General features: G+C 39.0%; 34 protein-coding genes and 1 pseudogene (2 of these 35 running past the window's edge). 13 read left to right on the top strand and 22 right to left on the bottom strand.

Going from position 1 to position 57,671, the window contains the following annotated elements:
* The 16 genes from KSX81_RS22990 to KSX81_RS22915 all read right to left on the bottom strand — a co-directional run.
* Positions 1 to 1,665, bottom strand: partial view of a thrombospondin type 3 repeat-containing protein gene (locus KSX81_RS22990; RefSeq protein ID WP_004300480.1) — the 5' portion only. Its footprint begins 75 nt before the window's first position; only the first 1,665 of its 1,740 coding nucleotides appear in the window; the start codon lies at positions 1,663 to 1,665; the stop codon falls past the left edge of the window.
* Positions 1,666 to 1,870: 205 nt separating this feature from the next.
* Positions 1,871 to 4,084, bottom strand: coding sequence for a RagB/SusD family nutrient uptake outer membrane protein (locus KSX81_RS22985; protein WP_004300479.1), 2,214 nt, complete (start codon positions 4,082 to 4,084; stop codon positions 1,871 to 1,873).
* Between the two features lie 12 nt (positions 4,085 to 4,096).
* Entirely contained in the window at positions 4,097 to 7,483 is a 3,387-nt protein-coding gene (locus KSX81_RS22980; protein WP_004300478.1) for a SusC/RagA family TonB-linked outer membrane protein, read from the bottom strand.
* 30 nt (positions 7,484 to 7,513) lie between these two features.
* Entirely contained in the window at positions 7,514 to 9,037 is a 1,524-nt protein-coding gene (locus KSX81_RS22975) for a DUF4992 family lipoprotein (protein ID WP_004300477.1), read from the bottom strand.
* 171 nt (positions 9,038 to 9,208) lie between these two features.
* Positions 9,209 to 10,102 (bottom strand): sugar phosphate isomerase/epimerase family protein, encoded by an 894-nt coding sequence (locus KSX81_RS22970; protein ID WP_004300476.1) that lies wholly within the window; start codon positions 10,100 to 10,102, stop codon positions 9,209 to 9,211.
* A gap of 299 nt (positions 10,103 to 10,401) precedes the next feature.
* The gene (locus KSX81_RS22965) at positions 10,402 to 12,063 is read right to left on the bottom strand and encodes an IS1182-like element ISBf3 family transposase (protein ID WP_004300475.1); all 1,662 of its coding nucleotides are present in this window, start codon (positions 12,061 to 12,063) and stop codon (positions 10,402 to 10,404) included.
* A gap of 154 nt (positions 12,064 to 12,217) precedes the next feature.
* The gene (locus KSX81_RS22960; protein ID WP_004300474.1) at positions 12,218 to 14,491 is read right to left on the bottom strand and encodes a GH92 family glycosyl hydrolase; all 2,274 of its coding nucleotides are present in this window, start codon (positions 14,489 to 14,491) and stop codon (positions 12,218 to 12,220) included.
* Between the two features lie 7 nt (positions 14,492 to 14,498).
* Positions 14,499 to 15,467, bottom strand: a complete 969-nt coding sequence (locus KSX81_RS22955; RefSeq protein ID WP_004318517.1) for a 1,4-beta-mannosyl-N-acetylglucosamine phosphorylase — start codon at positions 15,465 to 15,467, stop codon at positions 14,499 to 14,501.
* A gap of 16 nt (positions 15,468 to 15,483) precedes the next feature.
* Positions 15,484 to 16,812, bottom strand: coding sequence for an MFS transporter (locus KSX81_RS22950; protein WP_195645814.1), 1,329 nt, complete (start codon positions 16,810 to 16,812; stop codon positions 15,484 to 15,486).
* Positions 16,813 to 16,910: 98 nt separating this feature from the next.
* Positions 16,911 to 19,112, bottom strand: coding sequence for a DUF4838 domain-containing protein (locus KSX81_RS22945; RefSeq protein WP_217725861.1), 2,202 nt, complete (start codon positions 19,110 to 19,112; stop codon positions 16,911 to 16,913).
* 164 nt (positions 19,113 to 19,276) lie between these two features.
* Entirely contained in the window at positions 19,277 to 20,242 is a 966-nt protein-coding gene (locus tag KSX81_RS22940) for a BT_3987 domain-containing protein (protein WP_217725860.1), read from the bottom strand.
* Between the two features lie 23 nt (positions 20,243 to 20,265).
* Positions 20,266 to 21,477 carry a DUF1735 and LamG domain-containing protein gene (locus tag KSX81_RS22935; protein ID WP_008640544.1) on the bottom strand — a complete coding sequence of 404 codons (1,212 nt, stop codon included), beginning with the start codon at positions 21,475 to 21,477 and terminating at the stop codon, positions 20,266 to 20,268.
* Positions 21,478 to 21,499: 22 nt separating this feature from the next.
* Positions 21,500 to 22,564: a glycoside hydrolase family 18 gene (locus KSX81_RS22930; protein WP_004300468.1), complete on the bottom strand. Its 1,065-nt coding sequence runs from the start codon at positions 22,562 to 22,564 to the stop codon at positions 21,500 to 21,502.
* A 32-nt stretch (positions 22,565 to 22,596) separates the two neighbouring features.
* The gene (locus KSX81_RS22925; protein ID WP_128131707.1) at positions 22,597 to 24,174 is read right to left on the bottom strand and encodes a SusD/RagB family nutrient-binding outer membrane lipoprotein; all 1,578 of its coding nucleotides are present in this window, start codon (positions 24,172 to 24,174) and stop codon (positions 22,597 to 22,599) included.
* An 18-nt stretch (positions 24,175 to 24,192) separates the two neighbouring features.
* On the bottom strand, positions 24,193 to 27,021 hold the full coding sequence (locus KSX81_RS22920; RefSeq protein ID WP_004300466.1) for a SusC/RagA family TonB-linked outer membrane protein: 2,829 nt from the start codon (positions 27,019 to 27,021) through the stop codon (positions 24,193 to 24,195).
* A 626-nt stretch (positions 27,022 to 27,647) separates the two neighbouring features.
* Entirely contained in the window at positions 27,648 to 28,883 is a 1,236-nt protein-coding gene (locus tag KSX81_RS22915) for a site-specific integrase (protein ID WP_004297598.1), read from the bottom strand.
* 377 nt (positions 28,884 to 29,260) lie between these two features.
* Between KSX81_RS22915 and KSX81_RS22910 the strand changes: the two genes are divergently transcribed.
* From KSX81_RS22910 to KSX81_RS22890, 5 genes and pseudogenes are all read left to right on the top strand, one after another.
* A complete protein-coding gene (locus tag KSX81_RS22910; RefSeq protein ID WP_217732390.1) occupies positions 29,261 to 32,563 on the top strand; it encodes a TonB-dependent receptor in 3,303 nt (1,100 codons plus the stop codon).
* A 17-nt stretch (positions 32,564 to 32,580) separates the two neighbouring features.
* Positions 32,581 to 34,131, top strand: a complete 1,551-nt coding sequence (locus KSX81_RS22905) for a SusD/RagB family nutrient-binding outer membrane lipoprotein (RefSeq protein ID WP_217725671.1) — start codon at positions 32,581 to 32,583, stop codon at positions 34,129 to 34,131.
* A gap of 27 nt (positions 34,132 to 34,158) precedes the next feature.
* Positions 34,159 to 35,298, top strand: coding sequence for a glycoside hydrolase family 18 (locus tag KSX81_RS22900; RefSeq protein ID WP_217725672.1), 1,140 nt, complete (start codon positions 34,159 to 34,161; stop codon positions 35,296 to 35,298).
* 8 nt (positions 35,299 to 35,306) lie between these two features.
* Positions 35,307 to 36,506 carry a DUF1735 and LamG domain-containing protein gene (locus KSX81_RS22895; RefSeq protein WP_004300461.1) on the top strand — a complete coding sequence of 400 codons (1,200 nt, stop codon included), beginning with the start codon at positions 35,307 to 35,309 and terminating at the stop codon, positions 36,504 to 36,506.
* Between the two features lie 23 nt (positions 36,507 to 36,529).
* Positions 36,530 to 37,479, top strand: a pseudogene (locus KSX81_RS22890) (DUF4999 domain-containing protein).
* A 333-nt stretch (positions 37,480 to 37,812) separates the two neighbouring features.
* Here the strand turns inward: KSX81_RS22890 and KSX81_RS22885 are convergent.
* Complete coding sequence (locus KSX81_RS22885; RefSeq protein ID WP_004300458.1) at positions 37,813 to 38,805, bottom strand: FecR family protein; 993 nt, start codon at positions 38,803 to 38,805, stop codon at positions 37,813 to 37,815.
* Positions 38,806 to 38,966: 161 nt separating this feature from the next.
* On the opposite strand from KSX81_RS22885, the gene KSX81_RS22880 reads away from it, so the two are divergent.
* From KSX81_RS22880 to KSX81_RS22855, 6 genes are read left to right on the top strand one after another with little or no spacing between them, the layout of a single operon-like run.
* On the top strand, positions 38,967 to 39,575 hold the full coding sequence (locus tag KSX81_RS22880) for an RNA polymerase sigma-70 factor (protein WP_004300457.1): 609 nt from the start codon (positions 38,967 to 38,969) through the stop codon (positions 39,573 to 39,575).
* Positions 39,572 to 40,198 carry a YhcH/YjgK/YiaL family protein gene (locus tag KSX81_RS22875; RefSeq protein ID WP_217725673.1) on the top strand — a complete coding sequence of 209 codons (627 nt, stop codon included), beginning with the start codon at positions 39,572 to 39,574 and terminating at the stop codon, positions 40,196 to 40,198. The genes KSX81_RS22880 and KSX81_RS22875 overlap by 4 nt, the downstream gene beginning before the upstream one ends.
* 8 nt (positions 40,199 to 40,206) lie before the next feature.
* Positions 40,207 to 43,377 (top strand): UvrD-helicase domain-containing protein, encoded by a 3,171-nt coding sequence (locus KSX81_RS22870; protein ID WP_022199374.1) that lies wholly within the window; start codon positions 40,207 to 40,209, stop codon positions 43,375 to 43,377.
* Positions 43,374 to 43,991, top strand: a complete 618-nt coding sequence (locus KSX81_RS22865) for a radical SAM protein (RefSeq protein ID WP_004300454.1) — start codon at positions 43,374 to 43,376, stop codon at positions 43,989 to 43,991. The genes KSX81_RS22870 and KSX81_RS22865 overlap by 4 nt, the downstream gene beginning before the upstream one ends.
* Positions 43,992 to 43,995: 4 nt before the next feature.
* On the top strand, positions 43,996 to 45,003 hold the full coding sequence (locus KSX81_RS22860; protein ID WP_022199373.1) for an energy transducer TonB: 1,008 nt from the start codon (positions 43,996 to 43,998) through the stop codon (positions 45,001 to 45,003).
* A gap of 31 nt (positions 45,004 to 45,034) precedes the next feature.
* The gene (locus tag KSX81_RS22855) at positions 45,035 to 47,914 is read left to right on the top strand and encodes a PD-(D/E)XK nuclease family protein (RefSeq protein WP_217725674.1); all 2,880 of its coding nucleotides are present in this window, start codon (positions 45,035 to 45,037) and stop codon (positions 47,912 to 47,914) included.
* 96 nt (positions 47,915 to 48,010) lie between these two features.
* On the opposite strand, the gene KSX81_RS22850 is transcribed toward KSX81_RS22855, so the two are convergent.
* Together KSX81_RS22850 and KSX81_RS22845 are read right to left on the bottom strand one after the other, a co-directional pair.
* Positions 48,011 to 49,144 carry a hybrid sensor histidine kinase/response regulator gene (locus KSX81_RS22850; RefSeq protein ID WP_004300451.1) on the bottom strand — a complete coding sequence of 378 codons (1,134 nt, stop codon included), beginning with the start codon at positions 49,142 to 49,144 and terminating at the stop codon, positions 48,011 to 48,013.
* A gap of 19 nt (positions 49,145 to 49,163) precedes the next feature.
* Positions 49,164 to 50,093, bottom strand: a complete 930-nt coding sequence (locus KSX81_RS22845; protein WP_217725675.1) for a UDP-glucuronic acid decarboxylase family protein — start codon at positions 50,091 to 50,093, stop codon at positions 49,164 to 49,166.
* A 200-nt stretch (positions 50,094 to 50,293) separates the two neighbouring features.
* Between KSX81_RS22845 and KSX81_RS22840 the strand changes: the two genes are divergently transcribed.
* Together KSX81_RS22840 and KSX81_RS22835 are read left to right on the top strand one after the other, a co-directional pair.
* Positions 50,294 to 51,253: a hypothetical protein gene (locus KSX81_RS22840; protein ID WP_022199371.1), complete on the top strand. Its 960-nt coding sequence runs from the start codon at positions 50,294 to 50,296 to the stop codon at positions 51,251 to 51,253.
* A 236-nt stretch (positions 51,254 to 51,489) separates the two neighbouring features.
* Positions 51,490 to 52,449: a hypothetical protein gene (locus KSX81_RS22835; protein ID WP_004300446.1), complete on the top strand. Its 960-nt coding sequence runs from the start codon at positions 51,490 to 51,492 to the stop codon at positions 52,447 to 52,449.
* A gap of 114 nt (positions 52,450 to 52,563) precedes the next feature.
* Here the strand turns inward: KSX81_RS22835 and KSX81_RS22830 are convergent, their stop codons facing one another.
* The 3 genes in view from KSX81_RS22830 to KSX81_RS22820 are tightly spaced (at most 44 nt apart) and all read right to left on the bottom strand, a layout consistent with a single transcriptional unit that may run on beyond the window.
* The gene (locus KSX81_RS22830; RefSeq protein WP_044918141.1) at positions 52,564 to 55,782 is read right to left on the bottom strand and encodes a fimbrial protein; all 3,219 of its coding nucleotides are present in this window, start codon (positions 55,780 to 55,782) and stop codon (positions 52,564 to 52,566) included.
* A gap of 44 nt (positions 55,783 to 55,826) precedes the next feature.
* The gene (locus KSX81_RS22825; RefSeq protein ID WP_004300444.1) at positions 55,827 to 57,434 is read right to left on the bottom strand and encodes a fimbrillin family protein; all 1,608 of its coding nucleotides are present in this window, start codon (positions 57,432 to 57,434) and stop codon (positions 55,827 to 55,829) included.
* A gap of 41 nt (positions 57,435 to 57,475) precedes the next feature.
* On the bottom strand, positions 57,476 to 57,671 hold the end of the coding sequence (locus tag KSX81_RS22820) for a fimbrial protein (RefSeq protein ID WP_004300443.1). Its footprint extends 917 nt past the window's final position; only the last 196 of its 1,113 coding nucleotides appear in the window; the start codon falls outside the window, past its right edge — the gene reads right to left on this strand; the stop codon is at positions 57,476 to 57,478.

Here is a 57,671-nt window from a genome sequence, read left to right as displayed (position 1 = left end):
GCTGATACCGTTGATATATTTTTCAATATTCGTATATCCGTCACCAGTACAGTCTTTATTGGCATCACTCGGATCGTTCGGATTTAATCCGTTAGCAATTTCCCATTCGTCCGGCATACCATCTTTGTCTGTATCAACATAAGGAGTACCTTTGTATTCAGGATAACCACCCATCTGGCGAACATCAGTAATAATACCCTGCTTATAAGAATCTTTCGGCAAACGACGATACTTGAACTGTCCGTCTTCCCCCATTGACTTAGGAGACAAACCTGTCAAGTCACCATAAGCGTCTTTAGGAAGTTTCTTTTCATAATAAGGAATACCTGTTCTTACTTCTTCAATCACACGTTCGTCAACAATATCACGACAAGGAATATTCGCACCTACATGTTTCAATACATAGTCATAAGCATCTTTAGCCCCCATGATATTGATATACGGCATCTCGAACGGCTTATAGCTACGCATGTATTCAGTATATCCGTCAGTGTTCGGTTGAGTTTCAATCTGAATACCGCCATTCCAGTTGTCTTTAGTTATTTCAGGATAGCCTTCCATTATATTTCCGTCGGCATATACTCGCCCATATTCTTTATGATCCAGCTTACTACGTCCTGCTTCCGGTTTCAAGATACGATGTCCTACATTGGAATCCTTAGGAGTAGCAGGTCCCGGTTTGTAGTAGTTGTTAATCATATTGAACATAGCGGTATAATCACCACCATCAGAAGAACGGTGCACCCAATTGAATACTACATTATTAACGAAATTGAATATGCCATTCCAACCGATAGAAGGATTACGTCCGGAGTTACTAGCCCAAAGGTTACGGGCAAATGCACAATTCTCACCACCTAACGTGCTACCAAACGCATGATTGTATGTATCCAACGCTTTTGCCGAGATAGTATTTTGAATAGTTACGTTTACAGTAGGAAGTTTCAAGTCTTTGCTTTCATATTGTCCTTCACTCGGGTCGTACATGTGGCGATAGAAAGAAATGTTTTCATCCAATCCCCATGTACAGGAACAGTGGTCGATCATTATATTACCAACAGGATTACCTCCGAAAGAGTCATCGCGATGCCATACTTTCGTTTCTCCACGACGGAAACGCATATGACGTACAACAACATCATGTGTGTCTACCCAAAATGACTCGCCGGCAATACAAACACCGTCTCCCGGAGCTGTTTGCCCTGCAATGGTTACATAGGGAGCACGGACGATAATCGGAGATTCCAGACGGATGATACCGGCAACATTGAACACAATAATACGTGCACCGCCAGTTTCACATGCCTCACGGAAAGAGCCCGGTCCACGATCATTCAGATTTGTAACAGTTATCACTTTGCCGCCACGGCCACCGAAACTATACATACCACCACCTTCGGCACCTGGGAATGAAGGGATATCAGCCTGCGGCAAATCGTACGGACGACCAGCCCAAGGAATATATGGACGTCCTTCCTTCGCTTCTTTCTGCACTATTGGAAGTGCCTTCGCCCATGCTTCATCAGAGCGCTTCCGCTCTTCAGTCATCATCTTTGTATAATTTTCTTTGGCTTCGCCGGTTATTTGTGGGTATTGCGCCCATGCAACGGTCGGAGTCAACATTGTTGCAGCAAAAACTGCTAAAAGTACCTGTTTCTTCTTCATTTTTATTTGGTTTTGTGAAGTTGTTAATTCAAAAATACAATAATAAGACGAAAGAAGAAAAGATTTGTAATCAGTAGAACAGAATTTATTATCCTAAATATGTTTTTCCCTCATAACCCATATTCCTATCAAAAAAATAACGTCTCCAATCCTCTCATTCAAGAGATATTAGAGACGTTATCAAGATAAATCAGATATTATAAATTTATTCTGCTAATGGATCGAAAGTACCGTTAGCACCACCATTATTATAATCTGCCCAACCAATAGTCTGTGGCAATGTCTGATTAGCCTTTTGAGCTCCTTCCGCAAAACCTAGGAAGTAATATCTAGGAAGAAAATTCATATATTTAGGTGTATGATCAGTAGTATATGCATCACCTTTCTTCATTTTACGCGTCAAATAAGTATTATAAAACTCAACTAACTTATTCTGTTGACTGGAAATATCCGCTTGTCTCAAATCTAATGCATCCGGACGTGTTACATCTTTTAAAGGGTCTGGATTTACTCCATTTATTTCCCACGATGTACCACCAAGCCCTTTACTCTCATGAGTACTACTAACACGGAATTCAAGATTATCACGGCGTTGCCCATTGAGTTGTTTAAAACCTAAATAAGTGCAAGTGTTTCCATTCCAACCAGACGGAACCCATGTGTCAGGAGCACCTTCTGCTCTTTCTGCACCACCATCAAACAACATCCAACGGCGTAAGTCATCAAAACGTTTTCCTTCATAAGCCAATTCAATCTGACGTTCGTACAAGATGGCAGCAAAACATGCAGCTTGGTCACCTGACAAGTTGGTCTGTAAACCGAAATTATTTGCAGATGTATATCCTACACGAGCACGTATCTTCTTCAATTGTTCAACAGCTACTCCCATTTCACCAGCACCACATGCAGCTTCTGCATAATTCAACAACACTTCAGCATAACGAATCTCCAAATATGGGCTGCCACTAAATTTAAAACCATTTGCTTGACTAAATTTATATCTGGCATTCGAATTCACATCTAAATCATCCGAACGTTTACGTATATAGAAACCTTTAGCATTTGTCAACAAGTTATCCGCACCATAAGTATTAGAGCTACTAGCCTCTTCATTATCTCTATCACTCTCATTAGCATACCAAACATAGTTCCACAAATTATACTTATCCCCTGTATAAGGATTATTATTGCTTGCGTTCTTAGGATCACCACTGAAAGCCCAACGTACTCCAGGGAAAGCAAACGTCCGATAAAAACGAGGATCACGATTGGCAAATGGAACATTTTTATCATAAGCAACAGAAGATTGCTCTAGTGTAGTATAAGTATTGCACGTAGAAGGTCTTTTTCCATCAGCCATAGGAAACATATCAACCATCATAGCAGAAGGAGTTTTGCCACCACCTCCCATGGCATTTGATGGCCGAATACCATGTTCCCATGAGTTGTTTTTACTAAAATCAGGTACTCCGCCAGTGGCTATATCATTATATAGCGTTACGAATACAGCTTCTGTATTGCCATCAACCATTGAAAAAACATTCGCCCAACCTGAAGCATTAGCTCCGGCATTACTTTCATTAGCTAAACCATATCCACAAGCATTTATTCTGGGTAAATCAGCAGTGATTTCATTATAAGCCTTCCTCCAACGTTCTACATCATTTTTACGGTTAAACAACGGACTTGCATATAACAAAAGAGTCCGTCCTTTCAATGCCAGTGCTGTACCGGAAGTAACACGTCCAAAATCACTTGAAGGCCATCCTCCATTTTCAGTAAACGGAGCAAGTAACTGCGCTGAACGCTCTAAATCCTCACAAATAAAATCAACACACGCTTTTGTTGTAGAACGAGGAGTGATAGCCCCTGCCACTGGTTCCTGTACTTCCGTAATTATAGGCACTCCACCATACCATTTCACTAAGTTGTAGTAACACCATGCACGAAAGAAATAAACCTGTCCGAGTAACTCATTCTTTTCTTCTTCTGAAAGAGTACTATTCTCTATACCGTAAATAACATCATTGCAATTACGAATACGTCCCCAAACACTTGCCTGAATATTATTACCACTATTATGAAAATAATCAGGAACCGTATTGTTTCCACTCTGACTGGTCATCGGAGCGTCAGGATCTACGAATGATCCGAATCCACTATACTCTTCTGTAGACTTAGACTGTAAATCGGCTGCTCCGGTACTATTGTATTTCCAACTTGGTTCGGAACTCGTATTAGGCAAGCACCAAGCATATATATCATCTACACGTGCTTTTGCGCCACTGAATGTATTATATGTACTTGCGTCAACATAGTCGTAATTTTTTTTATCTTGCAGAAACTCGTCACTACATGAAGTGAAAGCACCTATCGCCATTAAAGCAACACTGAAAGCTATTATATTTTTTCTTTTCATCGTTATTTCTTTTTAGAATGTCACATTTACACCAATAGTAAACTTACGCAAAGTAGGATAACTACCATAAGAAGTCATAGGATCTATAAAATTATCAGGATAAGGATTATAGAAACTAAATAAGTTTTGTCCTGTTACATTAAAACGACAACTTTCGATACCTATCAATCTTGTAAACTTCGATGGTATGGCATATGCTAATGTTAAGCGATTCATGCTAACGCGAGTTCCACTCACTCTCCAAAATGTTGAATTCACACTATTAACACTACCCCATCTTAAGTTAGGATATTTTGCATTGCGATTAGCTTTTACAACCACATTACCTGACGCATCAACTACATCATTATAAACAAACATATTATCTGTATTCCAGAAGGATGGCATATTGGTATATTCCAAGTCTGTATACGAACCCGATCCTGAACCAACCATATTACCGATCTTAAGTGCCGATGTTGGGACAAAACTATATCCTCCCCAACTTGCGCTTATCTGTGCAGACAAAGAAATACCTTTCCATTCTGCACTCAAATTTGTAGTGAAACCATAAGGATTACTTCGGTTTGACAAACGAACTTGATCATTTTCATAACTTACAACTCCATCTGGTCCAGCATAAGTTCCGTCGGTCTGTTCTGCACCACGAATATCTTTATATATTAACATACCAGGTTTTACATTATCCTTAGTCATACCCATATATGATGTAATATTATATTTGGTGAAATATTCATCTATATCTTGATAACTACGGAACATACCAAGACACTGCATTCCCCATGTTCCCATATCGGTACGACTGCCTTCATGAATCTTCATATAACGTTGATTGGTTTCCCAGTCCATCATAAGTACCTTATTATCCGTATACCCGGTATTCACAGACACTTTATATTTAAAATCTTTTCCTATTTTATCTCTCCAAGTCACAGATAACTCCATACCATATGTGTCCAACTCTCCATAATTAAAATTCGCAGACTGTGTTCCTACTGTACCTGGAATAGAAGCTGAATATGGGAGTAACATTTCGCGATTCCACTCATAATAACCATCAATATTGAATGATAAACGGTTATTCAACACATTGAAATCCAAACCAAAGTTTGCTTTATATGACTTATCCCAGTGTGCATCACGGTTTACAGCGGATATTTCTTTATTAATAGTTATATGATTACCAGCGTTTGTTGATGTATTAACACCAAATATAGGTCCTTTATCTTTATCAACCGCATAGTTCTGCATCCATTGCCATGCTTTCGTATTATCCCGACCTGTTAAACCAAATGAAGCTCGTACTTTCAAATAATCAACCCATTTCACACTCTTTTTAAACCATTCTTCTTGTGATATAATCCAACCAGCAGAAACTGAAGGAAAAACTCCCCAATAATTTTCAGGAGCAAACTTGGTTGATGCATCCGAGCGAAGCAGGAACTCAAACAAGTATTTATCAGCATATGCATAGTTCACACGACCAATATATGATAATGTACCAGACTCTGCACGTTTAAATTCTGTAGTAGACGCACTATTATATTGAACTAGATTCGATTGTCCATTGGTAAATTCATAAGGATTAGTAACCTGTCCCACTAAATATTCACTTTCAGCCTCTGATTTTTCAATAGAAAACAAAGCACCTATATGATGACTACCAAAATCACGGTTATAAGTTGCAGTGAAGTTCATCTGATAATTATCAGCACGGCTCATTGTACGAGACAAATAAGGATCCCCACTGGCATTGTTTATAGCAGAACCATTATTAGCTAGTAAGAAATTGTTTTCTGCCAGCAACTCTTCATAAAGAGATTCCTGCCCTTGGATAGGTGTATACAAATGATTTCCACTTCCAGCACGTTTGGACATATAATAAAGTTCATATGACGAACCATATTGATTGTTTTTTGTAGAATTGATACTCTTTGAATAAGAGAATTTTAGTTTTAACCCTTTCAACCATTTATTCCATCCAAAATCATATTCCAGTCCCGCATTAATGTTCATATTCGATGTTTCTGTTCTATTATAATCCCCTGCGTTTTGAAGCAGAGAAAATGAATAGTTTTGCGAAGAACTTACCTGTGAATTGCTAATACCATAAGGCACGATTGGAATACCATTCACTTCTTCAGGAATATAATATGGACGAACTAACAGAAGATTATAGTCTTTCTCGTCATTACTACCTCCAACCTTCACATTCGGTTTGTTTTTCTTTCCATAGTCACCTGAAACCTGAAGACTTGCTTTTAACCATTTACTAATCTTCACATCAACACCAGCACGATAGTTCCAACGGTTATAATCCAGATTACCAAGATTACCATCTTGATCAAAATAAGATATTCCTCCAAAATAATTAGCTCTTTCTGAACCACCGGTCATATTGATACTATGTTTTTGTGTCAATGCCGCTTTCCAGTATTTGTCCAACAAGTCATAATTCAAACCTTTCATTGCATTCAACTCGTCTGCCTGAAACAAATCATTTTGCAAATTAATAGATACGTCAGTCGGATCAGCCGCACGTACAGCATTCCAAAGTTGACCATATTGGTAAGCATTCAACATCTTAGCACGCGAAACCTCATCCACAACGCCAAAAGTTCCACTATATGAGATCTTAGGTGCACCTTGTTTACCTCTCTTAGTAGTAACCAATATAACACCATTGGCAGCACGAGCACCGTATACAGCAGCCGCAGCATCTTTCAAAACCGAAATACTTTCAATTACAGACGGATCCAAATTATTAAATGCAGTTGCTCCTAAGTTTTCTGTAACATCACCAATTTTCACTTCTACAGGATAAATATACCCATCAATAACATATAATGGTTCTGAAGCAGTACCACCAATATCTGATAAAACATCATTTTGACGAATATTAATCCGAGCATTCTCACCAGGTCGCGCATCTCCACCACTAACGCTAAGTCCATTTACCATACCACTCAACGTACTTGCCAAGTTACCGGAAGCAAGATCCTGAATATCATCCATAGGTACAGTAGCAATAGCTCCTGTTAGATGCGCTTTTTTCTGCGTACCATAACCTACCACTACAACCTCATCTAACTGCTGCGTATCTTCTTTCAGTTCAATCTTAGTCTGCTTAAAATCTGATAATACCTGTGTTATATACCCTATATAAGATATTTCAACCTGTTTTCCAGATGGAACAACAACCATAAATTTACCATCCAAATCAGTTATAGTCCCAGTAGTTGTACCTACCACCTTCACAGAAGCACCAATAATAGGTTCCCCCGTCGTATCTACCACTACACCTTTGAATGTCTGTGTTTTCTGGGCAATAGCAGGCAAAGCCATTGTGAAAGCCAGAAATATGCCAAGGCACAATTTAATTATATTATTATGTTTCATTATTATAGCATTATAATTTATACTTTATATTTATTTATACCAACGAGGGTCACCACCTTTATTTTTTACAGCTTCTGCACCTTTAGGTTCAAAATCAACACCACCGTTAGTTTTTAATAAGTCAAGTTCCTGCAAGAAAGGACCTACGAACGCAGGGTCTTCAAGTGTAGCAAACGGATTACCATTATCATCTTTTCGTCCTCCTGTATCATTGCCATTAGGAGTTCCACCATCAACTCCCCAAATAGTATTGCCAACAGTTGATTTCTTATTATTACTTTGAAGATACTGATATAAACGATATACATCATAGAATATATTGTATTCAACTTTTTGTGTCATTGAGGTCTTATCATTAGGTATATTATTGCCAAAGTCTTTATTTGAAAAAGTCTTACAGAATGTATTATTGGATATAATGTGAGTTGAAGTATTATCACTCTTGCCAAAATATTTCCAAGGTTGTGAGTTATTTTGATAACGAATAAAATAAGCAGAACTATTTTTCACTAAATTATAAAATGTACTATTCTTAATAGTCATATCTTTAATTGTACCCGTAGCACCATATAAATTAATAACCCCATTAGAGCCAGCATTATTCATCTGTACGATGCAATCTGTAATACGGAAATCACGTAAAGTCCATGGTTTTTTATTACCATAAAGCAAGCTATTCTGCAGATTTTTGATATTACATTCCTGAATAATTACAGGCTTATTGATGATATAACCATCTTGATTAGCTTCATCTTTATCATAGCCTAAACTCTTTATTGATATTGTTTCACTAGGTTCTCCACTTAGAGTTAAAAAACCAGCACCAGTCATTTCTGAACAATCAAAATTAATGAATTTAATTTTCAATCCAGCTTGCGTCATAAATCCTCCGCTAGCTCCAACTTTTACCGTTGGACGATTATCTTTATCAGTACTACGAAGTGTAATCACATTCAATCTAAAATCAACAATACCATTCAGAACATAAGACTTACCTGCTTCCAAAGCAAAAGCTTGTTCTTTATCACTATCTTTCAATTGATTATTAATATATTCAGCTATATCTTCACCTACAGGAATTGTTGTAGCAGGCACCAATGCAACATATTTAAAATCAGTACTCTCTTGTGCTTCCTTATTGTTCAGTTTTTCATTGCCAAGTGTCTTTATTTTTATTTTATAGGTAGCATCTTCTGTTTTCGTAAATACAACAGATGAACCATCTACAACACTATCTTGCATCACAACAACAGGATTCTCTGTAGTAACTGTAGGGTCTGCCGGATCTTCTATAAGATCTACATTAAGCAAATATCCTCCAGCTCCCATAACTACCGGCCACGTTATCTTTACACTTTCTGTACCATCAGAGTTTGTTAAGGTTGAAAAGCTATTATCGTCGATAACCGGCGATTCCAACTGTGCATTTGTCACACCTCCAGAAAAGGTTTCATTATCATCAAAACCTTTAGCACAAGAAACGAATAAAAGAATTGCTGACAAGCCCCATAACTTTCCGGCAATCTTCATTTTAATCTTCATTTTACTCTTCATAGATTAAATTTTAATTTAAACAAAAATAATATATTATATCTTCAAAATCTAAAAGATCTTTTAAGGAAAGACGTACAATCAAAAAATATGTAATCACTTAAAAGAATAAAAAAAATAGATTTTGCATTTTTTTCTCTCTCTTTGTAATATTAACTATATCATAATATCCTCCTATCTCTGTTGAAACACCTCTTTCAAATACTTAATATTCGTACTATAATTCTTTTTCACGTTCCGCACGTCATCCTTATCGCGCGAACGTTCTACTACCAGCCATCCAATCCATCCCATCTTATCCAGCGTCTTTTTCACCTTATTCATGTCCAATCGTTCATTATAAGGTAAAGTCACTCCATCTGTGTCCGTACAGTGAATCTGGCAAATCCTCTTTTTCCCCAGAATTTTCAGCTCCTTGCACAAATCCCTTCCATTCTCCAATGCATTTTGAAATTTAAAATAGATCTTGATTCCGGGAGAATTAATTTCTTTCAGTAGTTTCACATCTCCTTTTGCATCCAGTTGAGTTTCAATACCAATCACCACTCCTTCAGAAGCTGCCATATCTCCTACCTCCTTCAAGCGTTTTACAACTTCTGTCCGTAGTGCCGGAATCTTTTCCCATCCGGCTTTGATTCCTCCCAAAGGAAGAAAGGCTACTTTGGCATTCATCACTTTCATGGCATGAAGGCAATCCTGAACTAAATCTTTATAGTTAGCCCGCTCCAGAAAAGACTGTCCATAGAAACCGGACATAGCAATAGAAGAAACTTCTAATTGATATTTTTGAGCAGTTTCACGAAATAACTGCTGGAAATGGGGCTCACGCAATTTATTATCAAACATTTCCCTCTTGCCAAGACCACCCATATCCAATTCTACACCGTCACCATTCAATTCATGTACCAATTGGAATGAACCGATTTTCTGACGTTTCAGAATCATCCAGTCACATACGGCTATTTTATAACGTTGTTCCTTTTGCTGCGATCCGGCAATTGCCAATAGAGGAAAACACTCTGCAAGTATCAATATCCAAAGGATATGTTTAAATAAATTTCTTCTCATTTTTTATTTTATTGCATACGATTTACATAGTAGACGTATGGAATAGATTTTTGTAATCACCTATAAAACAGAGAATAACTAAAAATACTACGGAGTATAATTTAATAAAAGTAAGATAGTGACGGTATCCAAGACAAATAGTGACGCTATCTTGGTCCGATACCGTCACTATCCCGGGCATATACCGTCACTATTTTCGAAGAAGTAATAACAGAAGTAAATGTAAAAAAATGGAGGTTGTGTCAAAACGTTGGCACAACCTCTTTTATATTTTACAGTTCTGCTATATTTTCTTTTGGCTATGCTGCTTTTTCCTCATGCATTTGGCAACAAGTTGCTATATTCCAATTATATCGGGTTATAAATAGTCCCATAAACATATATTTGGCAACTGTAATGAGCCCCTTTCCTTCTTTTATCAGTTTAGCACACATTTTTTTGATATTAAAAGCTATAGCAAAGAAAGCAAAGTCCATTGTAACCTTGTCTTCTCCCACATGCCGGAATCTTCTGTATGCCATGTTGTATTTCATTTGTCCAAACACAGCCTCTGGTTCTATACACCTCCTGCCTCTATGCTTGATACCTTCTTCTGAGAGCAACCTTTCCCGTGCCTGCCGTTTGTATTGATTTAATCGGTGGTTGACTTCTATAATACGGTTCCCCCGAGCTTTAAAACAACTGCCACGCAAAGGGCAACCTTCGCATCTTTTTGCTTTATACCGGGCACTTTCGATGATGTATCCGCTCGCTGTCTTGTCACGTTTGGTTCCTATACGGTTCATGTGCTGTCCCATAGGACAAACGTAATAATCCTCTTGGGCATTGTTATGGAGACTTTCGGCATGGAATGGGTTGGGAGTATAACGAGGACGCTGTTCTTTATGGAAGTAATTGTACTTGATGAAGGCTTCTATCCCATTCTCCTGCATGAACCGGTAATTTTCTTCCGAACCGTAACCGGAGTCTGCCACACAGATATTCGGTAAACGGTTATAGCGGTACTGGAAAGAGTGGAAAAAAGGTATGAGGGTCAGTGTATCGGTAGGGTTGGGAAACAGACGGAAGTCTGTGATGAATTGGTTTTCAGTACCTATTTGCAGATTATATCCGGGTTTGGTCTGCCCGTTCTTCATGGCATCTTCTTTCATGCGCATGAATGTGGCACCAGGATCGGTCTTGGAATAGGAGTTACGTTCTCCAAGGGTATCAAGGTGATTGTCGTATTCTATCAGCTTGTCACGATACCCTTCAAGTTCCATGACCTGCTTCTTCTTTTTGCGCAGGGCTTTCTTTTCTTCCTTATCCTTTGTTGCAGGCTGGCGTTCCAGGGCTTCTTTAAGTTCATCCACTATGTCAGAGAGCCTGCAGGGAGTAAACTCCACGGATGTGTCTTTTATAGAGTTCTCCTGTGCAATGGCTTCATCCACCTGTTCCAAGAGAATACGGATTTTATCCATTAGTCTCGTACGGTTCCGTTCGACTGTCTTGCGCCAGACAAAAGTATATTTGTTGGCTTTGGATTCAATCTTGGTGCCGTCGATATACTCCACATCAAGGCTGATGAAACCTTTATCGGCAAGGACAAGAACCAACTGGGTAAATACATTATTTATTTCCTCCTTTACACGGTTACGAAAACGGTTGATCGTGATAAAATCCGGATGCTCATTACCGGCAAGCCAAATATAATGAATGTCACGAAGGAGGTGCTTCTCTATTTTACGGCAAGAATAGATATTATTCATGTAGGCGTAGATTATCACCTTAAGCATCATTTTAGGATGATAAGGACAACGGCCCGTTTCCTTATAAAGCTTCTTGAAACTCTCAAGATTGAGATTGTCAATAACAGCATTCACGATGCGGACCGGGTCGGTCGCAACTATGTTTTCATCAATTCTTTGTGGAAAAAGAACGGTTTGGTTGGGAATGTAAGGACGAAAATGTAACTTTGCCATAACGAAAAACTTTATACCTAAAGATACGAAAACTTTGGGTAATAACAAAGCCCGGGCTTGAGAAAGTCTGGGCTTTGCGCATAAAAAAAGGCTGTGTCAGCGTTTTGACACAACCTCTGTCAACCCAAAAACGATACCTATGAAACACTGTGTGTTATTTCAAATCAAACTTTAAATATTTGCCGTGAACAAGTTCATCATGTGTGATATGATATTTATTGAACTTCTTGCCATCCAATAGTACCTTATCAATATATAAAGTTCCTGGTTGAGTACGATTGGTTTCAATCACCAATTCGTTCTCTTTATACCATTTCGGATCTAACCGGATCGTTACCTTATTAAAGACCGGAGTCGTCAATGTATATTCGGGCAGTCCGGGACAATCCGGATAAAAACCGATCATATTGAAAATAGCCCAGGAAGACATCGTTCCCGTATCATCATTTCCTGGAATACCATCAGGTTTTGTTGTAAAGTACTTATCTAATAAACGCTGCGTCTCTTTCTGTGTACGCCATTCTTCACCTTTAAAGTATGAGAATAAATGAGCATAAGCAATATCCGGTTCATTTGCCGGGTCGTAAAGTCCTTCATCAAAAACCATTTGTAGTTTATCGATAAAAGGTTTCTTTCCACCCATTAATTTCGCCAAGCCATATACATCATGTGGTACATAGAACGTATAATTCCAGGAATTACCTTCATGAAAACCGGGATTCGGTTCAAAGTTCTCTCCTTGTCTCGGATTAAACGGGCTATAAAACGTCCCATCGGGGAGAATCGGACGGAAAGTACCAAATCCTTTACTATAATAATGTTTGTATCCTAAAGAACGTTTATAGAACATCTCCGCATCTTTCTTTTTACCTAAAGCATCTGCAAAACGAGACAGTGCAAAATCAGCAATATAATATTCCAATGCATGAGAGACGGAATTGTCATACTGTTCACGAAGGGGTACATATCCTTTAGACATATAATCATCATTATCAGGACGCATCAAGTTTTCTGCCCCCGGTAATGTAGCAGATTTGTACATTGCCTCATAAGCCAAATCAACATCAAAGTCACGCAAACCTTTCATCCAGGTATCTACAATTACCGGAATACTCGGATCACCTTCCATTGTCAATGTTTCTCTGCCATATAATTCCCACTTAGGCAACCATCCATGTTCACGATACATATCAAGCATTGTACGTACCATTTCCATCTGACGTTCCGGATAAACCAAGGTTAGCAATTGATGAACATTACGGTAAGTATCCCAAAGAGAAAATACGGTATAGCGATCACCTTTGGTTGTCAGGATCTTATCACTTTCCATGGCCGGATATTCTCCGTTCACATCCTGCAAAATATTAGGATGAATCAGCAAATGATAAAGCGCTGTATAAAACACAGTCTTTTGGGCATCTGTACCACCTTCCACTGTTATGCGTGACAAGTCATCATTCCATTTGGAACGTGCTTCCGCATGGATCTTCTCAAAATCCTTTCCAGCCTGTTCACGATCCAGATTCAAACGGGCATTTTCTACGCTTACAAAAGAAACTCCCATTTGCACTTCTACCTGTTCACCTTCTTCTGTATCGAAGGAGAAATAAGTACCAATGTCATCTCCTGCTATTTCTTTTCCGTAACGAGTATAAAGTTTATACTTTCCCTGATCCTTATCCCATTCAGCCTCAACACCCATCATCGGACGTTGTTTCTTCCAATACCCTGTTGCAGAAGGATTCTTCTTAACCCGCAATACAAAGTAAATGGGGAATACAGCTTGAGGATTATAACAAAATGTACCAAGTAGTTTGACTCCTTCCACTTCACAATCGCTTACACGACGAAGCATAGCGCCACTCTCATTCGTTAATCCCTCCCCCAGATTCAGCAGGATATGGCTTTTCCCTTTCGGGAAAGTAAATCGGGCAATACCGCTACGCGGAGTAGCCGAAACTTCTGTTTTTACATTATATTTAGTCAGATAATTAGAATAATAGCCCGGTGAGGCCTGTTCATCCTTATACTTACTACCATATTCTTTATAATCCACATTCAGTTCTCCGGTAGTAGGCATCAATAATAAAGAACCTAATTCCGGACAACCGACTCCACTCAAATTCACATGAGCATATCCGGTAAAGAAACAATTTGTATATTCATAAGGCGTAGACCACCATCGGGCATCTTTATCGTATGTGTTTTCGGAAGATCCCATCACATTGAAAGGAACCACAGACATCATACCATTGGGGCAAATCGCTCCGGGATTAGTCGTTCCGAAATTTGTAGTTCCGATAAAAGGATCCACATAATCTATCAAAAGACTTTTATCCGTATTTTTAAGGGGAGGGCTCCCCCCTTCCCCCGCATAGGCGGAAAGAAGGGAAAAAGCAAGTGTGTAAGTTAATATAATACGTTTCATATCTTTATTAAATGATACTCGTTCGTTTCGTAAAATCGATAATCTCTTTTATATATCCGAAGGCCATACCTACCACAGTATCTGCCGCACCATAATAAACAGCAACACGTTCACCATCTTGCAAAGCAGCACAGGGGAATACTACATTAGGAACGTCACCCTGAAGTTCGTAAGGAGCAGCCGGCCCAATCAGATATTCACGTGTACGGTAAAGAACTTTTTCCGGATGATCTTTATCCAATATGGCAGCTCCCATAGCGTAACGGAAACCATTACAAGTAGTGATTACACCGTGATAGAACAGCAACCAGCCTTCATCTGTAAGGAAAGGAACTGAACCTGCACCAATCTTTGTACACTGCCAAGCGCTTTCCGGGAAAGGAGTCACTTTCATTACACAGCGGTGTTCACCCCAATATTTCATATCCGGGCTATAGCTGATATATATATCGCCAAACGGAGTATGTCCATTATCACTGGGACGACTCAACATCGCATACTTGCCATCGATCTTCTGCGGGAAAAGTACACCATTACGATTGAAAGGCAAGAAAGCATTTTCGCACTGGAAAAACTCCTTAAAGTCAAAAGTATAGGCAATACCAATCGTAGGGCCATGATAACCATTACACCAAGTCACCCAATAACGGTCTTCAATCCATGTAACACGAGGGTCGTATTTATATTCCGACTCGATCATTTCCGTGTTGCCTGCTTTAAACTGAATAGGTTCATGATTGATATCCCAATGAATTCCGTCCTTGCTAAAACCTGCAAAGATATTCATCTGTACAGCTTTGTTATCACAACGGAATACGCCTGCAAAACCATCCTCAAAAGGAACAACAGCACTATTGAAAATACTATTAGATGAAGGAATGTGATAACGTCCGATAACTGGATTTTGTGAGTAACGCCACATAACGTCCGTACATCCGACAGGACGATCTTCCCAAGGAATTTGAATTTTATTCATAATCGTTGATTTTATATTATTTATTTTTTGAGTCATCATACGTGAAAGGTATGAAATAAGTAATCAGAAAAGCTGGAATAGTTGCGATTAACACATAGATAAAGAAATTACGATATCCTAATAAGTCACTAAGATAACCACTAACCATTCCCGGAAGCATCACTCCCAGATTCATGATTCCTGAAGCAAATGCGTAATGTGACATTTGATGTTTGCCTGGAGCAATCTGTTGCATCATAAACAACGTCAATCCGACAAAACCAAAACCATAACCAAAATATTCCATCGTTATACAAGTTCCGATCAGATATACATTAGTAGGCTGTGCAACTGCCAAAAAAGTATAGGCCACAAACGGAAGATTAAAAATACAGCAGAGAGTAAATAGTGTCTTTTTCAATCCGAACTTAGAGACATAAATACCTGCCAACAATGAGCCTAAAACGAAAGCAGCGGAACCAAAGATACCATTTAGCGTACCGATCTCTGTTAACGACAGTCCTAAGCCGCCTACATCTCTTGACGCACGTAAAAACAGCGGAGCTATTTTCATGATAAAGCCTTCTGCCAAACGATATAAAATAATAAAACAGATGTAATAAAGAATATGCTTTTTAGTAAAGAAGTTAGCAATGACTGCTACCAATTCGTGCCCAACCTCCGATGCAGTTTTCTTCGTTGTTGACGGAATCTGTGTAGAAGGAAGCATTTTTATATGATAAATACCGATCAGTACCATTATTGCCGCAATTACGCCGAAAATAATCATCCATGCAGATGAATACGCTCCTTTGTTAGCATCTATCGAAGCACCTTCTATTGCTCCGAAATGCTCTGCCAATGCTCCTGCCATAGCAACTAATCCTCCATTAGCAACCAATTTGGCTACATTATAAAAAGCACCCTGCACTCCGATATATTTTGCCTGATCTTCTTTGTTCAATTCAGCCATATATACACCATCACAAGCAATATCGTGCGTTGCTCCACTAAAGGCAATCACTGCCATTGTAGAGATACTTATGGCGAAAAAGTAATCGAAAAACAAAGAAAAGGCTACTACTCCAAACAATACACCACTCAATAATTCTGTAATCAATACGAAGAATTTTTTCGTACGATACATTTCAAGAAAAGGACTCCACAAAAATTTCAGTGTCCAAGGCATCATAATCAGAGAAGTCCAGAATGCAATTTGCGTATCCGAAATTCCAAGATCCTTAAACATGAAAACAGAAACCAAATTAATAGCAATAAAGGGAAGTCCCATTGCAAAATAAGCAGTAGGTACCCAGCAAGCCGGGTTAATAGTTTTTCGTTGAGAAGCAGTTTTATTCTGTTGCATAAATCATAGTATATAGATGAAAAAAAACATTTTTCTGACCCATCTATATATAATACAACTAAAAGGGGGAAACTACTAACGTCTCCCCCCTACTTTTTTTATTTTATTATCACTTCGTCTATAAAGAACCACGAAGGATGACCTACACCATAATGCCAAGTCGGACATTCTTTCGTTCCAGTGACTTCTACTTTCACATAACGAGTTTTTATCGGTTCGGCTGATTCAGCCTTGACTCCACGGAATTTTACCTCACCGGTACGTTCTTCCGGTAAATCAATCGTTTTCCAATGTGTATAATGCTCACCGTCTTCAGCATATGAATAAACCACCTTTAGAGGAAAAAGAATCCAGGCCCCTATTTGATGAAGAAAATCTGTTTCCACACTTTGTATCTCTTTTGTTTCGTCCAAATCTATAACAAATGCACCATCGGTTCCTTCCCAACCAATCCAGCTATCAACAAAGGTTGCTCCACCAAACAAACCGTCAACCAATGCGTTCTTTCCTAATGCCGCATATTTTCCGGTAGGAGGAATTAGATAAGTAACTTTTGCACCCAAAGCTAAACTTCTTTCTTTCTGCGGCATGTAACGTTCGCGATACAATTTGCAATAGTCTACCGGTGAATTGGAACGCTCATTCAATGTAGGAACTTGAAACTCTTTCACGCGTTCCTCAAAAAGGTCTAACTTCTTATTAATATCTACCAAATCTTTTTCTGTCTCTGTTCGTGCAATCTCCAGTTCTGAATACTGAATTGGCAGACGTGCCCGTTGAACTCGTTTTAAGAAATCGGGTTCTGCTGCAACAGCCTTTTCAGCCAAATCAAATAAATGATTATAACGACGCATCAAAGCAGGCTTTAACATGCCATATTTATGTGATACAGGTGAATCATATATCCACAACCTCTGTCCACTACCAATTAATGCGCCTTCCATTATCTTTATGTACTGATAAAGATATGGCGCTGCTTCCCCATAATATCCATGCAGAAAATGTTGCATCAATGAGTCTACATTAACTTCTGGATTCCACATTAACTTTGACACTAAATAAGCGCGAAGTTCTGCAAAATCTCCTCCCCTGCTCCCTGCTATTTGAGAGAAATGCATGGTGGCATGATTCTTTTTGAAAAGACGGATATTGTCCTGTAAAATATGGAAATTAGGAAATGGAGCCAGATAATTATCAAAGTTAATACCGTAATCCCACACGAAAATATTATTGGTAATCTTAGACCATCCTTCCATGGCTTTCACAAACTCTTTTCCCGAAGCATTCTCCGTCAAAGTTACTTCACGGTCACAGTCAATATCACATAACATAATATTCACATTCGGCAAAGGTTTCACATGTTTCGGAGGATTCATCGTATATAGATAAGCCAATGTGGAAAATTCTTTATCCGGAAAACGGGCAGCCAACTTATTCAGAAAAGTGATGATACTTCCTGATAATGCTCCTTCATAATCATCAATTGCCTTACAAGCATCACACGTACAATTTGTATAATTACCATCATTCTGACTTACAGACATGATATGTTTATCTGGATTTGCTTTGAAAATAGAATCAACACGTTGAGCAACAATCTCAAAAACCTCCGGATTACTCAAACACCACTGGCTGGCCTTTCCCGGGTGGCGTTTTCCTTTAAAGTAAGAATAATATTCCGGATGTTCTTTCCCATAAATGGATGAAGGCAGAAGCTTATCAAAAGTATGCACCCAATAACCGGCAGCAAACACTTCATTCGGTTCCTCTAAACGATTCCACCACTTATAAATAGAGTCTGTATGGATAGCATAACATTGTGTCTGACGGTAACGAAAGCCCGGATTCTCGACTTTATTAATGAAGGGTAAGTTCACTGTTTTTGAAGGGGTAAGAGAATATTCATTCTCTCCCCAATAATCGATACCCAAATATTGCTCTAATAAAGTAACAACCCCATATACAACACCGTTTTCTTTACCAGATATTTTTAGAATACCATCTTGAGTAGAAATAGAGAATCCATCCTCTGTTACTTCCGCTGGAGATTGACCACCAATGAGAATATCTCCTTTTCGAGGAGTTTGACTTATAACAACAGGCAGCTTACAACTGGTTACTTTTTGAATAAATGTTTGTAACAAATTTGCAGCTGTCCACGATATTTGATTATTCTCTTTCAAAATGATCCTAGAACTTGTATTCCCATTAGTTACTAACATAGTTTGAGAGAGAGACGGAAACGCCATACTAATTCCCATAAACCATAAACAGAACCGTAGAATAATAGATAATTTCATGTTTTTCTTGCTATTAAAAGTTATTATATAATAGTAATACAATCAATATGATACTATTAAACAATCAATCTTTTTCTTTTTTCATTTATTAACTTATATAGTAAGTCCCACTTTATCCGAAAAAACGAAAAAGCGGGACTTAAAAATTTTCAATAACCTATTAATTATTTCGCATATAGGTCAAATTCCGTAAGGCTGACCGTATTGGGACCTTGTTTCACATAATACTTTAAATAACGCGTTTCAACGGCTTTCGAAAACTTAATATATTGTGTGCCACTCTTTGAAATAGTTACAGCACCAATAGATTTCCATTTTGCTCCATCACTCGAAGTAAATACTTCTACTGCAGTCGGTGAATAACTACTAGCATAACACTTATTTCTTATTCCTGTTAATGTCTGCACCTTACCTATATCCACAGTTAACCAATATTCTGCTCCTCCATCACGAGCTACATCAGAATTTGTTCCATCAATTAGATTTTTAGCATCTCCACGAGTCGTCGGGGCAACTTTTACAGTCCAGCCAGAACGATCGGCAATCAAAGTACCTTCAGCCGGTTGCCCGGACTCTACATTGACATGAATATTTTGAATTTTCAGATAAACTACTCCTCTGTTAGAGCTAAGTGCATCTAAGTTATTACCTTCTATAGAAGATATGGTAACTGGCAACAAATATCCCCCTTCTGTAGTCAACGATCCTACATTTAATAGCTCTATTTTTATAGAATCTCCAGATACACTTTCTCCATTTTCAATAGTAACAGTTTTATTGGTGAAAGAATAATTTTCAGCAGGTAATATGTTATATTCCGTATCATTAGCTTTATTGTAAGCACTTACTAGATTATCATCACTATCGGCTGTTATTTTCACATCTTTCGATAATCTCTCCGTGGCACATGCAACAAACCGATAATTAGGTTGTAACTCATTTACGACCACTGAATTATCTTTCAAAATCACTGACAACGATGCTTCATAAGAATCTACCGGAAAAACTTTCGTAGAAAGATAAAACTTAGAATTTACAGTAACTTCGTCATCATCGTCACAAGAGATGCACAGTGGTGATGCCATTAATGACATCACTACTGTTTTCCATATTATATTTTTCAATCTCATAATTACATCATTTGAATATTATATTATTTACCATCTGATCTAATGCCATCTACCCATCTGACAACTCCATTAGGCGCCGTGGCTTTATTTCCATGACCAGTTGCGTCTTTAAACTCGGTTCCTGCCCCTTCATTCAATTTCCAATAAGCCTCCAAGCCATCCGTACCCGGATTTATCGCAAACATATTATTCTGAATCTGCGACTGTGAAATAGCAGTAGTCCAAAAACGTACTTCGCTAACTATAGCATCTGTAACCATCCAATCACCATTGCATATACCAAAACTATTCTTAACAAGACGCAAAGGTTTTCTTGGAAGATCTAATGTTGCATCAATATTTCCATTTACATAAATAGTCAATTTCACTCCATCACAAACAAATGCTAAATGATACCATTGATTATTTTTAAACTTAGTAGCAGCATTTACTTGAGTACCTTGTGTTTTTATCTGCAAAATATTACCAGGAATCGGGCCATCACCAAAACGGATATAAATTTCACCATCTTCTGCGATACCATTACCTGGACCTGCAGAAAATATTGCTTGATTCTGATAGCTAGGAGGACCAGGATAACCAACTCCAGGAGTCACCCCATCCCCAAGTTCGCTCATATTAATACGCATTTCAAGTGACCATTGAGTTACTGTATAATCCTGACGCATTTCCATAGTAATTGGTTTTGTACCCGTCAACACTGGTGCAGAGGTTATAATAACCTGATCCATGATATAAATCATCACATCTGCACCTTCCAAAGTTTGTTGCCCACCTGATACAGCAGTAATAGCAACCGGTAGTGCAAATTTATCACCAGAATCAAGCATTTCCTTTGTCAACGGATCAATTGTTACTTTAACAGTAGGAGCCACTAATTCTCCTTTTTTTATAACCACTGTCTTTTGATCAAAAGAATATGAACCTTCCGGCATAGATTTATAGTTCGTACCACTTTTTGTATTATATACTTCCAACGATTTCGGACTTAGTCCCAAAGTAACTTCTATATCTTCTGTTGCAATTTGTCCCGACCGCGGAGTCACAGTGACAACACTACCCTCTTCGGCTACTGTTACCTTTTTGGACTCATAAGACAAACTACTGGATTCAGCTAAATAAATTCTACTGCCGATAGTATCATACTTTGCATCTTCACAACTTGCTATAATTGCACAAAGCAATATGGCAAAGGCGAACATTATTGTATTTTTATTTTTTACCAGATATCTCATAATTATTATATCTTTAAATTTATTATTTTACCGGTGGATTCATAATGCGGATAGCATTACGCAAATAAGGATAAGATTCTTCTGTACCATCAATTGTATATTCATACTCCATATGATAAGTTCCGACCCCTCCTTTTACACATTTTTTCCCGTCAATAATAGGCGTCCAACGTGCCATACCTTCCAAAGACTTCATTTTATTTCCATATCGATCTGTGAAATCAGCACCACCAGACAAAGCCCATTTTTCAAAATTTTCAGTTACAATATATTTCTTAGCAACTTCTTCTGCAGTCAAATGCCCATCGAAGTTTCTTATTGTAGAGTTTAAACGGCTATCCAAATTGTCACGTCCAGTATTATCTCCTGGAGAATCATAAGCCTGCACTATAAAATAATTAAAATAAGGACCTGACTCCGATACAATACTTTGTGGCTCACCGTCAATTACTAATAGCCTGTCTGTACCCGATTTTGGTCCGATTCTTTCTCCCAAGGTCTGAATGAACAACAACATATTCTCATCACTTCCACTCATGTTACCTCGATGACCAAAATTAGGCTCATAGTCAATATCAAAGCCATCATATCCATATTTATCAATACTATCACATATTGCATGGGCATATTTCTTTATAGCTTCTTCCTTATTCTCATTCCATCCCCAGAATTCCAGATAATTATCTTTATATTCCTCGGGAGTCAATTGGTCACCGATATTTTGAACAATAAAACACATCAAAGCTTTAGTCCCTTTTACATTTTGTACATAACGCAAATCTTTTGTTTGCGCTTCTGTCAAATTTCTCCAGTTACCCCAAATAGAAACAAAATCCACACTATCAGGAAGTCCGGCTAAACATTTTTCTAAAGTAGCTCCATTTCCGGTCCAATTACCAAACCATCCAAAAGCAACCGGATGATCTGTTTTCTTATAAGCGCGAAGCTGGGCATAGTATTCTTCCGGAAGTGACGACTGAGTCATATCTTCCTGGAATTTTGGTTCCATGTCTGTCCAATCATCACACGCTGTATTCGCAACCGTTATGCCAAATAACAACATTATAAAATAGAATATCTTTCTCATACTATTTATATTAATATAGATTATACTATTATTCACTTATCCCTACGCTGCCACCAAACCTTAGTCTGATAATTATCAGCGCCACCCAATTTACTTACAGCAGCATTTACATTAGCAGCATTACGAATATATTCCGACGGTGGGAACGGAATACGATTAGCGGAAGGAAGATTGGTTACATTTCCATTCAATAACGGGAAAAAACGCGGATACCCAGTACGACGATACTCGCTCCATGCTTCTTGTCCCAAAGGCCACATTGCAATCCATTTTTGGGTTATTAATCTTTCCAGTTTTTCTTCCTCACCAGCATCATCTTTCCATTTGATAGTTATAGAACTAATAGCACTTTCATTCCCCTTATTCTCATTAGGATCTACATAATCAGCCTGAGTACTTGATTCATCATTCAGGTATTGGTCAATACCATCCGATACTCCCCATTGTGCAAAAGAAAGTCTGATAGCTGATTCATACAAATCTTTCACCGTTTCTCCTTTTACATCCCATCCTAACATTGCCGCTTCAGCTTTATTAAAAGCTGTTTCAGCTGCACTCATCCATAAAGTACGATCCATCTCTCCAACATTTATTCTAGAGAAAGTCGGTCCGGTAATATCATTACCATAAGACAAACCTGCGCGCATACCCACATAATCATCATCTCCTTTATCGCTCGTTTTCTTTTTAAAATATTTCGACATACGTGGATCGTTGTATCCTTTCATATAAGATGTAATATCGGCAGAGACACATTGGTCAGGCCATTGCACTAATACCGTATACAATTGATTTTTAGTGCCTAAAGAAGTTGCGTTATCTTCATTGGAAGTAATTACCCCAATAGAATGGTTAATAGCTTCCTCCGCCATCTGTCTGGCATATTCACGATCTGCAAAACGAATACGAATGGCCATACGTAGTTTCAGTGAATTTGCAAATTTCACCCATTTCTCAAAGTCACCGTCATAAACTTTATCATACTTAGCCATCGTTCTGTTGTTTGGATTTTCGGTCACATAAACAGTCATTACATTAATTGCATCAGTCAGATCAGTAAACATTGCATGGTATGCTTCCTCCATTGTATCGTAAGGAGCCGAAAGTTTATCACTTGAAATTTGGGAATAAGGAAGTGCCCCATACATATCAAGCATACGATGCATTGTCGCAATTCTCAAAATCTGTGCCCATGCAAAGTTAACTCCTGTTCCTTGGGTTACATTCTTTATTTTATTCCATGCACCATACGTCAATACCATTACATTATCATCTGCAAACTGCCAGTTTAACCAGTTCTCGGGTGCGTTATATGTAGCAAAATTTGCCCCTTTAAACTTATCTGTTGCCATTACTTGATAACGTCCATAGCAGTCACCAATCAAGGATTCATTGGTATTATAAATGTTTTCAGTAGCTATGGGATATGCATAATCACATAAAGTCAAGAAGAAAGCATTGGCAGCAAATCCATCTCGTCCAAGTTCTTCTTCCGAAACTTTTCCCAACGGATCATTCAAGCTATTATCCATGCATCCTTGTAACATTGGAGTTCCAACAAGCATACAGCCTGCAATAGAAATCTGCGTTATGAATTTATATATTTTCATTTGGTTATTCTTTTATCGTTAAAACTGTATTTTTACATTAAATCCCCAACTTCTCAAACTTGGTTGCATAAAGTAATCAACACCTTGATAATAAGTACCAGTAGAAGCGGTAGCTTCCGGATCAAATGGTGCTTTATTATAAATCATCCACAAGTTGTGACCTGTTATTGACAAACTAAGATTACATTTGTTATTAAACCATTTGGCTGGAAGTGAGTAGCCCACCGATAACTCTTGTAAACGAACATTAGTAGCACTATATACATAGTTAGACATCAATCCACTTATTCCACCCACTTCTGTATAATAAGTCTGGGGATCCACTTTTCCATTATTTACAGGAACACCTTCATTATCACGTGCTAAAGCTGTGACCTTAGATACTCCGAACTGATCCATTACAGCTTGTGTTGGTGAGATAACAATACCTCCAAAGCGGGCAGCAAGCATGAATCCCAAGCTAATGCCTTTATAAGAGAAATCATTTCTAAAGCCTAAATTGCTCTTAGGCAATACAGAGCCAATATGAATAAATTCATCCGAATTCTTTATATCCTCTTTCTTCACATTCTGGCTCGCTTTATCAATATATACATTTCCTTCATTATCACGTTTCAAACGATTAGTGACATACATGTCTCCCATGCTTCCTCCTTTACGAAGAATAACTTTAGCCGATCCAATGCCACCTTTATCTATCTCACTCAAACTATAGTGATTACCTTCATCATCCACTGCATCATCCAAGAGTTCTACAATCTTATTTTTATTAAAACTAAAAGTCAAATTTGAATTCCACGAGAAATCTCCCCATGATTTATTGTACCCTAAAGAAAATTCCATACCTTTATTCTCAATATTACCAGACTGCGCATACATAGTCGCATATACAGCGGTTCCTGATAAAGGAACTTGGAATGTTTGTTTGCGAGTATTAGCCTTATACCAGGTAACTTCCAAACTTAAACTATTATTAAAGAATTTGGCATTCAAACCAGCTTCCCAAGAATTAGTACGTTCAGGATAAAGTTTAGGCAAAGGACGATAAGTTTGTAATTTCCATTGACTAGTCGCAGGGTCCCACTCATACGTTTTGTTGGAAGAAAGATTCTTAGGAATAGGAGCACCTACTGAAGCAAATGAGCCGCGTACTTTCAAATAAGTAATAGCTTTGGGTAATTTTACCATTTCGGAAATAACTCCTGAAAGCCCTATTGATGGATAAAAGAAAGATGATTGTTCTGTATTAATCAATGCTGAATCCCAATCATTACGTCCGGTTAAAGTCATATACAACATACTCTTCCAACCAATTTCCGCACTAGCAAAAATAGAGTTGGTGCGTTGTTTGTATCCACTTTCTATAGGATAAGTATCTTTATCCAAAGTTGTAGTCATATTATATAGACTAAAAACATTAGACATATCTTTCAAACCACCTTGGAATCCTCTTTCGTCATAATAAGTTTGAGTAAAACTACCGCCAATATTAGCACTTAAACTTAAGTCACCAAAGCGTTTATTAATATTAGCCATCACATCTGCATAAGCCTGTCTATCGTCAGCTTTATAGTACTTATAGAATCCATAAATAGAACTATTAGTAAAGTAAAGATCAGTAGAAGCATTTCTTTTATCTGAATAATCATTGGTTGCATTATCAATGCGAACGCGCCCTGTCACATCAAGCCAATCCAAAATTTCATATTTTAAACTAGCATTAGCCATGTAACGTTGTTTTTTCATGCCATGGTTCATCTCATTAGCCACCCAATATGGATTATTTTTCATACTGTATCCAGGGTCCCCCCATCCCCAGTTCTGTACATCTATCTTACGAGTTGTGTCATACGTTTTATACATCCTCACAGCTTCAAAGTTTTCGCCACGCGGGAACAGATATACAGCTGGTAGTGGATTGAAATATTCACCTTGTGCCATTAGATTAAGATCTTCTTGAATAATATAGCTAAAACCCACATCTAATGTCATTTTATCCTTCAGGAATTTTGTTGTATTTCTGAAGGTAAAATTGTAACGGTCATATTTGCTATTTTGAATGATACCAGTTGCATTAGTAGTACCTACAGACAGATAAGTTTGATTCTTTTCATTACCAACAGATAAAGAAACGTTATTCTGAATATTAGTACCTGTATTGAAAAAATCTTTTGGCTCATAAGTTCCGAAAAGGGAAGACGCTTTATCTCCCCATGAAGCAAAGGAACCTGCGCGGTTTATATAAGAATTTTGGAATTCAGGCATTATAAAAGGATTGGAAAAAGTAGAATTATTAGAAATAATAATTCGTGCCTTACCTTCTTTTCCCTTCTTTGTAGTAATTAAAATTACACCAGACGCTGCATTAGAGCCATACAAGGCCGCAGCAGCAGGTCCACTTAATACAGACATGCTTTCAATATCTTCCGGATTGATATCAGATATACCCTCTCCTCTCGGTTGGGCTGAATATTGTCCGTTAGTGTCACCTTTATTTGTATTAAAAATAGGAACACCATCAATTACATATAAAGCATTATTGTCTGAAGATATAGATTTGGTACCACGCATAACTACACGCGTAGCCCCTCCAACACCGGATGAAGATGCATTGATATTAACACCAGCCACCTTTCCAGCCAGTGAGTTCATAAAATTGGCACTTTTTACAGTTGTCAATTCATCACCTTTTACTTCTTGCACATTATAGCTTAATGCTTTAGTTGCGCGCTTGATACCTAATGCAGTAACGACTACTTCGTCCAACACCTGCGTATCTTCTCCTAAAGTAACCTTCAAGGGTTGTGCACTAGTAAGCGTGATTGCTTGGGAGAAAATCAGTTTCATATACTTTCCCTAAATTCTATTCTTGTTTGATAAATAGATTAGATGTTCTATTTTTAAGATGTCAGACTAAATACAATTAAGTAAATTCAATGAATGAGAGAAAAAGTTAGTAAGATTGCGCATGAATATGCAGTAATCAACTTGTTTTTATTCATATATGCGGTATGAATATTCGATAAAAGACGTTTTTTCAGGAATGTTCCACACCGAGAATCACTTCGTTTCTCGGTGTGGAACATTTTGATTCTTTAAATGGAACCTAACAAATCATTTAAAGAATAATAATAACTTGCTTTATAGTAGTTGTTTTCTTCTAGTTAGTGCCGATAATACAAAGAACGGAATCTTTTCATTTGATTAATATTATCAATATTAGATATTATTCTATCACTACGCGGGCGATAAAAAGAATAAATTGCAATAATATCATCCTTTTTTTTATTTGAATTACGTTTGGCTAAAGTGGAAATCCCTGCGGTTTTCGAAACACTCCTGATAACAAGATGCATATTCTAAATTATAGATAATCTGAATATGCGTTTTTTAATATTATACTCACTTTTATCCTATATCAATTATTGGTCCATTTTTCATTGTACATACAATTTGCATGCAAATGTATTAATCTAGAGATTAAAGTTAGTCAATAATTGAGCATTCCTTATTCTTTCCTCTTTTTCAAAGTATGCTAAATAGTGCTCGGTTACAGATAAGTTAGAGTGTCCCAAGCTTTCAGAAATATATGAGGTTTTCGCACCTCCACGTTTTAATACTGTAGCAAAAGAATGCCTTGCCGTGTAAGTCGTCAACTGAAAAATTCCAATGTCTTGGGCTATTTTTTTAAGTCTTCTGTTACATTTGGTTATAATACGCCGTACCAATCTAATCTTTTCAAAGGCATCTTCAGTTCCTCTAGCATATTTAAAAATATACGTTTGCGGGCTTAATCTTGGATTACCCCATTTTTGAATAATATTCCACATTTCAGGAGTAATGATTGCATGTATCTCTTTGTTATGTTTGGTAGTTCGAGATGTCTTAGAGCGTACAAAGCATATTTCTCCATCCATAATATTTGAATACTGAAGAAATAATAAATCCATAAAATTAATGCCATTACATAAATAAGAAAACACCCAGAGATCTCTAAATTCTTCTATATCTTTTGTTTCACATTGATAGGACATTACTTTTTTTATTTCAGAAAGAGTAAGTGCTAATTTACGTCCACACCCTTCAGGAATTTCATATTTATTCTTTCCAAAAGGAAAAGATGATTCTTTTATAATACCATCATGTACAGCACGATTTAAGACACACTTTAAAGCTCGGAAATAAATACTTATGCTTGAATAGCTTTTACCTTCTGACATCCAAAATTTTTCACAACGTTTAAGCCAATCAATTGTAATGTTTTCCAAAGGTATAGTGGAACCTCCGAAATCTTCTAAACTTTTTAAAGCACTTTGATAATTTAGGTAAGTGTTTGCTTGTTCATAGGCTTCCAGTTCTTTCATTTTTAAGCGAAAAGCACTGCGCAAAGTCATATCATTCATCTGCCTTCCTAACCTGACGCTTAATGTTTCAATACTAAATTCTCCTTTTGTTATCAGTTCATTAACTTGTTGCTTAATAGTTGAAAAACTACTCTCTATATCTGATCGAATTTCTGCCAATAACCGGCTTTTTACCTTTAATAACCTTGCCCAATCTTCTTTTGACACTTCCTTCCCAGTTGAGTAATATTTTTGCTTTCTTCTATATACCACTTGAACTTTAACAGGAAACTGTCCACTCTTTTTTGCTCTTCTGGTATCTAATATGGTTAAAACCGAAATTCCATCTTTTGAATATTTGAACATAAAATGAATATTTATATCTATACAATAGGTAAAGCATACATATATTGTATGCAAAATGTATGCAAATGTAATAAATCAGCCTGATTTTAATAAGTACATAAGATTCTATTTATCAAATATTTGAGTATTTATTTTTCAATTAGGAATCTTTCTATTCTATTTTTTTCGAAAAAAATCTTATCTTCGTTTAGTAAGGTTACAACATAAAATGTATTACTATTGAATAAGCGCTTATGGAATTTATTTTAAGTATAACCTTTAAATTTATTAATTATGAGAAACAGAGATACATGAAACCTTTGTGTGAAAACGGTAATCTCATTTACCGCCTCTAATTACAAATTCTCTAAAAACTATTTCTAATTAAAAAGAATAAGATGAAAGAAATTATAAAACACAAGTTTTCATACTTGTTATTCTTCCTTTTGTTGGTTTCGTGTTTTGCTTCAGCTTATGGGCAAGAACGAACGATCACTCTTAATCTATCGAAAGTACCCTTGAACACTGCTTTGAAAGAAATTGAGAAACAAACTTCAATGTCAGTAGTCTATAACACAAATGATGTCGATATAAATCGTGTCATATCTATCAAGGTAACAAAAGAATCTTTGAATAATGTAATGAATCAGTTATTCAGAGGAGTAAATGTCAGTTTTTCAATAGTAGATAATCATATTGTACTTTCTGCGAAGAATAATAAAGAAGAGCAGCAGAAAAAAACACCAATTACTGCAAGTGGTACTGTTACTGATTCAAAAGGAGAACCATTGATTGGAGTTAGTATTTTGGTAAAAGGAACTTCAAATGGTACTATCACTGATATGGATGGAAATTTCAAAATACAAGCAGCTAAAGGTGATGTACTTGAAGTATCCTATATCGGTTATGCCTCCCAAACAATCACGCTTGCCAACGCACAACCTATAAAAGTAACCTTAGGAGAAGATACGCAAGTATTGGACGAAGTAGTTGTTACTGCATTGGGTATCAAGCGTGCAACTAAGGCGTTAAGTTATAATGTACAAGAGGTAAAAGGTGACGAATTGACAGCTGTAAAAGATGCCAATTTTATGAATTCACTATCAGGAAAGGTTGCCGGTGTTCAGATTAATAGTGGTGCAACCGGTGCTGGTGGTGCCACACGTGTTGTTATGCGTGGTATGAAATCTCTGACTAAAGATAACAATGCATTGTATGTAATTGACGGTGTACCTATTTTTAATACAGGAAAAAGCGGTGGCGAAGGATTATTTGGAGAGATGGGAGGATCAGATGCTGTTGCTGACTTAAATCCGGACGATATTGCTAGTATTAGTATGATGACCGGTCCTTCTGCGGCAGCATTATATGGTTCTGCTGCGGCAAACGGTGTTGTTTTAATTACTACTAAAAAAGGCCAAACAGAGAAAACTACCATAACAGTATCCAACAGTACTACTTTCTCTAAAGCATATATTATGCCGGATATGCAGAACCGTTATGGTACAAGTTCCGGATTATTCAGCTGGGGAGAATTGACAAACCGTCGATATAACCCATCTGACTTCTTTGAAACAGGCTCCAATGTTATCAATTCGGTAGCATTATCTACAGGAAATACCAAAAACCAGACCTATCTTTCTGCTTCTACAACTAACTCCGGTGGAATTCTTCCGAATAACTCCTATAACCGTTATAATTTTACGGCACGTAATACCACCCATTTCCTGAATGATAAACTTACTCTGGATATCGGTGCACAATATATCGTTCAGAACAACAAAAACATGGTTTCTCAAGGACAGTATTATAATCCTCTCCCATCACTGTATCTATTCCCTCGTGGAGACAACTTTGACGAAATTCGTCTGTATGAGCGTTATAATACTAACTACGGCTATATGGAACAATATTGGCCTTATGGTGATGCAAGTTTGTCATTACAAAATCCATATTGGATACAAAATCGCATCAACCGTACTTCCAACAAGAAACGTTATATGATGAACGCTTCTTTGAAATGGCAGGCTGCAGATTGGCTCAATGTTGTCGGTCGTGTCAATCTGGACAACTCCGACTACCGGAATAAAAACGAAAAATCTGCTTCTACATTAACAACATTCTGTGGTGTAAGCGGTGGTTTTGAAGATGCCATGCGTCAGGAACGTTCTTTATATGCCGATTTCCTGGCTAATATAGATAAAACATTTGGTGATTTTCATTTAACAGCCAATGTTGGTGCTTCCATATATCATACTTCAATGGATCAGTTATATATTGCAGGTGACCTGGTTATTCCTAACTTCTTCCAGATCAACAATATTAATTTCTCCGCCAACTATAAACCGGACCCTACCGGATATGAAGATGAAATTCAAAGTATTTTTGCCAGTGCTGAATTAAGTTGGAAAAATCAACTGTATCTAACCGTAACCGGACGTAATGACTGGGATTCAAAACTTGCATTCTCCAAACAGAAATCTTTCTTTTATCCGTCAGTCGGTTTATCGGCTTTATTATCAGAAATGGTTAAACTGCCCGAGGTGATCTCTTATGCTAAAATACGCGGTTCATATACAGTGGTAGCCTCTTCTTTCGATCGTTTCCTTACTAATCCGGGTTACGAATACAACAGCCAGACACATAACTGGGCGAATCCGACCGTTTACCCGATGGACAACATGAAACCTGAAAAGACTAAGTCCTGGGAAATCGGTTTGAACTTGAAATTCTGGGGAAACCGTTTCAATTTAGACGCAACTTACTATCGTTCTAACACACTGAACCAAACATTTAAGGTAGATATTCCCTCTTCTTCCGGATATAAACAAGCGATTGTACAAGCTGGTAACGTGCAAAACCAAGGTCTTGAATTGGCTTTAGGGTTCAACGATAAATGGGCAGGATTCGGATGGTCTTCTAATGCAACCTTCACTCTAAACCGTAACAAGGTGAAACGACTGGCAAGCGGCAGCGTGAATCCCGTGACAGGAGAAGCTATCCAAATGGATGAAATGAATGTGGGTTGGTTAGGTAAAGAGAATGTAGCTCCTCGCGTCATCCTGACAGAAGGAGGCTCCATGACTGATATCTATGTATACAACCAACTGACAAAAGACAATAACGGTAATATAAAAGTCGATCAGAATGGTAATCTGGGTATCACTTCATCAAACACTCCGGTAAAAGTAGGTAATCTGGATGCTGATTTCAACCTCGGATGGACCAATCATTTCACTTATAAAGGAATTGATTTAGGAGTTGTATTATCAGCCCGCGTAGGCGGATTAGCTTATTCGGCTACTCAAGGTATCTTAGATTATTATGGAGTATCCGGAACATCTGCAACAGCTCGTGATAATGGTGGTATACCTATTAATAACGGTAAAGTTAACGCCCAAAAGTATTACCAGACTATTGGTACGGGTGAAGGTGGCTACGGTCGTTATTATCTATATAGTGCAACCAATGTACGTTTGCAGGAATTGAGTCTAAACTATACACTTCCTAAAAGATGGTTTAAAAATGTGGCGAATGTTACTTTGGGTATTGTAGGACGTAATTTATGGATGATTTATTGTAAAGCCCCATTTGACCCGGAATTGTCTGCCTCTACCTCCAGTAACTATTATATGAATGTAGACTACTTTATGCAACCTAGCTTGCGTAACTTCGGTTTTAATGTGAAAGTTCAATTCTAAAAGAAAAAGCTAATGTTATGAGAAAATATTTAAGAAATATCACAGTCGGTGCCGCTCTGTTGTTACTGGCAGGAAGTTGTACCGATAAATTTGAGGAGTATAATACGAATCAATATCAAATTCATGATGCAGACCCTGCGACTTTGATGAAGTCTATGATTGAAACAATTGTGAATATTCAGCAGAATGACTCTCAAATGGAAGATCAGATGGTGGGACAGTTAGGTGGCTATCTATGCTGTTCTAACACATGGAGTGGTACAAACTTCAGCACATTCAATCAGAGTGATGCCTGGAATGCTACCCCCTGGAACACTCCGTTTGAAAAAATATATGGAAACTTTTTCCAAATACAGGAAGCAACTAATTCTACGGGACATTATTATGCTTTTGCGTGTATGATACGTGCAATAACGATGCTTCGCGTTGCGGATTGTTATGGACCGATGCCTTACAGCCAAGTAAAGAAGGGTAATTTCTATGTATCTTATGATACCCAGGAACAGGTCTATACCAGTATATTAAGTGATTTAGCCAATGCAGCTGATGTTTTGTACAACTATTATGTAGAAACAAATGGCAATGCCCCATTGGGGGCCAATGATCCGGTTTTTGATGGAAATTATTCAGGTTGGGCTAAGCTAGCCAATTCAATGCGCTTACGTGTTGCAATGCGAATCAGCGGAACATGGCCTGGCATTGCTCAAGAGGCAGCTGAAGCAGCAGTAACACATAAAGCAGGATTGATTGAAAGTAATTCGGATAATGCTATGCTTTCTTGTGGCACACAGAGTAATCCATATCAACTGGCAGCTGTAAGTTGGGGTGATCTGCGTGTGAATGCAAATATTGTAGATTATATGAATGCATATGGCGATCCACGTATGCCGAAGTTCTTTAATAAGTCTACCCTTGCCGGGAAAACAGATAAATATGTAGGTATGCGTACAGGAGATGCTGATTTTAAAAAGGCAGACGCTGCAGGATTTTCTATTCCCGCATATACGGCAACCTCTAAATTAATGGTTTTCTGCGCTGCAGAAACGGCTTTTTTACGTGCAGAAGGAAAATTGCGTGGTTGGAATGTCGGTTCTAAAACAGCAAAAGCCTATTACGAAGATGGTATTAATTTGTCAATGGAACAATATCAGGTTTCAGCCACTGAATACTTGAAGATTGACGAAGCTCCTGTCGTATCACATGAAAGTGATGCTGTGCAAAATGCTACTGCTACAATTACCAATACAGTGAGTGTGATGTGGGATGACAGTGAGGCTGATAACGTAAATGGAAAAAATTTCCAACGTGTCATTACTCAAAAATGGATCGCCAATTATCCATTAGGATTGGAAGCATGGGCTGAATATCGCCGTACAGGTTATCCGGAACTTTATCCTTGTATCGACAATCTATCAGATTGTGGAGTGAGTAGCCAACGCGGTATGCGTCGTCTAAGCTTCCCTTATACAGAGGCACAAAACAATAAAGCCAATTATGATCTGGGAGTAGCAGAACTAGGCGGTGCTGATAACGAAGCTACTGACTTAAAGTGGGCTAAAAAGAACTAATTTATATAATGCATAAAAAGGACTTTTATGAAGAAAATTTATTTATTATACATTGTACTCATATCACTGGCAACGACCTCATTGATCGGTTGCAGTGACTGGACGGAGTCGGAAGCAAAAACTTTTCCCGAATCGATCGTATCGGATGAATATTATGCGGCCTTGCGTGCCTATAAGCAGACAGATCACCAAGTTGCCTTTGGCTGGTTTGGTGGCTGGAGTGGTGAAGGTGCCTATATGAAAAGCTCTTTAGCCGGTATTCCTGATAGTGTAGATATTGTTTCTATTTGGGGAAATTGGTCGAACATTACAGAAGCTCAAAAAAAAGATCTGCAATTTTGCCAACAAGTTAAAGGAACTCGTTTTACCATGTGTTTTATTATCAGAAGTGTAGGCGATCAAATTACTCCGCAGAATATTCGTGAAAATTGGGAAAATATGGGATTTTCATCCGAAAAAGAAGCTGTGAATGATTTTTGGGAATGGCCTTCCGATGAATCAAATAAGGAAGCAATAGAAGCATCCATTCGCAAATATGCAAGCGCCATTGCCGATACAGTAAACAAATATGGTTACGACGGCTTTGATATCGATTATGAACCTAATTTCGGCAACCCCGGTAATATCGTAGACGAAGACGATAGAATGTTTGCATTTGTTGATGAACTAGGCAAATATTTCGGTCCGAAATCAGGAACAGGTAAATTATTAGTTATCGATGGCGAACCACAGAGCATAACAGGTAGACCTGAAGTCGGGTTATATTTTGACTATTTTATCATTCAGGCTTACAATAATAGTAGTCCTGGCAGTGATTCTAAACTCGATAAACGTCTTATCACAGGCGGCGTAGCAGGTGCAGGACTTGTTCAGACGTATAGCAGTGTCATGTCTGAAGAACAAATCACGAAGATGACCATCATGACCGAGAATTTCGAGGCTACTGATGCTGCTATGGACGGTGGATATGATTACACTGATCGTTATGGTAACAAAATGAAATCTCTCGAAGGAATGGCACGCTGGCAACCAAGTAACGGATTCCGTAAAGGTGGTGCAGGAACCTATCATATGGAAGCAGAGTATGGAACTTCACTAGAATATAAAAATATACGCCGTGCTATTCAAATTATGAACCCGTCATCACATTCATTACTTAAAAATTAATGTAAACTATGAAACGTATGAATTATATAAAAATTTTATGCTTCTCCGCAGTCATAACAGGCTTAGGAAGTATAGTAAGTTGTGGAGATGCAAAATACGATACTTTAGATACACATGCTTATATTGAAGAAGCTCTTTCCAGTACAAGTCAAAAAGTGACCGTACAGGCTACTGGAGAAAGTTTTACTACCCTAAATGTGCATCTTAGTAATCTTTCTTCTACAGACAATCATTATAAATTGGTTACAGATCAATCAGTACTGGACACTTATAACCATATTAATGGAACCGGATATATAATGTTGCCCAAAGATTATTATACGTTGCCGGAAACGATTACTGTAAAAGCAGGACAATATGCAGCCGATGCCCTCTCCATCGCTTTGAAAGCTTTCAGTCAGGAAATGATGAAATCGGGAGAATCATATGCACTGCCTGTAAAACTAGTATTGCAAGATGGAAGTATTTCACCGATGGAAAATACCGGAACCTTTGTTATTTTGGCAGAAAGTATTATCGAATTTTCAGCTCCAATGTTTGTTGGCGCTCCTAGTTTAAAAGCTAATAAATTCACAGAATCTCCCGAAACGTATTCACAATATACGATAGAGGTTCGTTTTCAGGTAGCCAACACAGCTGACCGTGACCGTGCAGTATTTAAGAACGGAGGAGATGATGCAAACTTCATCCTTTTACGTTTTGAGGATCCTCAAAGTGACAATGAAAATTATAAGGCACATTCATTAGTACAGATTGTAGGACGTAACCGGCTTTATTTGAATCCAAGTAATTCTTTCAAGCCAAACGAATGGCAACATTTAGCATTGGTCTGTGATGGTTCCAACTATCGACTTTACATAAACGGAGTTGATTCGGGTGTGTTGAGTATACCAACAGGAGCAACAACTTTCTCTGATGTAAATTGGTTCTGCTTAGGTGATGATTCTTATAGTAGATGGGGAAACTGTAAAATTTTGATGAGTGAAGCACGTATCTGGTCTGTAGTTCGTTCCGCTTCTCAAATTCAAAATAACATGACTCAAGTTAGCCCAAAATCTGTAGGTTTGGAAGCTTATTGGCGATTCAATGAAGGACAAGGCAATGTATTCGAAGATGCAACCGGCAAAGGTCATACATTGACTACTTCTGCTACTCCTACCTGGATTGACGGTATTTTATCTACAGATAAATCTACCGAATGGAAATAGTAATAATTTAATCGTATGTACATATGAAAAATATATTTCAATCACTATCAATAGCAACTCTACTCGGCTTGTTTGTCCCGTTCATTTCGTCCTGTAGCGATGATGAAGAAGTTTTTAACGAATGGAATGCTACGTATGTGTCTCTACAGAGAAATGACTATTTATCGGGGAATGTAAAAAAGTTCAATCTGACTCATGATGCGAATGGAATCGGAGGAGATGAAATTAAGATGGCTTTTACTGTAAAAACACAGAAAGCAGTCTCTACAGATATGGTTATCGTATTAAGTGCAAAAAGTGAAACAGAAGGGCTTGATGCAAGCCAGATCGTTTTAAGTTCCTCACAGGTTACTCTCAAAGAAGGACAGATGACTTCTGAAGAAATCACTGCGACGGTTGATCCGACGATATTTGCCAGTATCATGGAAAAAACAAGTTTCTCTTTCAGTGTCTCAATCAGTAATGTAACTACCAATGATAAGAACACTGTTATTAGCAGTAGTTTAAGTACATTGCCTGTCATTATTAATAAAGCTGCCTATTGTAATCTAAAAAGCGGTATTCCTAGTAATAGCCAACTTATCAGTAATCGCGCCGGCTGGATTATTAATGTAGAAGAAGGAGTAGAAGGCGCACCCAATAATTTAATCGATGGCAAGACTGGAACTGACGTTGCTCTAAATAATAAAGGATTCTGGTTTACTGTTGATTTAGGAGAAGCTAAGGTTTTAACAGGTATCAAAACGAATCATTGGGCCAATGCATATGCTCCTAGAGAAGTGGAAATATTACAATCTGAAAATGGTACGACATGGAAATCTTGAGTTCATTAGCAATCTCCGGTGGTACACAGAATATTACGTTCATTTCTCCTATTACTACGCGATATCTGAAATATCAGATTATTACTATCTCTACAAACGGTCGTACGGATGTTACAGAATTTAATGTTTACGAACCCAAAAGTGAGTAAGTATTTATGAATAGATAACTATAAAAATATAGAATAGAGGCTATCAAACAGGCCTTAAGTTCATAAAATCACCCTCATTACAATGAACTGCACCCCAAAAGTTGAACACAAAACTTAAGGAGTGCAGTTCAGTCATGTAGTGAGGGTGATTTCTCGTTTTAAAGACTATCTAATCAAATCCCATTCCAATCAGTTTGCCACTACATATATGTGAAATGCCCCCAGAAAGTTATGTATCTAACTTTTGGGAGCACTTCACATCTTTATATAACGAACAAACCTTAATCTGTCAAGATCTAATTAGACAGCCTTTTAGAAACACTAACCTATCTTTTATTTCTTCATCACTCGGACAATCCGTCCGTCTTTCTTGTAAGAGAAATGATTAGTATGCATTAAAACATTCAGTATTTCATCAGCAGTGCTATCAGTAGAGAATTCACCGGTAAACCGTTCTGATTTCAATGTTTCATCCTTATAGATAAATTTGATGTCGTACAACTTCTCCATAATATTGGTTATTTCCAATAAAGATTGTTGCTTAAATTCCAACTTGCCATTAATCCAGAGAAGCACATCTGTAGGCTGGTTATATTCAATTAACTCTGCTTGATAAGTATCCGTATTCACATTCAATGTCTGTCCCGGTTTCAACAAATAGCCATTCTCTTCCGTTCGCGGAGAATCTACCCGTACCAGTCCTTGAAGCAAGGTAGTCACTACCCTATTCTCATCTTGGCGTGCACGCACATTAAATTTCGTACCAAGCACACAAGTCTTGATTTGCTTACTATTTACTATAAATGGAGCATGTTTATCATGAGACACTTCAAAATAGGCTTCGCCCGACAAATCGATTTGACGATCCGAACTCCAGAAAGAATTATGATAAACGATTTTTGAAGATGCATTCAGCCATACCTTACTACCATCCGGCAACACAGTCTGCGCTCTCTGTCCGGCAGCAGTTATCACCTCATAATCCGAAAGCTTATTAGAAAGTAATCCCCAGGCAATTCCACCGGCAAAAACGAGTCCGGTAAGAAAAGCAGCCGCCACAGTTGCATAACGTCCCCAACGGATCGATATACTTTTCCGCTTAGCTTTTTTCTCCTTTTCTCTGATAGCTGATTTAAATTGATCCAATGACGCCTCTGTATCTACAGTATTCATTACCGCTATACGCTCACCTACAAAAAGAGTGTAATAAAGTTGCTCCAAAGCTTTCCGGTTTTCCGGTCCTTCCTCGCACCAAGCTTCCACCCGGGCAGCTTCTTCATCATTACATTCGCCTTGCAGGTAATTCACCAAGATAGTTTCATCCATGCTCTTTTATCTTTTTACAAAAAAAACTATAATACCTTTGTAGTAATACAGTTGTGAGTACAAATATACTAAAGAGAAAAAGAAAAAAATATTTTTTCTCGCATTTTTATTTCATTTATCTACTTCTTTCATTATTTTTGTCTTACATAAATTAAAAGAGAATGTCACAATCTCCGATATATTTGGATATTAATAATAATAAGTCCGTTATCACTGCCCTAAAAGCAGGAGAAGAAAAAGTTTTTGACGTCGTCTACAGACATTATTTCCGTAGGCTATGTGCTTTTTGTTCCCAGTATGTAGGTGAGCAGGAAGAAATAGAGGAGATTGTACAAGAAACGATGATGTGGCTGTGGGAAAATCGTTGCACTCTTATGGAAGAGTTGACACTCAAAACACTTCTTTTTACGATTGTCAAGAACAAAGCTCTCAACCGTCTTTCCCATTTTGAGATCAAACGAAAAGTTCATCAGGAAATCGTTGATAAATATGATAGTGAGTTCAATAACCCGGACTTCTATTTGAGTGATGAGCTTTTCCGTTTATATGAAGAAGCACTAAAAAAACTTCCGAAAGAATATCTCGAAGCTTACGAGATGAACCGCAATCAACATCTGACGCATAAAGAAATTGCCGAGAAGCTGAATGTATCTCCACAAACGATTAATTACAGGATTGGACAAGCCTTAAAGTTATTGCGAGTAGCTTTAAAAGACTATCTACCTTTATTCATACTTATTTTCGGACCTAATTTTTTCGAACAATCATGAAATCAAAATTTGTATTTAGTAGTTCAAGCCTGTTTATCGGACTTTTTCTTTTCTTCTTCACTGAAAACGTGTGTTCACAAGAATCCGCTGATAACTGGACTCTTAAACAAGCCCGTCAATGGACACAAAAACAAGAATGGGCAAACGGACTGAAGGCAATGCCTCATAAAACAACCGATTATCAGGAATTTGCGTCACAATATCATAAGAACCAGAAAGTGTGGGACAAGACTTTCCAATGGATAGCTACCCACGACCTTGCGAATATGCCTGCCGGACGATATGAAGTGGATGGCGAACATTGTTACATCAATGTACAGGATGCAACAACACAAGATGTCAGTAAACGTAAAATCGAAGCACACCGCCATGGTATTGATCTGCAATATATAGTGAAAGGCACCGAACGTTTCGGAATTACTTCAGCAGAATATGCAGAGCCTATCACTGAATACAAACCGGATGTTACTTTCTACAAAGCCAAGAAAATAAAATATGTAGATTCCACTCCGGATACATTCTTCATGTTCTTCCCCAAAAACTTTCATCAGGCATTGGTAAAGGCAGGGAAAGAACCGGAGGACATACGGGTCATTGTTGCTAAAATCGAATATATCCCATAAACAGAAACATGAGTGAACTTTTAGTCTATAAAGCCTCCGCAGGTTCGGGTAAGACATTTACCCTGGCAGTGGAATATATCAAACTGTTAATTCTCAATCCCCGCGCCTACCGGCAAATTCTCGCTGTCACCTTTACCAATAAGGCAACTGCAGAAATGAAAGAACGCATTCTTAGTCAGCTTTACGGCATACAGATAGGCGATAAAGATTCCGAAGCCTACCTCAACCGAATTAAAGAAGAGACAGGAAAAACCGAACAGGAGATACGGGAAGCGGCAGGCGTCGCCCTTAGCTATATGCTGCATGATTACAGCCGGTTCAGGGTAGAGACTATCGACTCATTTTTTCAATCTGTCATGCGCAATCTCGCACGGGAACTGGAACTTAGCCCGAATCTGAATATTGAGTTAAATAACACCGAAGTTCTTAGTGACGCTGTAGATAGCATGATTGAGAAACTAGGACCCACTTCTCCCGTTCTCGCATGGTTACTCGATTATATCAACGAACGAATTGCCGACGATAAACGTTGGAACGTGTCGGACGAAGTAAAAAGTTTCGGACGCAATATTTTCGATGAAGGTTATATTGAAAAGGGAGAAGGACTCCGGCAACGGTTACGAAACCCTGATACCATCAAAGAGTATCGCAAGCAACTGAAAGCGCTGAAAACGGAAATTCTGGAGCAAATGAAAGGATTCTACGACCAATTCGAAGGAGAACTGGATGGACACGCACTGACTGCTGATGATCTGAAAAACGGTTCACGCGGAATCGGAAGTTATTTTCGTAAACTTAATAATGGTATTTTAGGCAATGATATCCGTAATGCTACAGTAGAAAAATGTCTGGAAGACGCAAAGAACTGGGCAACCAAGACTTCTCCCCGCTACGCGGACATCATTAATTTAGCCAACTCTAGTCTCATGCAAATTCTGGAAGATGCTGAAAAGTTACGTTCCAAGAATAATTTGTTACTGAATAGTTGCCGATTATCCCTGCAACATCTCAACAAAGTGCAACTCCTCGCCAATATCGATGAAGAAGTACGTCAGTTGAATCACGACAACAATCGTTTTCTATTATCAGATACGAATGCCCTGCTCCATCAACTGGTGAAAGACGGTGACTCCTCTTTTGTATTCGAAAAGATAGGAACGAATATCCATAACGTCATGATAGATGAGTTTCAGGATACCAGCCGGATGCAATGGGGAAATTTCAAATTGCTCTTACTGGAAGGATTGTCTCAAGGAGCAGACAGTTTGATTGTAGGAGACGTTAAACAATCCATTTATCGTTGGCGAAATGGCGATTGGGGAATTCTCAACAGCCTGAATAATCACATCGAACATTTCCCGATCCGCGTCAAGACATTAGCTACCAACCGGAGAAGTGAAACCAATGTTATCCGGTTTAATAACCAAATCTTCACAGCTGCCGCCAACTATCTGAACGGAGTATATAAGCAACAGTTAGGCAAGGATTGTGAGGATCTGCAGAAAGCCTATGCCGACGTTGTGCAGGAATCTCCCCGAAGTACAGAAAAAGGATATGTAAAAGTCTCTTTTCTCGAACCCGACGAAGAACATGGTTATACCGAACAGACATTAATCAGTCTGGGAGAAGAAGTGCAACATCTCCTCACCTCCGGAGTACGACTGAATGATATAGCCATCCTGGTACGAAAAAATAAAAGTATTCCCCGAATCGCCGACTACTTCGATAAGGAGCTACACTATAAAGTGGTATCAGACGAAGCCTTCCGCCTTGACGCCTCTCTTGCCATTTGTATGATGCTGGATGCACTGCGATTCCTTTCCGATGAAAATAATAAAATAGCACGTGCCCAACTGGCCGTAGCCTATCAAAACGAGGTTTTACAGAAAGGACTGGATTGGAATACTCTCCTACTCCTCCCTGCCGAGAATTATCTTCCCGCCGCTTTTCTTGAAAAGACAAAGGAACTAAGGCTAATGCCTCTTTATGAGCTTTTAGAAGAACTTTTCAGCATATTCGAGATGAATCTTATCAAAGATCAGGATGCTTATTTATTCGCTTTCTTTGATGCGGTGACCGATTATCTGCAAAGCAACTCTTCCGAGCTAGACGGATTCATCCGGTATTGGGACGAAACATTATGCAGTAAAACAATTCCGAGTGGAGAAGTAGAAGGTATCCGGATTTTCTCCATACACAAATCCAAAGGATTGGAATTCCATACCGTACTCCTTCCTTTCTGCGACTGGAAACTGGAGAATGAAACCAATAATCAGCTAGTATGGTGTGCCCCGCAAACAGCACCATTCAATACATTGGATATTCTTCCTATTAACTATTCCACCCAAATGGCTGAATCGATTTATGGTAACGACTACCTGCAAGAACGTCTTCAACTTTGGGTAGATAATCTCAATCTACTATACGTTGCTTTTACCCGCGCTGGAAAAAATCTCATTATCTGGAGTAGAAAAAGTCAAAAAGGTACCATGTCCGAACTATTGGCAAACACCCTACCGATAGTAGCCCAAGAAGAAGGGATTGACTGGGAAGAAGACTGTTACGAGCAAGGACAACTATGCCCTTCCGAAAAAGAAAGAATCAAGACATCCACAAACAAGCTAACCCAGAAACCAGAGAAACTCTCTATTCGGATGGAATCCATGCGGCATGATATTGAATTTCGTCAGTCCAACCGCTCTGCTGACTTCATTCAGGGCATTGAAGAAGAAGATTCGGACGACCGCTTTATCAACCGCGGACGTATGTTACATACTTTATTTTCTGTCATCGAAACTGCAGAAGATATCGATCCAGCCATTGAACGGCTTATTTTTGAAGGAGTTATCAGAAATGATGAGAAAGAAAAAGTGGCTCGTGAAGTTGCAAAGAAAGCTTTTTCTTCTCCTGAAATTCAAGATTGGTATTCCGGAAAATGGACACTCTTTAATGAATGTGCTATTATCTATAAAGAAAAAGGAGTTCTGCAAACCCGTCGTCCGGATCGTGTAATGATGAAGGACGATCAGGTTGTTGTAGTCGATTTCAAGTTTGGTAAGGAAAATCCTAAATATAACAAACAAGTGAAAGGATATATGCAACTTCTTACCAAGATGGGATATAAAAATATCACCGGCTACTTGTGGTATGTGGATGAAGAAAAAATAGAAAAAGTATGAAAGCTGTTCCTCTCATCGGCATTGCCCGTCATCGACTAACGATTGACGGTGAAGGAGTTACAACATTAGTTGCTTTCCATGGCTGTCCGTTGCGTTGCAAATATTGTCTCAATCCGACATCTTTGCAGCCCGATGGTGTTTGGGAGAGCTATGATTGTAACCAGCTCTACGAGGAAGTACGCAAAGATGAACTTTATTTCCTGGCGAGTTGCGGAGGAGTCACATTTGGCGGTGGAGAACCTTTGTTACAAAGCGAATTTATCAGGCAATTCCGCCAACTCTGTGGCCCAGAATGGAGAATCACTGTCGAAACCTCTCTCAATGTTCCGCAACAGAATGTAGAAGAACTGATTTCTATTATAGACAATTACATAGTCGACATCAAAGATATGAATAATAACATCTATCAGCGATATACCGGAAAGAATAATGAAAACGTCTTAAGTAATTTGCGATATTTAATCGGGAAAGACAAAGCCAAGCAAATCGTTATCCGGACACCACTCATCCCTTCTTATAATACGGAGAAGGATATTGACCAAAGCATAGAACTTTTGAAAGAAATGGGAATCACCCAATTCGACCGATTCACCTATAAAACCCCTAATGATTAATGCCATGGCAAGAGGAAAACAAACCTGTAAAATCTTAAAAGAGATTCGTCGGCAGATAGCCGAAGCGAATGATATTGAATTCATTACCTCTGAATGTCAGTATCAGGGAGATTGTTTGGGTACTTGCCCCAAATGCGAAGCTGAAGTTCGATATTTGGAGCAACAGCTTGAACGAAAACGCCGTGTAGGTAAGGCCATCACTCTGTTTGGACTATCAACTGGTATACTTACAATAATACCTCCTACTTCATTGGACGCAGAAACACTGCAATGCCCTAAAATGAATTGGACCATTACTGCTGACAGCCTGATACAAGAAAAAGACATGAAAGGGGAAGCCCCCTTTTATGGTCCGGAAAAGCTACCGGAATTTCCCGGAGGAACAGAAAAATTTATAGAATTTCTGAAAGAAAATCTTCGTTATTCAGAAATAGATAGTATTGCTAATAATACATACACTGATGTAAAATTCACTATAGATTATGACGGACAAGTTATCAACCCTAAGATTACCCGCAAGATACACCCCAAAGTTGAAGCTGAAATATTAAGGGTCATGTCTCTCATTCCTCGTTGGACACCCGGCATATTGGCAAATGAGACAGTACAAGTGACATACAATCTGATGCTTTCATTCAGTGCGATGTATGGCCCGGAATTGAGAATCACTTATACTCGTATAAACTATCCTGACGTTTATGAGGAAGTAGCTGTTATGCCCGAATTTCCTGGAGGACAGAAAGCTCTCATGGTATTTCTTGCAAAAAAGATTCAACACCCTAATGCAGGATTAGGAGGTAATGGTGTACAGGGGCGTACTATTATTCAGTTCATCGTTGATAAGGAAGGAAATATAGTCAAACCAAAAGTTGTACGCGGCGTAGATCCTTATCTAGACAAAGAAGCTTTACGTGTCATTAATCAAATGCCTAAATGGAAACCGGGAGAATTGGAAGATGGTACTAAAGTTGCCGTTTATTTCACCGTTCCTGTTATGTTCCGATTACAATAAATACAAGAATCAGAAAAATAGTTTAATCAATATGCAATCATTTCTCCAACTAGTCGCTCATGATTTATATACCAAGATAGGAAACGACCTGTCACGTACGGTACTCGTTTTCCCTAATAAACGTGCTAACTTGTTCTTCAATGAATATTTAGCAGGAGAATCCGATAAACCGATCTGGTCACCAGCTGCCATGAGTATCAGCGACCTGTTTCAGAAACTATCCGTACAGAAAAGCGGCGATCCTATTCGATTGGTCTGCGAACTTTATAAAGTGTTCAAAGAGGAAACACGGAGTCAGGAAACATTGGACGATTTCTACTTCTGGGGCGAATTGTTGATTAGTGATTTTGATGATGTAGATAAGAATATGGTCGATGCCGACAAATTATTCAGCAATCTACAAGATTTGAAAAATCTGATGGATGACTATGAATTCCTTGACAAAGAGCAGGAAGAAGCCATACAACAGTTTTTTCAGAATTTCTCCATTGAAAAACGGACCGAACTAAAAGAAAAATTTATTTCCCTTTGGGACAAGCTAGGTACTATCTACCATCGTTACCGTGCGAACCTGACAGAGTTAGGCATTGCTTACGAAGGCATGCTCTACCGGAACGTGATCGAACAACTCGATACCGACCAACTCAAATACGACAAATACATATTTGTCGGGTTCAATGTTTTGAACAAAGTAGAAAGTGACTTTTTCAGAAAACTGAAAGATGCGGGCAAGGCACTCTTCTATTGGGACTATGATATCTTCTACACCCAACAAATCAAAAAACATGAGGCCGGAGAATTCCTGAAACGTAATCTCGAGGAATTTCCGAACGAACTCCCGGAAAGCTTTTTCAACACCTTTAAAGAACCGAAGAAAATACGTTATATTTCCGCTTCTACCGAGAATGCCCAAGCACGTTTCCTTCCCGGATGGATTAAGGCGATAACAAACGATCATTCACAAATTACCGTAGAAAAGGAAAAAGAAAATGCTGTAGTGCTTTGTAATGAAGCTCTGTTGCTTCCCGTACTTCATTCCATTCCGCAGGAAGTGAAGAATGTCAATATCACCATGGGATTCCCATTGGCTCAAACTCCTGTTTATAGCTTTATCAATGCCGTAATGGAACTGCAAACCAATGGTTACCGCTCCGATACCGGCCGATTCACTTACGAGGCAGTATCCGCCATATTGAAGCATCCCTATACCCAGCAATTATCATCCCATGCCGGTCCCCTGGAACGTGAACTGACCCAAACAAACCGTTTTTATCCACTTCCGTCAGAACTTAAACAGGATGATTTTCTAACTACCCTCTTCACTCCCCGTAATGGTATAAAAGAACTATGCGATTATCTGATCGAATTAATCAAAAACATTTCAACCATTTATCGGAAAGAAGGAGAGTATAATGATATTTTCAACCAACTTTATAGAGAATCCCTCTTTCAAAGCCATACGAAAATCAATCGTCTCTATAGTTTGATTGAAAGCGGAGAACTAAGCATACGCACAGATACGCTAAAACGACTGATAACCAAAGTACTGACATCTTCCAACATACCATTTCACGGAGAACCTGCTATCGGAATGCAAGTCATGGGAGTACTGGAAACACGTAATCTGGACTTCCGGAATCTTATCATGCTATCTCTCAACGAGGGGCAATTACCCAAATCCGGAGGAGAGTCTTCTTTTATTCCCTATAATCTGAGGAAAGCTTTCGGTATGACCACTATCGAACATAAAAACGCAGTATATGCCTACTACTTTTATCGCCTGATACAACGGGCAGAGAATATCACTCTACTCTACAATACTTCTTCGGATGACCTGAATCGTGGAGAAGAATCCCGCTTTATGCTGCAATTACTGGTAGAAGGTCCGCACGATATCACTCGCGAGTATCTGGAAGCCGGACAATCTCCGCAAAGTACCCAAGAGATACGAGTAGAAAAAACACCTGAAGTACTAAGACGAATCTATCGTGCTTACGATAGCACTCATCCAAATTCACTGGTTCTCTCTCCTTCCGCCCTTAATGCTTATCTGGATTGCCGGTTGAGATTCTACTACCGCTATGTAGCGGGCTTGAAAACACCGGACGAAGTGAGTGCTGAAATTGATTCCGCTCTATTCGGAACCATTTTCCACCTCTCCGCCCAATTAGCATACACCGACCTGACTGCAACCGGAAAAACGATACAGAAAGAAGATCTTGAACGCTTATTACGCAATGACGTGAAGCTACAAAGCTACGTTGACCAAGCCTTCAAAAAAGAATTATTCAAAGTTTCTCCCGAAGAAAAACCCGAATATAATGGTATACAACTTATCAACTCTAAAGTAATTGTTTCCTATCTGAAACAATTGCTGCGTAACGACCTTCAATATACTCCTTTCGAAATGGTCGCTATGGAAAAGAAAGTTTCAGAAGAGATTACTATACAAACAGGACAAGGACCGTTCACTCTCCGTCTGGGTGGCACAATCGACCGTATGGATGCAAAAGAAAGTACCCTGCGGATTGTTGACTACAAAACAGGAGGAAGCCCTAAAATACCTGCTAATATCAAGCAACTGTTCACCCCATCGGAAACACGCCCGAACTATATCTTCCAGACTTTTCTGTATGCTGCTATCATGAGCCGGCAACAATCGTTAATGGTAGCTCCTGCTCTGCTCTACATCCACCGGGCAGCATCGGAAAACTATTCGCCTGTTATTGAAATGGGAGAACCTCGTAAACCGAAAATACCGGTAAACAACTTCGCTTTCTTTGAAGATGAATTCCGTGAACGCCTGCAAACATTATTAGAAGAAATATTCAGCGAAGAAGAGCCTTTTACGCAGACAGAAGATACTAAAAAATGTTCGTATTGCGATTTTAAGGCTATCTGCAAACGATAAACCGAAAATAGAATATACCAATTAAATAAGGGCACGATTTACATATTCATGCAAACCGTGCCCTTATTATTTCTAGTCGTATTATCTATAGTTATCTTATTTCTCCAACAATGGAATTGAGAAACTAAATGTAGACCCGTCTCCCTTCTTTGAAGTAAACCAAAGTTTACCGCCATTTTTGACAACAAAGTCCTGACACAATAACAATCCGAGTCCCGAACCTTCTTCATTGTTTGTACCAAAGGTACTGAAATGAGTATCGGTATGCAGCAACTTCTTCTGATTTTCGTCATCAATACCGCAACCACTGTCTTTCACACTTACGATTGCCATACCGTCTTCTTCTGCCAGTGACACCACTACTTCCGAACCTTCATTGCTAAACTTAATCGCATTACTGATTAAATTACGAATCACCGTCTTAATCATGTCAATATCAGCACGAACAGCCACATTCTCTACAGGCACATCTTGTACTATCTTAATATTTTTCAGACTGGCCACCATCGTAAAGATTTCACTTACGCCCTCTACGACTTCCACCATATTAATATCCTGATAAACCACTTTCAGTTTACCAATCTGGCTCTTCGTCCATTTCAGCAGATTATCAAGCAATGAGAATACATCTTCTGTTGTCTGATTAGCCATTGTCAGCAATTCATACATCTCATCACCAATTGTTTCGCTTGGCAGATTCAGAATCAGCATATTCAATACCATCTTGATAGATCCCATTGGTGAACGCAAGTCATGTGCAATCACAGAATAGAGTTTGTCGCGTCCCATGATCGTCTTACGCAACTCTTCCGTTTGTGCAACAATGATTCTTTTCGCTGCAACCAACGAAATCTGGTGCGTCACACGAATAATCAATTCTTCTTTATTGAATGGCTTTGAAATAAAGTCATTACCACCCACTTGAAATCCTTTTACGATATCCGCTGTACTGTTTAGAGCAGTCAAGAAGATAATGGGAATTTCAGCCATTTCGGGGTCCGCTTTCATTTGTTGAGCTACCTCAAAGCCACTAATATCCGGCATCATTACATCCAGTAATACAAGATCCGGATTTTCCTTCTTCACTTGTTCCAATGCCTGTGTTCCATTACCGGCAGTCACAATTTTGAATTTCTCGTTGGTCAAAAGTACCTTTAATAAAAGGACGTTTGATATTACATCGTCCACAATAAGGACTTTATATTCAGAAGGATTAATTTCCATATTCATAATTTTCTTTTTTTATGCTTCAGGCATTTTTAAAATATTCAATCATACGCTTCAGCCCCTCTTCAAGTTCAACAGTAGGCTGCCAGCCCAATTTCTCTTTAGCCAATGTAATATCCGGTTGGCGTTGCTTCGGATCATCATCCGGTAAAGACTTAAATACAATCTTCGAAGATGAACCGGTCATACTAATGATCCTTTCCGCCAATTCCAATACCGGAAATTCATTCGGATTCCCCAGGTTTATAGGACCTGTAAACTCGTCCTCCGTATTCATCATTCTTATCATTCCTTCAATCAAATCATCAATATACTGGAAGCTGCGTGTCTGCTTCCCATCACCATATATCGTTATATCTTCATTATTCAACGCTTGAAGAATAAAATTAGAAACAACCCGTCCGTCATTCGGCAACATTCGCGGACCATACGTATTAAAAATACGGATAATCTTCACACGCACATTGTTCTGACGGTGATAATCCATAAATAACGTTTCTGCACAACGCTTTCCCTCATCATAGCAAGACCGGTACCCCACCGGATTCACATTTCCCCAATAGCTTTCCGGTTGCGGATGAACGATTGGATCTCCATATACCTCGCTCGTAGAAGCTTGCAGAATCTTGGCATCCAGTCTCATTGCCAATCCCAGCATATTAATAGCCCCCATCACAGATGTTTTGGCAGTTTGAATCGGGTCATGTTGATAATGAATAGGAGATGCAGGACAGGCCAAATTATAGATTTCATCTACTTCAGCCGAATAAGGATAAGTGACATCATGCCTCACCACCTCAAAATGATGATTATCCATCAAGTGAATGATATTATCTTTCGAACCCGTAAAAAAATTATCCAGGCATATCACGTCGTGACCTTCGTTTATAAGCCGTGTACAGAGATGAGAGCCTATAAAACCGGCTCCGCCACTTACCAATATTCTTTTCATTCTAAATATTTCTATTGTTTACTAAAGAGACGCTGTCTCTTCGTTTTGTTTATGGTCACAAATGTAACCGATTTGCTTAAAATAAACAATTTTCGGAGAGGATATTTTAAAAAAAAGCAGATTTAAATAGTTTCAATTTCCGAAACAACTTGCCACTGACAAATGTTTATAATAGAAAAGTATTATTTATTAGAACTATTATGATGACAAATAATCCAAATGCAAACCTGATAGAAGCGATGAAAGAAAAGCTTCCGCTCAAAGGACAACTGGCAGATATGTTAATGGACACGCTATACATAGGAAAAGAGGCAGTATACAGAAGATTGCGCGGTGAAGTACCTTTCACCTTACAAGAGTCAGCCCTTATTTCAAGAAAACTGGGTATATCGCTAGACAAGATTATAGGACTAAGTTTCAAATCGAACGCCATGTTCAATATAAACATTGTAGATTATGATGACCCGTTCGAGAGTTACTACAATATCCTTGAAAAATATGTCTCGCTGATCAATACGATGCCGGATGACCCGAATTCTGTAATGGGAACTTCTGCCAACATTATTCCCCAGACTCTCTATCTGAAACATGAACTTCTGGCAAAATTCCGTTTATTCAAATGGATGTACCAGAATAAATATATTGATTGCAAGAGTTTCGAAGAGTTGGATATTCCACCGAAACTGGTCAATATCCAGAAAGACTATGTAGCAATGACACGTCATATCCACTCCATAGACTATATATGGGATAATATGATTTTCCAACACCTAATCAACGATATCCAATACTTCGCCAGCATCCATCTCATTTCCGACGAAACAAAAGAAGAAATCAAAAATGAATTATTCTTATTGGCGGACGAACTGGAAAAACTGGCTATCAATGGCAAGACAGCCGATGGCAATCGTGTACGCATCTATGTGTCGAATATCAACTTCGAGGCAACATATAGCTATGTAGACACCAATAACCTGCAACTGAGCCTCATACGTATTTATTCCATCAACTCCATTACCACGATGGACAACGAAATTTTCTGTACCTTAAAAGAATGGATTCAATCTCTGAAAAAGTTCTCCACTTTGATATCCGAAAGCGGTGAAATGCAGCGTATTCAATTCTTCAAACAACAGCGAGAAATTATTGACGCTCTTTAATTTTATTTTCGTAGATTAGAACTTCAATAAAAAATCAGTTCCAATAAATGAAAGTAGATAAGATTCTTATCTACTTTTTTTCATTCCCTGTCCTCACCACTTCTGTTTGATTCCCAATCAGAAAAAAACACATACATTCATCTCTGTTTTTCCACACAAATCTTTCAAACACAAGACGTAATTTTGCATAGAATGTATCACAGAGATTATTAACATTAAAATTAAAGGAACAAACAATGAAAAATGGTATTCTAAACGAATTAATATCTACAATGAGGGAGCGAATTCCTCAAGATATGAATCTGGCCAATACTTTGGCTGACATTTTATGCATGGGAAAGGAAGCTGTCTATCGCAGATTGAGGGGTGAGGTGTCTTTTACAATAGACGAAGTAGCGCTGCTTTCTCAAAAACTCGGTATTTCTATCGACCAGATTGTAGGTAGCCATGTATCTAATAAAGTTACTTTCGACCTGAACTTACTTCATGCCACTAGTGCGCTGGAAAGTTATTACGAAATAATCAACCGTTATCTGCAAATTTTCGACTATGTGAAAACAGATAATACGACGGAGGTGTATACTGCATCCAATTCCCTTCCCTTTACACTTTATTCTTCCTATGAGAATTTGTCTAAATTCCGTCTTTGCCGATGGATGTATCAGAATGGGGATATAAAGACGCCACATTCTTTGGAAGACATGTCTGTGGATGAACGGATCGTCAATGTGCATAAGAAGCTGAGTGAAAGTATAAGACAGTGTCCAAAAACGTTTTTCATCTGGGACACAAATATCTTTTATTCTTTTGTGAAAGAGATCAAGTACTTTGCCAGCCTGAATCTGATAAACAAGGACGATGTCATGCATTTGAAAGAAGAACTTCTTCAGTTACTTGGCGTGGTAGAACATCTGTCCATAAAGGGAGAGTTCAGCGAAAACAAGAAAGTGTCTTTCTATCTGTCCAATATCAGTTTCGAAGCCACTTACAGCTATATCGAGAAACATGATTACCAAGTCAGTCTGCTGCGGGTATATTCTATCAACTCGATGGATTCGCAAAGCTCATATATCTGCCAGATGCAACGCAATTGGATTCAATCGTTGAAGCGCCACTCTATTCTGGTTTCGGAAAGTGGAGAAGCACAGCGTATTGCTTTCTTGCAAAAGCAGTTGGAAGTTATCAATACGTTGTAAACAAAGGGAAACACACTAAACATTGTGGATTCTAGGAATAAAAAGAAAAGGATTTAATAGACGAGCTGTATCAGAATGAAGACAAACAACATTCTGATACAGTTCTTTTAGCTTTTATTCTATTGTGCGCACACAACGATACCAAGCCCAAGTTGTGGACTCTACCGTAGCCCATGCGCCGAATTCACCATTATTATGTCCGACCAGCCAATAGTTGCTATCGCGTGAAGTCAATGTCCAGTGCACAGCACTAATCTTCTCGAATCCGTTCCCTGTCCAAGTAGTCGAGTCACCGAAACCTTGGTTTTCGATATTGGTAACAGCCCCTCCCATACTGAGTACTAAATACATCTCACGCTGAGTAGGTAGACGCCAGCCACTCCCTTTGCTTTCGCATGCCGCTTTTGCTTCCGCCCAAGTTTTACCATTACTACTGGAATTTTCAATCTGAAACTTAGGAGCAACCTTATTCATTGCGCCACTTGTATCCGGAGTTTCACCTGAAGCAAATAACACCGAAGGATCTGTTCCTCCACTGGCATCGCGAGAGACAATAGTGACCCCCGAGGATTCTACCATCAAATAAGGGTACTTCTTTCCGCTATTTGTATTATCCCTTACGCAACGAAAATAATTATTATTACTAACAGGTGCGGAATCCGGATAACCTGCCGACATTTCCATCCCAAAACGTGTTGTAGAGCCTTTAGCCTCATAGTATGATGAAGACCAGTAGTTACCTGTCCAGTTTTGATACCACCCATATATATTCTGACCGTCATGATAATTACTGTTAATCGCATTACCACCCAAAGCATTTTCATAGACAAATGACAGCAACAGTTCACTAGCAGTAGGCAGACGCCAACCATCGCCTATATTCCTACAGATATCCTCCGCATCGGCTACATTTTCCAATCGCCCCACACTTTGGTTAGTTCCGTTATAATATCTCCTATTATCAAACCGAAGCGGATAAAGATAGAAAAGAGGTTCCCCGGCAGTTGTGTAAGATTTGGTTTCGGACACCATCTGAAGGTCAATCGTACGATAAAACGGGAATTCTTCATCCGCCACGGTATGCATTACATTTCTGAACGTGATTCTTATCGTTCCGCTTTTTCCTTCTTTCCACTTGCCGGGGTGAAGCTTCAGCCTGAAATCGTATCCATGACCAACCACATCATTTCCCTTGCCGTCATCATAGCCTATGATAGACTCAAGATACATCTTGTCGTCCGCATTCTTTCTACCTATAATTACATCATTATCCGAATCGGTCCGAATCAGTCCGGTGCCATCATCGTTCGTTATATTCAATTCCTCAATATCCATAATTTCCCAATTGTTATTGACAAACAATTGCAAGTATTGTTCCGCACCCAGATTGACTTTATAAGTACGACTATTGACTGTAGTGGAAAGATATCGGAGTGAAAACTCCAGCTCCCCCTGATTGATGGGGAATTGTACTTGAGTAAGGTATCCTTCCTTATCGTACAGGTCGAACAACATAAAGTCCCAACGCCACCACCAGCCTGCACCATCTTCAACAGTACCATCGCCTGCTCTTCGCGGATTAGGCTGTATGGTAAACGCCTGTACTCTTTCACTGAACGGTATCGCATTCGTCCTGTCTAATTGCGGAATCAAACCGCCGGCATTATATTGGACCATATTGACACCGCCAGTGCCATAAAGCTTACCTTCTATCCTATCCACAGAAAACATGACATACACCGTCTGCGGTTCGAGAGGGAGTTCGTCGCCATCAGGATTTCGAATTGGAAAAAAAAGACCTCTCTCCAACACATTTCCGTATGCATCGACAAATTTGATAATTCCCGGATCTATTGTATACTGTGTCACTTCAATATTGTGAGTCAGGCGCCCTGCCGTCAACGTAACAGTAGCCTTACGCCCAACGCCAATATTTTCATTATTAAAATATGGAATTTTCAATTTGAGTTGGGTATCATCGTTCGCAACGCCCGATGCCGCATCAGCTCCACCTTCAAATTTGAGCCAGTCGCTCCCTGCAGTAACGGTGGCCTTCCAGCCGCCGGGACTGTCAGTAAAAACGTCTATGGCATAACTATTATTCTGGTATTGAGTTACAGCGACCTCCGATTCACCCACTCCGAGCATATATTGCCCATTGTAGACTACATCTTTGACTTTGTCACGGTCATAGTGTATCAACCGGATTTTAAGGTTGGACATGACTGTATAAGATGCCAACGCCTCGCTAAAACTTTTATAACCGGTACCCAACGCCTTAGTAATGGTAATGATGTATTTATGGTTTCGCTTCAAGGGCAAATATTCCACCTGCTCTCCTGTATTTCCGTTTTTGGTAAAATCCACCCGGTAAAATGTCGATTCACCCGTACCGATCTTTCCTTTCACAATCAGGCAAGTAGCATCTTTACGGCTCGCTTCTCCGTCTTGTCCCGCACCACCGGCATCCCCTGCCGCCAGGGACTCAAATGTATAAATCTCCCCATCGTAGGGTGTGTTACCATTTACGGAATAAAGGATTGCATTCCCTTCCTCCGTCATTTTACCACTGCCCGTGGGGAGAACAGGAGTATCCGGAGCCGGTTCAGTAACCTGTCCGTTTGTGTTCCATGCCGGAGCAATGTATCCGGTGGTATTATAATTGGCCAGGTAAACCTCTTCGACCGTGAAATTTGAAGTGACACTGTTATTACGGATATCGATACGCGCTAGCATACGTTTCATATTAATGTCGGTTATCGGATTCATCGAAGGAGTGATTTTGCTTATTACCTTCTCCCCGTACATCGGAATCCGCGTATACCCACCGGTTGTCGAGCCGTCTGCCAGCCATTTGCCGGTTTGGGTGTGAAGCATCTCTTCCATTGCCCGAACCTTGGTGGTCACTCCCTTCGTGAAGCCCGACACAATACCATCAAGTTCCTTATTTGCTACGACCACGATGCAGGTAGATGCGGTAGTGGGAGAAAGTACGGCAGAGAAACTCACAGTGGAATTGTCAGCCAAATCCTGCGTAACTTCTGTAGCGCTGGCCCATTCCAGAAATACTGCCGGCGTTTTTGACATATCAAAAACAAGAATATCCACCGTTTCTATTTCGTCTTCTTTCTTTGCTGTTCCCGTTCCGGTCATCGTACGCGAAGATACGGACGGGAGGTTTACATCGGGAACCGTTAATGTAAAGCGAATACCGTTTCCTGCCGGAGAAGGCGTCGACTCAAATTCTTCCTGTACGCATCCGGTAAGCCATACCGTCATCAACAGAACAGACAAAAGATAGCACTTTCTTTTTATTGAAAACCCATATTGCATATTTCTATTTCCTTTCCTTAAACTTTGATATTGCATATTCGTCATTATGGTGCGGTCAATGTCACCGTTATTGGCAGATTATCACCATTCGTATTGGTTAGTGTGAGTCTAGCCGTATCACCGGACACAGCATCGGCTCTAAAGTAGAAGTAAACCGCATCACCACTCACGCCACTTGTTTCGAGCATTGTCTCACTGTTAAGCAGAATTTTATCCGGATCCTGTATCTGGGTTATCTTCCACTCCCATATTCCCGGATTACCCGAAGTAAAAACAATCTTGCGACGTCGCATATTTCCGGTTCCATTATCGTTGCTGTCCAACTCTACGTTTGAGGTCAGCCACTCTCCGTCTTCTCTCCACTGGCTCAACAGTACATGGTGCTGCAGATTACCAGCATTGATATAAAAGCCTGTTTCCCGCTTAGTTCCGGTTCCTGAATTAAATTTGGGCATCACAACCTGGATATTATACGTATACACTCCTTCCGAAAGAGATATCTGAGTCATATTAACTGTCGGCCACGTATCCATGGTACTTTTGTTTAATGACGCCCCCGGCAGAAATCCTGTATCCGGACTAGCATCATAATTCGTTTTCACTTCTATATTGACAGTGACCCCATCACCAGCCGTCTGTACCTTGGTCTGCGATAATTTGAGATAATACTGTTTATCGAAAATTACATTCACCGGGCTTTCCGTCCATTCAAGCGGGGTAGCTGAAAGCTGATAGGTTTCGTTGGATATCGTAAGATTGTAGTTGATGTACTCGCCCGATTCCCAAGAATGCGGATTCTTGGCGAGAATATCACTGAACAGGAATTCCCGACCGCCAAAGTTGGTGGTAACAACAATTTTGGCGGTTGCGGAGAAAGCGTCAGTCGGCAACATGAGGAATGTATCACCTATCAAGGTGGCATCTTCGGTCACCGTTTTGTTACCGATGGGAGTAGAAGCGACCTTCCCGGTGACGACATCGCTCCAGACAAACTTCGGTTTGCCGTTTTTCGTCGTGGTGGTCGGAATTTCAGTCATCGCAAGGTTACCGCTTTTTCCTACATTCTGGAATTCTATTTTCTCGATAGTCACCTCATTCGGTACAGGAGCTACTTTCTTGAATGTAAAGGTAACCTTGGTCAATGTGTGGTAGAAGTGTATATTCACACCTTCAACCCATACAGGGCCCGATATAGCCGCCAATACATCGACATGATTGGCGGCAGATTCATTCGCTGTATAATTCAGCACCATTTCTCCGGGATCAATGAAACTCGCAGTAGGCGCATTCGCATCACTGTACGGATACCAGGAGAAGAACTTCATGCTCGCATTCAACAATCCTGGCCAATATTGCAACGGCGAGATGGTGGCTGTCAGGTCGGCGTTAACCGTAGCACTTGCATTGAAGTATGGTTGGGGAACAGAAGCATTGGGAGTCAGTGAGCCGTAAAGACCGAAAGTCTCTTCTTTCAGATCGGTATTCGAAGAGATTACCGTACCACGAGTGTAGACATAGCCACCTTCACCGATACGTTGCACAACAATTAATTCCTTATCACACGTCATCTCTTCTCTGACACACGAAAAGAGGACAACCGAAAGGACAGCCATTGCCATAATCATCCTAATATTATTTATAGTCTTTATCATCTTACTTCTTTTCCGAAATTAAAAACAATCAGCGAAAGATATTACAAGTCCATATCCAAATCAATGTCTTGTCTTTCACCCCAATCTTCTACGCTTATCGTCAGTATCTGAATACCTATTTTTCCTACGCGTGCCGTTACCTGATACACGTTGTTCCGACGGATCTCCGTAAAAGGTTGCGCTGTCGGACTACCTGTGCCGTCAACCTTTGTTACGCTTTCAATTACTTTCCCGGTT

This window comes from Bacteroides sp. MSK.18.37, from assembly GCF_019129155.2.
Classification (GTDB): domain Bacteria; phylum Bacteroidota; class Bacteroidia; order Bacteroidales; family Bacteroidaceae; genus Bacteroides; species Bacteroides ovatus.
This window is presented reverse-complemented; position numbering and strand designations above follow the sequence as displayed.

Coding starts and splice junctions, on each gene's coding strand:
- KSX81_RS22905 (WP_217725671.1), top strand. CDS start 32,581: ATGAGAAAATATTTAAGAAATATCACAGTCGGTGCCGCTCTGTTGTTA.
- KSX81_RS22895 (WP_004300461.1), top strand. CDS start 35,307: ATGAAACGTATGAATTATATAAAAATTTTATGCTTCTCCGCAGTCATA.
- KSX81_RS22930 (WP_004300468.1), bottom strand. CDS start 22,564: ATGAGAAAGATATTCTATTTTATAATGTTGTTATTTGGCATAACGGTT.
- KSX81_RS22885 (WP_004300458.1), bottom strand. CDS start 38,805: ATGGATGAAACTATCTTGGTGAATTACCTGCAAGGCGAATGTAATGAT.
- KSX81_RS22845 (WP_217725675.1), bottom strand. CDS start 50,093: ATGAAAAGAATATTGGTAAGTGGCGGAGCCGGTTTTATAGGCTCTCAT.
- KSX81_RS22865 (WP_004300454.1), top strand. CDS start 43,374: ATGAAAGCTGTTCCTCTCATCGGCATTGCCCGTCATCGACTAACGATT.
- KSX81_RS22935 (WP_008640544.1), bottom strand. CDS start 21,477: ATGAGATATCTGGTAAAAAATAAAAATACAATAATGTTCGCCTTTGCC.
- KSX81_RS22910 (WP_217732390.1), top strand. CDS start 29,261: ATGAAAGAAATTATAAAACACAAGTTTTCATACTTGTTATTCTTCCTT.
- KSX81_RS22980 (WP_004300478.1), bottom strand. CDS start 7,483: ATGAAACATAATAATATAATTAAATTGTGCCTTGGCATATTTCTGGCT.
- KSX81_RS22970 (WP_004300476.1), bottom strand. CDS start 10,102: ATGAGAAGAAATTTATTTAAACATATCCTTTGGATATTGATACTTGCA.
- KSX81_RS22940 (WP_217725860.1), bottom strand. CDS start 20,242: ATGAGATTGAAAAATATAATATGGAAAACAGTAGTGATGTCATTAATG.
- KSX81_RS22960 (WP_004300474.1), bottom strand. CDS start 14,491: ATGAAACGTATTATATTAACTTACACACTTGCTTTTTCCCTTCTTTCC.
- KSX81_RS22840 (WP_022199371.1), top strand. CDS start 50,294: ATGATGACAAATAATCCAAATGCAAACCTGATAGAAGCGATGAAAGAA.
- KSX81_RS22860 (WP_022199373.1), top strand. CDS start 43,996: ATGGCAAGAGGAAAACAAACCTGTAAAATCTTAAAAGAGATTCGTCGG.
- KSX81_RS22925 (WP_128131707.1), bottom strand. CDS start 24,174: ATGAAAATATATAAATTCATAACGCAGATTTCTATTGCAGGCTGTATG.
- KSX81_RS22875 (WP_217725673.1), top strand. CDS start 39,572: ATGAAATCAAAATTTGTATTTAGTAGTTCAAGCCTGTTTATCGGACTT.
- KSX81_RS22920 (WP_004300466.1), bottom strand. CDS start 27,021: ATGAAACTGATTTTCTCCCAAGCAATCACGCTTACTAGTGCACAACCC.
- KSX81_RS22900 (WP_217725672.1), top strand. CDS start 34,159: ATGAAGAAAATTTATTTATTATACATTGTACTCATATCACTGGCAACG.
- KSX81_RS22835 (WP_004300446.1), top strand. CDS start 51,490: ATGAAAAATGGTATTCTAAACGAATTAATATCTACAATGAGGGAGCGA.
- KSX81_RS22985 (WP_004300479.1), bottom strand. CDS start 4,084: ATGAAAAGAAAAAATATAATAGCTTTCAGTGTTGCTTTAATGGCGATA.
- KSX81_RS22955 (WP_004318517.1), bottom strand. CDS start 15,467: ATGAATAAAATTCAAATTCCTTGGGAAGATCGTCCTGTCGGATGTACG.
- KSX81_RS22850 (WP_004300451.1), bottom strand. CDS start 49,144: ATGAATATGGAAATTAATCCTTCTGAATATAAAGTCCTTATTGTGGAC.
- KSX81_RS22950 (WP_195645814.1), bottom strand. CDS start 16,812: ATGCAACAGAATAAAACTGCTTCTCAACGAAAAACTATTAACCCGGCT.
- KSX81_RS22870 (WP_022199374.1), top strand. CDS start 40,207: ATGAGTGAACTTTTAGTCTATAAAGCCTCCGCAGGTTCGGGTAAGACA.
- KSX81_RS22915 (WP_004297598.1), bottom strand. CDS start 28,883: ATGTTCAAATATTCAAAAGATGGAATTTCGGTTTTAACCATATTAGAT.
- KSX81_RS22855 (WP_217725674.1), top strand. CDS start 45,035: ATGCAATCATTTCTCCAACTAGTCGCTCATGATTTATATACCAAGATA.
- KSX81_RS22830 (WP_044918141.1), bottom strand. CDS start 55,782: ATGCAATATGGGTTTTCAATAAAAAGAAAGTGCTATCTTTTGTCTGTT.
- KSX81_RS22880 (WP_004300457.1), top strand. CDS start 38,967: ATGTCACAATCTCCGATATATTTGGATATTAATAATAATAAGTCCGTT.
- KSX81_RS22965 (WP_004300475.1), bottom strand. CDS start 12,063: ATGGCAAAGTTACATTTTCGTCCTTACATTCCCAACCAAACCGTTCTT.
- KSX81_RS22825 (WP_004300444.1), bottom strand. CDS start 57,434: ATGATAAAGACTATAAATAATATTAGGATGATTATGGCAATGGCTGTC.
- KSX81_RS22975 (WP_004300477.1), bottom strand. CDS start 9,037: ATGAAGAGTAAAATGAAGATTAAAATGAAGATTGCCGGAAAGTTATGG.
- KSX81_RS22945 (WP_217725861.1), bottom strand. CDS start 19,112: ATGAAATTATCTATTATTCTACGGTTCTGTTTATGGTTTATGGGAATT.